This window comes from Spirochaeta dissipatitropha (assembly GCF_054657935.1).
Genome location: NZ_BAAHXT010000003.1, coordinates 287,907 through 344,669, shown reverse-complemented (window position 1 = coordinate 344,669; position 56,763 = coordinate 287,907). Strand labels below are relative to the sequence as shown.

General features: G+C 49.2%; 53 protein-coding genes (2 of these 53 running past the window's edge). 32 read left to right on the top strand and 21 right to left on the bottom strand.

Annotated features, from left to right (window positions below):
• A protein-coding gene (locus tag ACYQ2L_RS05145; RefSeq protein WP_460051962.1) for an adenylyltransferase/cytidyltransferase family protein crosses the window boundary here: on the bottom strand, positions 1 to 136 show its 5' end (the start). Its footprint begins 626 nt before the window's first position; only the first 136 of its 762 coding nucleotides appear in the window; it begins with the start codon at positions 134 to 136; its stop codon lies off the left edge, out of view.
• 53 nt (positions 137 to 189) lie between these two features.
• On the opposite strand from ACYQ2L_RS05145, the gene ACYQ2L_RS05140 reads away from it, so the two are divergent.
• From ACYQ2L_RS05140 to ppk1, 3 genes are read left to right on the top strand one after another with little or no spacing between them, the layout of a single operon-like run.
• Complete coding sequence (locus ACYQ2L_RS05140) at positions 190 to 1,167, top strand: ROK family protein (RefSeq protein WP_460051960.1); 978 nt, start codon at positions 190 to 192, stop codon at positions 1,165 to 1,167.
• A gap of 1 nt (position 1,168) precedes the next feature.
• The gene (locus ACYQ2L_RS05135; protein WP_460051957.1) at positions 1,169 to 2,701 is read left to right on the top strand and encodes a Ppx/GppA phosphatase family protein; all 1,533 of its coding nucleotides are present in this window, start codon (positions 1,169 to 1,171) and stop codon (positions 2,699 to 2,701) included.
• Positions 2,702 to 2,753: 52 nt separating this feature from the next.
• On the top strand, positions 2,754 to 4,874 hold the full coding sequence (gene ppk1 / locus ACYQ2L_RS05130) for a polyphosphate kinase 1 (protein ID WP_460051954.1): 2,121 nt from the start codon (positions 2,754 to 2,756) through the stop codon (positions 4,872 to 4,874).
• 7 nt (positions 4,875 to 4,881) lie between these two features.
• On the opposite strand, the gene ACYQ2L_RS05125 is transcribed toward ppk1, so the two are convergent.
• Complete coding sequence (locus ACYQ2L_RS05125) at positions 4,882 to 6,063, bottom strand: M23 family metallopeptidase (protein ID WP_460051951.1); 1,182 nt, start codon at positions 6,061 to 6,063, stop codon at positions 4,882 to 4,884.
• 121 nt (positions 6,064 to 6,184) lie between these two features.
• Here ACYQ2L_RS05125 and thyX point away from each other — a divergent pair, with 121 nt between their 5' ends.
• Both thyX and ACYQ2L_RS05115 read left to right on the top strand, forming a co-directional pair.
• Positions 6,185 to 7,045 carry an FAD-dependent thymidylate synthase gene (thyX, locus tag ACYQ2L_RS05120; protein WP_460051948.1) on the top strand — a complete coding sequence of 287 codons (861 nt, stop codon included), beginning with the start codon at positions 6,185 to 6,187 and terminating at the stop codon, positions 7,043 to 7,045.
• 43 nt (positions 7,046 to 7,088) lie between these two features.
• Positions 7,089 to 7,625 (top strand): chemotaxis protein CheW, encoded by a 537-nt coding sequence (locus ACYQ2L_RS05115; RefSeq protein WP_460051946.1) that lies wholly within the window; start codon positions 7,089 to 7,091, stop codon positions 7,623 to 7,625.
• A gap of 84 nt (positions 7,626 to 7,709) precedes the next feature.
• On the opposite strand, the gene ACYQ2L_RS05110 is transcribed toward ACYQ2L_RS05115, so the two are convergent.
• Entirely contained in the window at positions 7,710 to 9,257 is a 1,548-nt protein-coding gene (locus tag ACYQ2L_RS05110) for a DUF92 domain-containing protein (RefSeq protein WP_460051943.1), read from the bottom strand.
• 65 nt (positions 9,258 to 9,322) lie between these two features.
• On the opposite strand from ACYQ2L_RS05110, the gene ACYQ2L_RS05105 reads away from it, so the two are divergent.
• Complete coding sequence (locus tag ACYQ2L_RS05105) at positions 9,323 to 10,099, top strand: NYN domain-containing protein (protein WP_460051939.1); 777 nt, start codon at positions 9,323 to 9,325, stop codon at positions 10,097 to 10,099.
• 11 nt (positions 10,100 to 10,110) lie between these two features.
• The gene (locus tag ACYQ2L_RS05100; RefSeq protein ID WP_460051936.1) at positions 10,111 to 11,109 is read left to right on the top strand and encodes a substrate-binding domain-containing protein; all 999 of its coding nucleotides are present in this window, start codon (positions 10,111 to 10,113) and stop codon (positions 11,107 to 11,109) included.
• 35 nt (positions 11,110 to 11,144) lie between these two features.
• Here ACYQ2L_RS05100 and ACYQ2L_RS05095 read toward each other — a convergent pair whose 3' ends face one another.
• Complete coding sequence (locus ACYQ2L_RS05095; RefSeq protein WP_460051932.1) at positions 11,145 to 12,233, bottom strand: FAD:protein FMN transferase; 1,089 nt, start codon at positions 12,231 to 12,233, stop codon at positions 11,145 to 11,147.
• Positions 12,234 to 12,244: 11 nt separating this feature from the next.
• On the opposite strand from ACYQ2L_RS05095, the gene ACYQ2L_RS05090 reads away from it, so the two are divergent.
• Both ACYQ2L_RS05090 and ACYQ2L_RS05085 read left to right on the top strand, forming a co-directional pair.
• The gene (locus ACYQ2L_RS05090) at positions 12,245 to 12,382 is read left to right on the top strand and encodes a hypothetical protein (RefSeq protein WP_460051928.1); all 138 of its coding nucleotides are present in this window, start codon (positions 12,245 to 12,247) and stop codon (positions 12,380 to 12,382) included.
• A 14-nt stretch (positions 12,383 to 12,396) separates the two neighbouring features.
• Complete coding sequence (locus ACYQ2L_RS05085) at positions 12,397 to 14,013, top strand: hypothetical protein (protein WP_460051925.1); 1,617 nt, start codon at positions 12,397 to 12,399, stop codon at positions 14,011 to 14,013.
• Here ACYQ2L_RS05085 and ACYQ2L_RS05080 read toward each other — a convergent pair.
• Positions 13,999 to 15,651: an NAD+ synthase gene (locus ACYQ2L_RS05080; protein ID WP_460051922.1), complete on the bottom strand. Its 1,653-nt coding sequence runs from the start codon at positions 15,649 to 15,651 to the stop codon at positions 13,999 to 14,001. The genes ACYQ2L_RS05085 and ACYQ2L_RS05080 overlap by 15 nt on opposite strands.
• Positions 15,652 to 15,710: 59 nt before the next feature.
• Here ACYQ2L_RS05080 and ACYQ2L_RS05075 point away from each other — a divergent pair, with 59 nt between their 5' ends.
• Both ACYQ2L_RS05075 and ACYQ2L_RS05070 read left to right on the top strand, forming a co-directional pair.
• The gene (locus ACYQ2L_RS05075) at positions 15,711 to 16,388 is read left to right on the top strand and encodes a hypothetical protein (protein ID WP_460051919.1); all 678 of its coding nucleotides are present in this window, start codon (positions 15,711 to 15,713) and stop codon (positions 16,386 to 16,388) included.
• Complete coding sequence (locus tag ACYQ2L_RS05070; RefSeq protein ID WP_460051916.1) at positions 16,385 to 17,611, top strand: dicarboxylate/amino acid:cation symporter; 1,227 nt, start codon at positions 16,385 to 16,387, stop codon at positions 17,609 to 17,611. Before ACYQ2L_RS05075 ends, ACYQ2L_RS05070 begins: the two co-directional genes overlap by 4 nt.
• A 21-nt stretch (positions 17,612 to 17,632) precedes the next feature.
• On the opposite strand, the gene ACYQ2L_RS05065 is transcribed toward ACYQ2L_RS05070, so the two are convergent.
• From ACYQ2L_RS05065 to ACYQ2L_RS05055, 3 genes are all read right to left on the bottom strand, one after another.
• Complete coding sequence (locus ACYQ2L_RS05065; protein ID WP_460051914.1) at positions 17,633 to 18,394, bottom strand: hypothetical protein; 762 nt, start codon at positions 18,392 to 18,394, stop codon at positions 17,633 to 17,635.
• A 20-nt stretch (positions 18,395 to 18,414) separates the two neighbouring features.
• Positions 18,415 to 19,854, bottom strand: a complete 1,440-nt coding sequence (proS, locus tag ACYQ2L_RS05060; protein ID WP_460051910.1) for a proline--tRNA ligase — start codon at positions 19,852 to 19,854, stop codon at positions 18,415 to 18,417.
• Positions 19,855 to 19,915: 61 nt separating this feature from the next.
• Positions 19,916 to 21,448 carry a phytoene desaturase family protein gene (locus ACYQ2L_RS05055; RefSeq protein ID WP_460051906.1) on the bottom strand — a complete coding sequence of 511 codons (1,533 nt, stop codon included), beginning with the start codon at positions 21,446 to 21,448 and terminating at the stop codon, positions 19,916 to 19,918.
• A 224-nt stretch (positions 21,449 to 21,672) separates the two neighbouring features.
• On the opposite strand from ACYQ2L_RS05055, the gene ACYQ2L_RS05050 reads away from it, so the two are divergent.
• Positions 21,673 to 22,329, top strand: coding sequence for a diacylglycerol/polyprenol kinase family protein (locus ACYQ2L_RS05050; RefSeq protein ID WP_460051903.1), 657 nt, complete (start codon positions 21,673 to 21,675; stop codon positions 22,327 to 22,329).
• A 35-nt stretch (positions 22,330 to 22,364) separates the two neighbouring features.
• Here the strand turns inward: ACYQ2L_RS05050 and ACYQ2L_RS05045 are convergent, their stop codons facing one another.
• On the bottom strand, positions 22,365 to 23,126 hold the full coding sequence (locus ACYQ2L_RS05045; RefSeq protein WP_460051900.1) for a hypothetical protein: 762 nt from the start codon (positions 23,124 to 23,126) through the stop codon (positions 22,365 to 22,367).
• 249 nt (positions 23,127 to 23,375) lie between these two features.
• On the opposite strand from ACYQ2L_RS05045, the gene ACYQ2L_RS05040 reads away from it, so the two are divergent.
• Entirely contained in the window at positions 23,376 to 24,059 is a 684-nt protein-coding gene (locus tag ACYQ2L_RS05040; protein ID WP_460051896.1) for a DUF2259 domain-containing protein, read from the top strand.
• A gap of 11 nt (positions 24,060 to 24,070) precedes the next feature.
• Positions 24,071 to 24,931 (top strand): lipoate--protein ligase family protein, encoded by an 861-nt coding sequence (locus tag ACYQ2L_RS05035; RefSeq protein WP_460051894.1) that lies wholly within the window; start codon positions 24,071 to 24,073, stop codon positions 24,929 to 24,931.
• A 14-nt stretch (positions 24,932 to 24,945) separates the two neighbouring features.
• On the opposite strand, the gene ACYQ2L_RS05030 is transcribed toward ACYQ2L_RS05035, so the two are convergent.
• Positions 24,946 to 26,304 carry an MATE family efflux transporter gene (locus ACYQ2L_RS05030; protein WP_460051892.1) on the bottom strand — a complete coding sequence of 453 codons (1,359 nt, stop codon included), beginning with the start codon at positions 26,302 to 26,304 and terminating at the stop codon, positions 24,946 to 24,948.
• A 125-nt stretch (positions 26,305 to 26,429) separates the two neighbouring features.
• Here ACYQ2L_RS05030 and ACYQ2L_RS05025 point away from each other — a divergent pair, with 125 nt between their 5' ends.
• From ACYQ2L_RS05025 to ACYQ2L_RS05015, 3 genes are read left to right on the top strand one after another with little or no spacing between them, the layout of a single operon-like run.
• On the top strand, positions 26,430 to 27,575 hold the full coding sequence (locus ACYQ2L_RS05025; protein ID WP_460051889.1) for a Re/Si-specific NAD(P)(+) transhydrogenase subunit alpha: 1,146 nt from the start codon (positions 26,430 to 26,432) through the stop codon (positions 27,573 to 27,575).
• Between the two features lie 35 nt (positions 27,576 to 27,610).
• Positions 27,611 to 27,901, top strand: a complete 291-nt coding sequence (locus ACYQ2L_RS05020; protein ID WP_460051886.1) for an NAD(P) transhydrogenase subunit alpha part 2 — start codon at positions 27,611 to 27,613, stop codon at positions 27,899 to 27,901.
• 3 nt (positions 27,902 to 27,904) lie between these two features.
• Entirely contained in the window at positions 27,905 to 29,305 is a 1,401-nt protein-coding gene (locus tag ACYQ2L_RS05015; RefSeq protein WP_460051883.1) for an NAD(P)(+) transhydrogenase (Re/Si-specific) subunit beta, read from the top strand.
• 93 nt (positions 29,306 to 29,398) lie between these two features.
• Here ACYQ2L_RS05015 and ACYQ2L_RS05010 read toward each other — a convergent pair whose 3' ends face one another.
• Positions 29,399 to 31,660 carry a patatin-like phospholipase family protein gene (locus ACYQ2L_RS05010; protein WP_460051879.1) on the bottom strand — a complete coding sequence of 754 codons (2,262 nt, stop codon included), beginning with the start codon at positions 31,658 to 31,660 and terminating at the stop codon, positions 29,399 to 29,401.
• A 100-nt stretch (positions 31,661 to 31,760) separates the two neighbouring features.
• Between ACYQ2L_RS05010 and ACYQ2L_RS05005 the strand changes: the two genes are divergently transcribed.
• On the top strand, positions 31,761 to 32,495 hold the full coding sequence (locus ACYQ2L_RS05005) for a Crp/Fnr family transcriptional regulator (protein ID WP_460051876.1): 735 nt from the start codon (positions 31,761 to 31,763) through the stop codon (positions 32,493 to 32,495).
• Between the two features lie 6 nt (positions 32,496 to 32,501).
• Here the strand turns inward: ACYQ2L_RS05005 and ACYQ2L_RS05000 are convergent, their stop codons facing one another.
• Complete coding sequence (locus ACYQ2L_RS05000; protein ID WP_460051872.1) at positions 32,502 to 32,897, bottom strand: GNAT family N-acetyltransferase; 396 nt, start codon at positions 32,895 to 32,897, stop codon at positions 32,502 to 32,504.
• A gap of 105 nt (positions 32,898 to 33,002) precedes the next feature.
• Between ACYQ2L_RS05000 and ACYQ2L_RS04995 the strand changes: the two genes are divergently transcribed.
• The 3 genes from ACYQ2L_RS04995 to ACYQ2L_RS04985 all read left to right on the top strand — a co-directional run bounded on the left by ACYQ2L_RS04995 (position 33,003) and on the right by ACYQ2L_RS04985 (position 34,976).
• Entirely contained in the window at positions 33,003 to 33,392 is a 390-nt protein-coding gene (locus ACYQ2L_RS04995; RefSeq protein WP_460051869.1) for a DUF1801 domain-containing protein, read from the top strand.
• 44 nt (positions 33,393 to 33,436) lie between these two features.
• The gene (locus tag ACYQ2L_RS04990) at positions 33,437 to 34,453 is read left to right on the top strand and encodes an alpha/beta fold hydrolase (RefSeq protein ID WP_460051867.1); all 1,017 of its coding nucleotides are present in this window, start codon (positions 33,437 to 33,439) and stop codon (positions 34,451 to 34,453) included.
• 79 nt (positions 34,454 to 34,532) lie between these two features.
• Positions 34,533 to 34,976: a hypothetical protein gene (locus ACYQ2L_RS04985; RefSeq protein WP_460051864.1), complete on the top strand. Its 444-nt coding sequence runs from the start codon at positions 34,533 to 34,535 to the stop codon at positions 34,974 to 34,976.
• Positions 34,977 to 35,089: 113 nt separating this feature from the next.
• Here ACYQ2L_RS04985 and ACYQ2L_RS04980 read toward each other — a convergent pair whose 3' ends face one another.
• From ACYQ2L_RS04980 to ACYQ2L_RS04965, 4 genes are all read right to left on the bottom strand, one after another.
• Positions 35,090 to 36,328 (bottom strand): helix-turn-helix domain-containing protein, encoded by a 1,239-nt coding sequence (locus tag ACYQ2L_RS04980; protein WP_460051862.1) that lies wholly within the window; start codon positions 36,326 to 36,328, stop codon positions 35,090 to 35,092.
• A gap of 96 nt (positions 36,329 to 36,424) precedes the next feature.
• A complete protein-coding gene (locus ACYQ2L_RS04975) occupies positions 36,425 to 38,341 on the bottom strand; it encodes an EAL domain-containing protein (protein WP_460051860.1) in 1,917 nt (638 codons plus the stop codon).
• Positions 38,332 to 40,239, bottom strand: coding sequence for an EAL domain-containing protein (locus ACYQ2L_RS04970; protein ID WP_460051857.1), 1,908 nt, complete (start codon positions 40,237 to 40,239; stop codon positions 38,332 to 38,334). Before ACYQ2L_RS04970 ends, ACYQ2L_RS04975 begins: the two co-directional genes overlap by 10 nt.
• A 76-nt stretch (positions 40,240 to 40,315) precedes the next feature.
• Positions 40,316 to 40,813 (bottom strand): hypothetical protein, encoded by a 498-nt coding sequence (locus ACYQ2L_RS04965; RefSeq protein WP_460051853.1) that lies wholly within the window; start codon positions 40,811 to 40,813, stop codon positions 40,316 to 40,318.
• Positions 40,814 to 40,940: 127 nt separating this feature from the next.
• Here ACYQ2L_RS04965 and ACYQ2L_RS04960 point away from each other — a divergent pair, with 127 nt between their 5' ends.
• Together ACYQ2L_RS04960 and ACYQ2L_RS04955 are read left to right on the top strand one after the other, a co-directional pair.
• Complete coding sequence (locus ACYQ2L_RS04960; RefSeq protein ID WP_460051850.1) at positions 40,941 to 41,438, top strand: GNAT family N-acetyltransferase; 498 nt, start codon at positions 40,941 to 40,943, stop codon at positions 41,436 to 41,438.
• On the top strand, positions 41,425 to 41,868 hold the full coding sequence (locus ACYQ2L_RS04955) for a C-GCAxxG-C-C family protein (RefSeq protein ID WP_460051847.1): 444 nt from the start codon (positions 41,425 to 41,427) through the stop codon (positions 41,866 to 41,868). Before ACYQ2L_RS04960 ends, ACYQ2L_RS04955 begins: the two co-directional genes overlap by 14 nt.
• An 84-nt stretch (positions 41,869 to 41,952) precedes the next feature.
• On the opposite strand, the gene ACYQ2L_RS04950 is transcribed toward ACYQ2L_RS04955, so the two are convergent.
• Positions 41,953 to 42,684, bottom strand: coding sequence for an SAM-dependent methyltransferase (locus ACYQ2L_RS04950; RefSeq protein WP_460051843.1), 732 nt, complete (start codon positions 42,682 to 42,684; stop codon positions 41,953 to 41,955).
• Complete coding sequence (locus tag ACYQ2L_RS04945) at positions 42,685 to 43,008, bottom strand: winged helix-turn-helix transcriptional regulator (protein ID WP_460051839.1); 324 nt, start codon at positions 43,006 to 43,008, stop codon at positions 42,685 to 42,687.
• An 86-nt stretch (positions 43,009 to 43,094) separates the two neighbouring features.
• Between ACYQ2L_RS04945 and ACYQ2L_RS04940 the strand changes: the two genes are divergently transcribed.
• The 6 genes from ACYQ2L_RS04940 (at position 43,095) to ACYQ2L_RS04915 (ending at position 49,554) form a co-directional block, all read left to right on the top strand.
• A complete protein-coding gene (locus tag ACYQ2L_RS04940) occupies positions 43,095 to 44,180 on the top strand; it encodes an LLM class flavin-dependent oxidoreductase (protein ID WP_460051836.1) in 1,086 nt (361 codons plus the stop codon).
• Positions 44,177 to 44,743 carry an NADPH-dependent FMN reductase gene (locus ACYQ2L_RS04935; RefSeq protein WP_460051833.1) on the top strand — a complete coding sequence of 189 codons (567 nt, stop codon included), beginning with the start codon at positions 44,177 to 44,179 and terminating at the stop codon, positions 44,741 to 44,743. Before ACYQ2L_RS04940 ends, ACYQ2L_RS04935 begins: the two co-directional genes overlap by 4 nt.
• Before the next feature lie 96 nt (positions 44,744 to 44,839).
• Positions 44,840 to 45,724: an AraC family transcriptional regulator gene (locus tag ACYQ2L_RS04930; protein ID WP_460051830.1), complete on the top strand. Its 885-nt coding sequence runs from the start codon at positions 44,840 to 44,842 to the stop codon at positions 45,722 to 45,724.
• 362 nt (positions 45,725 to 46,086) lie between these two features.
• Positions 46,087 to 47,601, top strand: coding sequence for a family 43 glycosylhydrolase (locus tag ACYQ2L_RS04925; RefSeq protein ID WP_460051827.1), 1,515 nt, complete (start codon positions 46,087 to 46,089; stop codon positions 47,599 to 47,601).
• A gap of 166 nt (positions 47,602 to 47,767) precedes the next feature.
• The gene (gene uxuA / locus ACYQ2L_RS04920) at positions 47,768 to 48,850 is read left to right on the top strand and encodes a mannonate dehydratase (protein WP_460051824.1); all 1,083 of its coding nucleotides are present in this window, start codon (positions 47,768 to 47,770) and stop codon (positions 48,848 to 48,850) included.
• A 14-nt stretch (positions 48,851 to 48,864) separates the two neighbouring features.
• A complete protein-coding gene (locus ACYQ2L_RS04915; RefSeq protein ID WP_460051820.1) occupies positions 48,865 to 49,554 on the top strand; it encodes a GntR family transcriptional regulator in 690 nt (229 codons plus the stop codon).
• A gap of 3 nt (positions 49,555 to 49,557) precedes the next feature.
• Here ACYQ2L_RS04915 and ACYQ2L_RS04910 read toward each other — a convergent pair whose 3' ends face one another.
• Both ACYQ2L_RS04910 and ACYQ2L_RS04905 read right to left on the bottom strand, forming a co-directional pair.
• Entirely contained in the window at positions 49,558 to 51,636 is a 2,079-nt protein-coding gene (locus ACYQ2L_RS04910; RefSeq protein WP_460051817.1) for a glycoside hydrolase family 3 C-terminal domain-containing protein, read from the bottom strand.
• A gap of 107 nt (positions 51,637 to 51,743) precedes the next feature.
• Positions 51,744 to 52,226, bottom strand: a complete 483-nt coding sequence (locus tag ACYQ2L_RS04905; protein WP_460051813.1) for a carbohydrate-binding protein — start codon at positions 52,224 to 52,226, stop codon at positions 51,744 to 51,746.
• 255 nt (positions 52,227 to 52,481) lie between these two features.
• On the opposite strand from ACYQ2L_RS04905, the gene ACYQ2L_RS04900 reads away from it, so the two are divergent.
• The gene (locus tag ACYQ2L_RS04900) at positions 52,482 to 53,117 is read left to right on the top strand and encodes a hypothetical protein (RefSeq protein ID WP_460051810.1); all 636 of its coding nucleotides are present in this window, start codon (positions 52,482 to 52,484) and stop codon (positions 53,115 to 53,117) included.
• 216 nt (positions 53,118 to 53,333) lie between these two features.
• Positions 53,334 to 54,419, top strand: coding sequence for an endo-1,4-beta-xylanase (locus tag ACYQ2L_RS04895; RefSeq protein ID WP_460051808.1), 1,086 nt, complete (start codon positions 53,334 to 53,336; stop codon positions 54,417 to 54,419).
• A 22-nt stretch (positions 54,420 to 54,441) separates the two neighbouring features.
• Here ACYQ2L_RS04895 and ACYQ2L_RS04890 read toward each other — a convergent pair whose 3' ends face one another.
• A complete protein-coding gene (locus ACYQ2L_RS04890) occupies positions 54,442 to 55,098 on the bottom strand; it encodes a response regulator transcription factor (protein WP_460051805.1) in 657 nt (218 codons plus the stop codon).
• Positions 55,099 to 55,166: 68 nt separating this feature from the next.
• Between ACYQ2L_RS04890 and ACYQ2L_RS04885 the strand changes: the two genes are divergently transcribed.
• On the top strand, positions 55,167 to 56,763 hold the 5' portion of the coding sequence (locus ACYQ2L_RS04885) for a substrate-binding domain-containing protein (protein WP_460051802.1). It continues 536 nt past the right edge of the window; 1,597 of the gene's 2,133 nt are visible here — the first part of the coding sequence; the start codon lies at positions 55,167 to 55,169; its stop codon lies off the right edge, out of view.

The window sequence follows — 56,763 nt, the reverse complement described above, 5'->3', positions numbered from 1 at the left end:
AACAGAGGAATATATCCAGTTCATCGACCATGCTGCGGGCAAAGTCGATAAGAAAGCGGTGCCCGTTGTGAGGAGGCATGAATCGTCCGAGAACTAATCCCCGGCTGGGAAAAACAGTTGAATCTGCAGTAGCCATGTGCGATGATGCTAACATAAAGCATGTCAGCTGCACAACAAATCGGAGGAATTATGCAGGAACGCTATTATATCGGTTTTGACCTTGGCGGAACAAAGATGCTTGCCTGTGTGCTGAACGACGAGTTCGAGATCATAGCATCCTCAAAAAAGAAGACCAGAGGGATCAGCAACGAGGATGATTTGATTGAACGTATGTCTCAGTGTATCGATGAGGCGCTGGCAGATGTGGGTGTCCCTCAGATCAGCGGCATCGGTGTTGCGGTTCCGGGTATCGTGGATACAGGTAGCGGCAAGGTGCGGCAGCTGACCAATCTTAATCTCTGGGATGTTGATATTGCAGGCAGGCTGAGCAGCCGTTACCTTGTTCCTGTTATTGCGGAAAACGATGTGAATGCCGGGGTGTATGGTGAATATCGTTTCGGGAAACATGGAAACGTCCGCCATGTAATCGGCCTTTTTATCGGAACCGGAATTGGCGGCGGCATAATTCTTGACGGGAAGCTGTTTCATGGTGCCCATGGAGGAGCCGGTGAAATCGGACATATGATCCTTCAGACAGATGGTCCCATGACCCCTATTGGTATTGCGGGTACCCTGGAAGGACTGGCCAGCAAGACTGCGCTGGCGCGGGATATGGTGATGCTGGCTGGTGCCGGATATTCACCATCGGTGATGGAGACGGCAGGAACGGATATCAGTGCTGTAAAAAGCTCGGTAATCAAGAAAGCACTGGATGCAGGGGAGCAGCCGATCAGACAGCTTGTTGACCGCAGCATAGGTTTTCTCGGAAAAGGAATGGCAAGTTGCGTTCATATTTTCAATCCGGAATTGATTATCCTCGGCGGAGGCATTGTAGAAAAGCTCGGTGATGAATATGTACAGGCAGCCGAGGCTGCCATGCGGGCCAGTGCTATGCCGGTGCTCGCAGATGCCGTAAAGGTTTCTGCCGCTGTTCTGGCTGACGATGCGGTGCCGCTTGGTGCCGGCGCACTGATTGCTGACTACATCAGTGAAAGGAATAAAGGATAGCATGCAGAGAGTGGTCGCCGTTGTAGATGTCGGATCAACGGCTATACGAATACTTATCTCGGAAGTCGACAGTAATGGTGGTATACAACGGATCGATCGTGCAGCGCGGCCGGTTACTCTTGGGCGCGATGTCTTTGTCAGCGGTGTTATCAGCCGTGAAAGCCTGCTGCAGTCAGTACGGATTCTGAATGGCTATATCGAGCTCGCGAAGGGCTACGGGCTGAATAAATCCGAGATCCGGGTAATCGCAACAAGTGCGGTACGCGAGGCGCGGAACCGTGACATTTTCATTGATCGTATCCAGGTAAAGACCGGTCTGAAAGTCAGCATTGTGGAAGGGGTGGAAGAGAATTACCTGACTTACATCGCTGTTGATCATGCCATCCGTGCTATTCGTCCGCAGTTTGCACGCTTCAATTCGATTATTCTCGAGGTCGGCGGCGGCACCACCGAGGTAATGCTTCTGCAGAAGGGAAGAATGGTGGCAGCGCACTCGCTTCGGCTGGGTACTGTCAGGCTTGAAGAACAGATCAGGGACGGAGGTGACAGTTCAGATGATCTGGATGAATACATCCAGGAGAATCTCAGAATGAATCTTGAGCTGCTGGATACTGAACTACCTCTGTCCAAGGTGAAGTTTTTCGTAGCTGTAGGCGGCGATGCCCGGATGGCAGCTTCATTTATTCCCGGGACCAGCCGCCATGATCAGTTCAGCATAATAAAGCGCAGTGATTTCGAGGTCTTTGTTTCCCGTGCCCAGAGTTACAGCATGGAGAAAATAGTCAGGAAATTCGGCATAACCTACAACGAGGCTGAAGGTTTTGTTCCGGCACTTCTGGTCTGCAACTATTTTCTGCAGGCTACCTCCTCCGAGAATCTGATCATTCCGGATGTCAGTCTTCGTGAAGGCGTACTCATGAATCTGATCGCCGGGAAAAGTCATAAATCAGAGGACGAATTCCATAAGCAGGTAAGAGCGAGTGCGGAGAGTCTCGGAAGAAAATTTCATTATGACGAGACACATGCCCTGCAGGTCACAGACCTGGCTCTCAAGCTTTTTGATCAGCTTAAACCGGACCACGGCATGGATGATCATGCCCGGCTGCTGCTGGAGGTCGCCGCGGTTCTTCACGATATCGGGTATTTCATTCGGGCAAGTGGACATCACAAGCATGGACAGTACATGGTGGCGAATTCCGAGGTTTTCGGTCTGTCCAGACAGGATATCAGGGTGGTCTCGAATGTAATCCGCTATCACCGTAAATCACCTCCCAGCAATGCTCATAGTTCTTTTTCTTCATTGAGGACGGGACAGCGTATGCTGGTGCAGAAGCTTTCTGCGATTCTCAGGATTGCGGATGGTCTGGACCGGGGGCATGCACGCAGGGTCAAGGAAATCAAGGTGGAGCTTCGTGAGACGGATATGATTGTCCGCTGTACCTGTGTTTCGGACATGTCAGTTGAAAAGTCCGGTGCACTGGAAAAGGCGCAGCTGTTCGAGGACGTTTTCGGCTATCGCGTGCTGATTCAATAGCATGACTGGCAGGGAATTGGTAGAGAATTGGCAGACAGAGAAAGGAAGTTAAATGTCACAGCAATTCAGTTTTGTTAACAGGGAACTCAGCTGGCTGGAATTCAACCGGAGAGTGCTTCAGGAAGCGCTTCGGGAGGATCTTCCGCTGCTGGAAAGGCTGAAATTCCTTTGTATTGTCACAAGCAACTTCGATGAGTTTTTTATGGTTCGTGTTGCGGCAATCAAGAGGCAGCGTGATAACGAGAACTACACGATCTGTCCTTCGGGAATCAGTCCGCAGGAACTGCTCAACAGGATATCCTCGGAGGTACGGAGTCTGCTCGAGGAACAATACAGCTGCCTGATTGACCGGGTACTGCCGGCTCTTGCAGAAAACAATCTGATTCTCAGGAAACCTGGTGAGTTTTCTCCTGAACAGGAAAGCGCTGTACGTCAGCGTTTTCAGCAGGAAATCTATCCGCTGCTGACCCCGGTGCGCATGGAACCAGAGCGCCCATTGCCGTACCTGGGAAACCTGAATCTTTACGCTGCATTCAAGCTTACCCATGAAGATGGGGAACCCCTGTATGGAGAACCGAAAGGCGAACATTTTCTTGCCATTGTCCCGATTCCCTCCGGCCTGCCAAGGATATGGTATTTACCATCTGCAGAGGGGACGACTGAGTTTACCATGCTTGAAGATGTTATCCGGTATCATGCGCATATCCTTTTTCCAGGCTATCGCATAGATGATCGTGTACTTTTCAGAATCACCAGGGATGCAGACATGGGTGTGGATGAGGAGCGGGATGAGGATTTTGTTGAAGCAATGGAGCAGGTTCTTGCCTGGCGCGACCGCAGTCAGGCAATACGGCTCTCTGTGGATGAAAAGAACAGCCCTGTTACTCCAATACTTCAGGAGCATCTTGATCTGGAAGACGGTGATGTCTTCTTCAAGCCGAATCCCATTGATATCAATCCACTGTTTGAGCTTGCAGAGCTTCCCGGATTCGAGAATCTGATGATAGAAAAGTGGCGCCCGGTGGATCATCCAAAACTCGGTCCGGACAGGAATATCTGGGAGGTTCTCAAAAACGAGGATATTCTGCTTCATCACCCCTATCAATCATTCGAACCGGTTATCCGCTTGCTGACGCTCGCCTCGGAAGATCCTCAGGTTCTGGCAATAAAGATGACTCTGTACCGGACCAGCGGTAATTCCCCGGTAGTAAAAGCCCTGGAGCGGGCGGCCATAAACGGCAAGCAGGTAACAGTGCTGGTGGAATTGAAGGCCCGGTTCGATGAGGAGCGGAACATAAGCTGGGCTGAGCGCCTGGAACGAGCTGGAGCCCTGGTAGTCTATGGAATTGCACGTTTGAAGGTGCATGCCAAGGCTATTCTGGTAATCCGGCGTGAAGAGAATGGTATTGTTCGATATTTTCATGCCGGTACCGGGAACTACAATGATAAGACTGCCAGAGCTTATACCGACATGGGTCTCATGAGCAGCAAGCTGGAATTGTCCTATGACGTCGGCCAGTTTTTTAATGCAATTACCGGCTATTCAGCGATTCCAGCCCTCAAACGGCTTGTTATGGCCCCGATCAAAATGAAGCATACCCTGCTGCAGCTGATCGAGCGTGAGGCTCAGCGAAGTACAAGGGAAACACCAGGTAGAATTATTGCCAAGCTGAACTCCATTGCAGATCCAGAGATTATTACTGCACTCTATGAAGCATCCAGACAGCATGTGCAGATTGATCTGAATGTCCGCGGAATCTGCATGCTCGTTCCAGGTGTTCCGGGTCAGAGTGAGAATATCCGGGTTTGCAGTGTAATCGACCGTTATCTTGAACATACCCGAGCTTTCTATTTCCTGAACGGGGGAAGCAGTGAAGTCTACATTTCAAGTGCTGACTGGATGTCGCGCAACCTTGAGCGCAGGGTGGAATTGATGATTCCAATCGATGACAGGGGCCTGCGTGAGGAAGTAATTGAAATCCTCGAGCTTTATCTGAAGGATACGAGCAACAGTCATCGAATGCTTTCTGACGGCAGCTATGAGCGTATACAGCCTCTTGCGAACAGCAAGGCGAGGCAGGTGCAGAAGCGTCTGTACAGAATGTTCAAGACGGAAGGCGCCTCAGGAAGGGATCGTGAGAAGGAATTTCCGGTCCGTAAGAAACCGCTGTAACCGGGGACTATGGTTCCTGGTAGCGCAGACTGTATCCGTACTGAAATCTCTGTGCCCCGGGCAGCGGTCTGAGGATGCTGAGGAATCTTTCGCTGCCGGCAGCAAGCTCGGAACTGATTGACAGGGGGGTAGTGGCTTTCATTCCCTGCAGCTGCAGGCGGACGTCAATCTGAAGTCTGCGGTCTGTGCCATTCTGCAGAAACAGAATATAGGTGGAGTCAATCTGCTCAACCCGGATATCGATGCCTGTGCTGTCGATCGATCTTTCATAATCAGCAAAATCATCATTTTCGAAATCTGATCCGAAGATGGCTTCGAATTCAGGTTCCCCTGGATGATAGGCATAGTAATAGTTACCTTCACGCGCTTCGACTGCCTCACCTGTATGCTCAAGGAACAAGGTTGGTATAGACTGCATTATCCCATCCCGGGTCGGTACCCTGACGTCGAAGTGCAGGTGAGGGCCACTGCTCTGTCCGGTATTTCCGCTGTACCCAAGGAGCTGACCTGCTTCTATGATTTCTCCAGGCTCAACAATGGCTCCCTGATAGACGAGATGCACATAGTTACCGAAACTGCCGTCCTCATGCATAATCAGAATATAGTTGGCGTGTTCATTAAATCGCGCACTCGGCCCTCCGATGCTGCTGTCCTGCTTGACCTCAACCACCATCCCGTCGCGGGCTGCATGTACGGGCTCTCCCTCATCCATATCAAAATCCAGGGCATAGAGATTCTGGCCGAAGTGGGTGAAACTGCCGTGATAACCCTGTGTCAGACGGTACTTTCTGCCGTGTTCGAAGGGAAACAGATAAAGATGATCATCATTGTGATCTACACCTTCAGGGTCTCCGCGGGTATGTGTGGCGCTTGTACTGAATGAAACCCGGCTGCCGCTGCCGCGGCGCAAACGTAGTACTTCAACATTTTCTGCACCGGGAGGCAGAAGGGTGCGCACCGGGAGTTCCTGATCGCTTACAAGACCCTGAATCCTATCGACTTCGAGTACAAGGTAGACCGGAATTATATGTGAGTTTGATGCCAGAAAGCGATATCCGCCATCACTGGTTTCTTCATGATTCAGGTTGAAGTAATCCCTGCCGGATTGCGCGGCAGCCATGGGAGGCATAATCCCGAGAAGTACGGCAATCAGCAGTATCGGTATTACTCCCGGTTTTAAGGCATGCATACTGTCTAAAATAGCTTCAGATGTGATAGATGACAAGTCTGGCTGCGGATACTGCCTTGAGTAGTTAGAATACTTCCCGATGATCTTTCCTAATCCCGTGCTTCAATGCTATGCTACTCACATGGCACATACAATCGTTCCCTCGGCAGAGGATATTCTGGATCATGAGTATCCGGTTCTTGATAAAGGATTTGTTCGTCTCGTTGATTACATGGGAGGGGATGACCGCATCGTACAGGCAGCCCGTGTATCCTATGGCAGCGGAACCAAGAGTTTCAGGCAGGATGCAGGATTGATACGCTACCTGTTGAGAAATGAGCACACCTCACCTTTCGAGCAGGTGGTGTTTACATTTCACGCCAAGATGCCTGTTTTTGTTGCCCGGCAGTGGGTGCGACACCGGACAGCCCGTCTGAATGAGATATCCGGGCGTTACTCGGTCATGAAGGATGAATTTTATCTTCCGGATGCTGACAAGATTTCCCTGCAGAGTGAAGACAACAAGCAGGGCCGGCAGGATGAGGCGGTTGACAGGGAAACTGCAGTACAGATTCTCGGAAAACTAGAACAGGGACAGAAAGAAGCCTACGCGGCGTATCAGAATCTGATAGTGAACGGGCTTGCCCGGGAGCTGGCGCGTATCAACCTGCCTTTGAGCATGTATACAGAATGGTACTGGCAGATCGATCTGCATAATCTCTTTCATTTTCTGCGTCTTCGACTGGATCCTCATGCGCAATACGAGATCAGGGCATATGCCGAGGTAATGCTGGATATTGCCAGAAAGGTCTGTCCTGTGGCCACCGAGGCATTCGAAGAGCACCGGATGGGTGCGGTTACTTTTTCTTCACGTGAGTTTGAGGTGCTGCAGCAGATTATTTCAGGGGAAAATGACCTTGAATCTGCGCTTGATACAGCTGGTCTTGATGGGAAAGACAGAGAACGTATGCTGGAAAAGCTGAAAAGCGGAAAACAACTTTGAAATTATTTCCGGATGCATCTATACTGAATTCAGGAGGTGATCCATGAGCGACACTGCAGTGCAGAACAGGGTTCAGTTATTAACTTTTACGCTTGATGGTGAGCAATACGGGGTTGAAGTACATCGTGTGCGTGAGGTTCTGGAATATACCAGGATTACAAAGGTACCGAGAACCCTGGATTTTATGCGCGGAGTTATAAACCTTCGGGGTAGTGTTGTGCCAGTCGTGGATCTTCGGCTGAAGTTCAACATGGAAGAAACCCCACGGACAATCGATACAGCGATTGTTGTTATGGAGATTGATGTCAACGGGGAGTCGGTTGTCCTGGGAACGCTGGCTGATTCGGTTCAGGAAGTTATCGATCTGGATTCTACCACGATAGAAGCAGCACCGCAGATAGGGACATCTATCAACAACCGTTTCATAAAGGGCATCGGAAAACAGGATGAGTCATTCATAATTATTCTTGATATTGACCGCGTTTTCAGCGAGGAAGATGTCAGCGCATTGTCCGGTGAGCAGATGAAAGCCGAGGCGGCAAAAAGCAGGGATAAAAAAGCAGATCCTGCCGGGGAATAAATACCTGGCAGACAGGGCCTGCCACCGGGCAGGCCGAATTACTGCGTGTCAAAAAAGCTCAGGTAGTTCTGAATTTTCTCAGGATTAAAACCTGAACAATGCCAGGAATACCAGAACAGAACTCACCGTTGTTATTATTGCATTTACAGCATCATTACTGCACCAGTTAAATCCCCGGACGAGAGGATTATGTGTACCCTGCCGTTCGGTATCCAGGCTACTCTTCAGATCACGATACTGTGCCTGGATTGTTGCACCCAGTATGCTGTCCAGAAGTGTCCCCGCAAAACCGGCGGCTGCAATCAGTAAGGCAGTGGAAAGGTCTATTCCTTCAAAGAGTACGAAGGAAAGTGAAGCAGTACCGATTGCTCCTGTCATTCCCGCAACTGTTCCGAGTATGGTCACACCTCCGGATAGTCCCGGGCTGATCTGCTGCCTCCGCTGGAATATGCTGGTAATAAGCACGGGGTTCTGCCTGCTCAGCACTCCAATTTCACTGGACCAGGTGTCAGCTGTTGCCGCTGAAAATCCGGCTGCAGCAGCGGCAAGAAACACCGGTTCCGGGAGAAGAGCATATACAATAACCCACACGAGCGATGCACCGGCATTGGCGAATACCTGGATCCATTCCCGCTTGCTGCCGCGCTCCTGCACTTCGCTCGCGGCTTCCCTCTGCTCCGGTCTGATTCTGCCGATGATGGTTGCGGACAGGAAAAACCACATGAGAAGGATCCAGACCTCCCATCCACCGAGTACTGCAAGGAGAAAACCAAGAAAGAATCCTGCTGCAGCACCACTGCGACTGACGGCATTTTTTTTCAGTGCGGAAAGTGCCACTGCGGCGTTCAGTCCTGCTGCCGAAAGAATGTTCAGGAGTACTGGCCAGTTTCCGTTTAGAATACTGCTGCTGTTCGATGCTTCAGGAAGCCCGAGCAGACCCCATGCTGCCAGGGATACAATCAACGGGATACTTATATTATCCAGTCCGTAGGGAGTGCTCCCTTCAATCAGGCTGGTCAGCAAGGCCAGTATTACTGAATAAAGCAGCAGCATAAACAGCGTGAGACTGCTGCTCACCGTTAGGGTAAGCAGTGCAACCACAAAAGATCCAGCGAATACCGCCAGGCTGCCGGCAACACTTTTTGTGCTTCCGTCCGATAGTCTGTATTTTTTTCTGAGTATCGCCGGAATGTGGCTGCTGTCGGCAGATAAATGCTCACCTATCAGTGCCCCCAGGCCGTCACCCCACCCCAGACTCAGAATTCCGATGCTTGCAGCTGCTGCCGGCATAAATCCGGAGTAGACTGCTGTGACCAGAATAGTCAGGCTTACAGGGAAGTATATCGTTCCAAGGTTTTTTCGTTTTTCCGGATGTTCCATTGAACGGAAGAGGGTAAAACGGTAAGAAATATAATTAATAATTATAAAACTGATTGGACCGATTATGGCCCATGCCAGGCTGTCAAACATCAGTAATGCCAGCAGCCACCAATGACAAACACTGATGTGAATCAGTTTGCGGGTAGCTGATGTTGACATCCCTTTTTTCACAAACATCTGCGCAGCAGCTATAATGCCGAAAATTCCGGCATAGGATAGTATCAAGCCCCAAATATTGCTGGAAAGTATCATGAAATCTCCATGTATAGAGTTCTATTGGTTGCGCAAACGGCATCCTGATCATAAAATAACATTATATGAACAATAACGACAGTCAAAAACGTCTGGCAGTACTGATTGATGCTGATAATGCTCAGGCATCGGTCATTCAGGGCTTGATGGAAGAAATCGCGAACTACGGACGGGCGAGCATAAAGCGGATTTACGGCGACTGGACCAATCCAAATCTTAAATCCTGGAAAGAGGTCCTGAATGAATATTCAATCCAACCTATACAGCAGTTCGGCTACACTACCGGCAAGAACTCAACCGATACCGCTCTGATCATCGATGCCATGGACATTCTCTATGCCGGTAATCTGGATGGATTCTGTATTGTTTCCAGTGATTCGGATTATACCCGGTTGTGTGCCAGGATCAGGGAGTCAGGTCTACAGGTATATGGCTTCGGGGAAAAGAAAACACCGAAAGCCTTTGTGGCGGCCTGTGATAAATTTATCTACATTGAAATTCTCCGTAAAAAACTTATCGATGGGGTGGATTCGGACAGTGAAGTTCGAGAGCAGGAAGGCGGGCCTCGTCCAGCCAGAGAAATGCGCCAGGATTCACGTCTGGTAAATCTACTGAGGAATACCTGCGAGGATGCTGCAGATGAAAATGGATGGGCTCACCTGGCAACGGTAGGTCAGAACCTTGCGAATAAATCTTCGGAATTTGACCCGCGGAACTATGGATACAAGAAGCTGGGTGATTTGATCAGGGCAATCGGCTTATTCGAGATCAATGAGGTTAATGTCCAGAATGGTCCAGGCAAGTCGATTTTTATCCGTGACAAACGTAAGGCACGTGCTTGAAAGAGGCTCGAATGCAAATGAAGATGCTGTCAAATATCAGATCAAAGCAGACTATAGTGATTCTGCTGTTTACAATGATAGCAAGTCCAGCGCTCAGGGCGTCCGGTGCTGTCGAGCTTGATCCCCTGCAGATTGGCGTCGGTCCAGGTGTGAATGCTGTTCCGCTGGTTTATGCTTCAGGTCTGCCTCTGCAGTTCCCTTCGGCAGCCGGCTTCAATCCGGTAAGCTACAGCAGTCGGGCAGAAATGGCCCAGGCACTTGCTGATGGAAGCATCGATGGTGCATTAATCGATATTGTCGATGCGATTCTGCTGCTCAAACAGGGCGTGGATATACGGATCGCTGCGGAGCTGCCGCTTTATTATCACGCCTACAGCCTTCCTGACACGGACCTGAGCAGCATAATTTCCTATGGAGAAATTGATGAAGCCGTCAAGTCACGCCTTGCAGTACGGGAACGCAGCAGCATAATGTATGCCCTCGACGAAGGACTCAGCCGCTCGGGCATTAGAAACCGTATCCGCATCATAGCTGTGGAAGACGATTATGCTGCTCTCCAGTTCCTCTTTGCAGGAGAGTCCGAGATAGCGGTCATTCCTCTGCCCTTCGCGGTTGAGGCTGATTCGAGGGGAGCCTCGATACTGGTTGAGGATATAAATCTTCGCCCTGGTGCGGAGGTGCTGGTTTTCCGGGAGAATGTACTGCTGAAATCCATGGATGAAATAATCGGCAGTATGAGGGCCTACAATCGAAGCCTGGCTGCTCAGTACAGGGGTGAAATGCTGGCTGCTGCAGATAAGTGGTGGAGTGAACTGGGTCTGTTTTTGCATGTCCAGCCGGTAATGCTGCGGGATCAAAGAAACTTTTTCCCCCTGTCACCTCCAACCAGGGAGACCTTCAACTATTTTCAATTCAGGATCTTCGAGGAAGATCCTGAATTTCAGGCATTGAGATTCGAGTCGGTAATGTTTAATCTTCCTGCTCGAGCCAGACATGAGGTTTTCAACTGATTCAAACAGGAATGAAAGCCGCGAAAGCGGCTGTTTTATTCCTCGTCAGCACAGTCACCGATGTCCTCGGTGCAGGAGAGTACATAATCAGAGCCGAGGAGACGGAAGTTTGCCTGCAGACCGCTGGTCAGGTACACACGGTTTTGATCGTCAATAAAAACGCCCTCTACATCGTCCAGTTCCTCAAGCAGCTCATACCCTTCCCTGAGACCCATAACAAAGGCACCGGTGGAGAGCGCGTCTCCAACGACCGGATCCTTTGACACAACAGTAACACTCAGCAATGAGTTGTCTGTTGGGTAGCCGGTCTCTGTATCTATTATATGGTGGAAAATCTGGCCGTCCTGTTCGAAGTACCGCTCGTACACGCCTGAGGTGACAATCGATATATCTTCCGCCTGCACGATACCCATCAGACTGCCTCTGCGCTGGGCTGGATCCTGAAGGCCGATTCTCCAGGGGTTCCCGTCGGGGCGGGTGCCGACCGTTACAACATCGCCTCCAAAATCCAGGATTGCATGATTCACACCTGCCTGGCGGAGGATTCTGGCGGCTTCTCCGGCGGCATAGCCTTTTGCAATACCACCGAGATCGATTCCCATTCCGGGCTCGGGAAGATATACCTGGTTCCCACTTATCTCGATTTTCCGGAAGTCAATAAGTGCCTGAGCTTCCTTAATCGCTTCGGGAGCTGGAACCATCGGAGAAGAGCCTGTGACCATCCATAGCAGTACAAGCGGGGCAATGCTGACGTCGAAAGCACCGTTAGTGAGCTCACCGATCGTTATGCCGGTTTGAAGAACCTGCAGACTTTCATCACTTAATTCTACTGGATGAATTCCCGCTGCACGGTTCAGCTCGAGGAGCTCAGTCTGCTCCCAGGCGGCCTGATTGATACTCATTCTGCTTTCTATTTCTTCCATCCGGTTCCATATTCTGTCGAATATACCTCTGGGTGCCCGTCCGTGTATTGTAATAGTAATATTGGTCCCGAGCTGTAGTCTTGAATCGCTGGTTGTTGTTCTGCTGCTGCAGGAGCCGAGAAGTACAGTAGTCAGGAATAGTGCGAAAAACAGGGAGGAGTATGATATGATATATAGATATTGTGTTTTAATTTTCTGCATAGTATCTGAGTATGTATCATGTTTTCCTTCGAGGAGGAAGACTCATGCGGGATTCATGCAGTACAGTAGTAATATTTTCGGGATTATTTGCCGTTAATCAAAGAGCGCGACTGCAGACAGACGGTCGTGCAGTTAATCAGCTGGTATAGAGGGAGATTCAGGGATGAACCGAGTACGATTTTTTATGTTCGCAGCAGTTTTATGTCTGACTCCGCTGTTGGCTGCAGCTACTGTGCATACAGCAGATGCTCCCCTTGTTATGGCAGTTCGAGCATTATATGCCGAAACCGGAAGAACCTTTCCGACTACAGATTACTATCTTGAGAGTGAGCAGCTGCAGCGTTATACCTTTTCTCTGCTGATGTCTGTGGAGGCTGAGGAGCGCCGTTTGCTGGAAAAAATGGCTGCCTGGGAAGAACGGCGTGATGAGCTGCTTGCTGACCAGGAAGCATCAGACTCGGAGGGATATATAGATGAGCCGGGGGAAGTTCTCCAGGTGCTGGTATGGCCACCTCCAGAGGGAATGGAGGAGGCTCCTGATCCACTCGAGGATCATCTTGCGCTTTCCCCTGAACAGGACCTGCTGGCTGTGCAGGCGCTTCGCTTCAGAATAGAAAACGTGCTCGAAGGATTTGAAAACCGGCGTCTCAGAAGCCATATGCTGTTCACTGATCAGTTTGTTGATATTCAGGGCTTTCTGAATATGCCGGTAAGTTCCTATGCATTGCGGCCGTACCTGAGCACGGTAAATCCATTTCTTTCAGTTGCTGCGGGCTGGCAGGTGCCTGGCGGTGTGGCTGCCGAATTCGGAATAGAATTAAGAAAATCCAGAGAGGATGGACTGGATATCAGTAATCTTCCTATCTCGGAGGGCGATTCCAGATTTACCGTTTCAGATGATTTTCTGCAGAGGGCCTTGCTGTTTTACCCATTGCGGGGAGGTTATATCCTTGCAGGAAGATTCCCCTTCCGGACCGGACCGGGACTGGATAATATCGGTTTTCGGTCCTATGCCGTAGATGGTCTTCAGATTGGACTTTCTGCCGGACCTGTAAGCAGCCGTCATGCATTTCTTGAGGATACAGTGGTTCATAATATCGAATTGCACACAGGCAGCCTGCGCATAGGATTAGGATCCCAGAACAGGTTTTCTTCTTCCGGGATTAGTGAAATGAAGATTAACGGCATGCTGCCGATTACAGGATCGTTTCTGACCGATTCCGAGGCAGTGATTACCCAGGTGCTGACTGATGCGTCATGGATGATTCTGCCGCAGTCCGAGCTGTTCCTGCAGATTGGTATGCAGCGCCCTGCGGGAGGGTGGGAGCAGCCGGATTACAGTTTTGCCGCATACGCAGGTGGTGAATTCTTCTATCGGGGATCCGATGCGGATACCGGAATCCTACTGGAATTTGGATGGACCGACCCCGAATGGGGAGGCAGTGCCGAACACAGTACTTCCTTTTCCCAGCTGAAGGATGGTGATCTGTACAGCAATACAAGCCCTTTTGGTCCCGATATGTTCTGGGGAAAGAGTGATATTACTGTCTTTCTGGCGGACGGAACCGTAGAAATCGGCTTCGAGCTCGGAGTTTTCTATGATTCTTCTGAAGACGGGGAGGGACTCTCTGGCCGAACTTTTATGCGAGCACTGTTTCTGCCTGACGATATCGTATCAATCGAACTGAAGCCTGGTCTGAATATCCAGAAGGACGGACTTCAGCCTCAGCTGGGTTTCAGATTCAGCATGCAGAACAGACTACGGTCACAGTTCCGATAGAGACCTGGCAATCGGTATTCTTCTGCCGCTTCCGAACGCCCTGGTGCTGACCTTCAGTACAGGGGCTGCCTGGAATCGCTTGTACTCGGAACGCGCAGTCAGTCCGATAACCTTGTGAACGGTATCTGTATCGTGGCCGGCGGCAATTATATCGTCGGCATGCATATTCCGGATCAGGTAATGTTCCAGAATCGTATCGAGTTCTTCGTACTCAGGGAGTGAGTCCTGGTCCTTCTGATCGGGACGCAATTCTGCTGAAGGTGCTTTGGTGATAATTGATTCCGGGATTATTTCCCGGTCCCGGTTGATCCAGCGACACATCGTATATACTTCTGTCTTGAAAAGGTCAGCAATAACCGAGAGGCTTCCGTTCATATCTCCGTACAGGGTACAGTAGCCAACTGCCAGCTCCGACTTGTTACCTGTATTGAGCAGCAGGCTGCCGAACTTGTTGGAAAAAGCCATGAGTAGACTTCCCCGGGTTCTTGCCTGAATATTTTCTTCGGTCAAATCTGCTTCCATGCCCTGGAACAGTGGTTTCAAGGCTGCTTCCATGGCATCAACGGTATCGTGGATACCGATTGTGAAGTGTCGGCATCCCAGATTTCTGGCAAGTGCCTCGGCATCGGATAGACTGTGACTGCTTGAATAACGGCTCGGCAGCAGAAGACAGGTCAGGTTTTCCGCTCCGACAGCCTCTGCTGCCAGAACCGCGACCAGGGCAGAATCAATGCCTCCTGAGAGTCCGATATGTACTTTTCTGAATCCGCTTTTGGCCATGTAGTCCCGGATTCCCAGCACTATGGCCTTATACTGGGTTTCGATCCTGTCTTCCTGCAGGTCAATATCCGGCAGCAGAACTTCAGCGGATTCCGGTAGTTCCGAAATTGTTACACAGCTGTTGAAGGCTTCTGCGAGGGTTATTATCCTGCCGCTATAATCAGAAATCATGCTGCGCCCATCAAATATCAGTGCGTCATTAGCACCTGTGCAGTTGCTGTAGATTACGGCGATACCCGATCTGCCGATTTTCTGGAGCAGCTGCTTTCTGCTGAAAATCTTTCCAGCAGCAAAAGGGCTGGCCGAGGGGCAGAGGATGATTTCCACACCCTGCTGCACGAGTTCTCTGACGGGATCGCTCTGGTATGCGGTGCGCAGAAGCGGATCATCCTCGAGCCACAGATCCTCACAGATAGCAATTCCGAAACGGCGGCCAAAAAGCTCGAAGCTTTTCCGTTCTGCTGCTGGTGTGAAATATCTTGCTTCATCAAATACATCGTATGTAGGCAGCAATGTTTTAGCCTGACGGTGGAGTATTTTTCCATCCAGAAGGACTGCTGCAGTGTTGTACACAATCGGCAGGTGCTTGCTGCTTATGCCGCGCTCGGCATATCCGACCAGGACAGCAATTCCATGCGGTAATTCCTGAAGCAGGCTACTGACACTTTGTTCGTTGGCAGCCAGAAAACTATCGAAATGCAGCAGATCCATGGGCGGATATCCGCAGATACAGAGTTCGGGGAATACAATAAGTTCGGCCCCCTGCTTCAATGCTTTTTCAGCTGCGCTGCAAATCAGGCGGCGATTGCCGCTGAAGTCTCCAATTTTAGGGTTTATCTGGCCCAGGGCAACTTTCATGTGCTCCTCCTGCGGGGGTTTCTTGACGGTATATATAGAGCCGATTAGTATAGCGTATCATGAATGAACATCTTCTGATAATGGGAACGCGGTCAGCGCCCCTGCGTGAACTGGTTTCCTCTGCTCTCGAGCGTGGATACTCCGTGACTACTGCGCCAAGTGGAGAGCAGGATTTTGACGAATTCCTGGGATCCAGCGAGGACAGTAATCTTCATCCACTAACATGGCGGCCGGGATCAACCGTATCATCCCGCAGTGTAGTCCGCAGTGCATCTGTAACAGCGGAATCTCTGGGAGCAGACTTCCGGCAGGCGATCCTGATGCTTACTCCGCCGAACGAGCTTCTCAGCTTTCATACAATAGCCCAGGGGGATCTGGAATCTGTCATCAAGGATGTGTATGCCGGGCCATTGTTTCTAATGCGGGAGATATTATCCCTGTTTCCGGATGAAGGGCAATCCGTTTTGACAGTGATTCTGGATGAAAGAAATCAGGAGGTGCTACCGCCTGTCAGCTCAGGCATAATGCATGGCATACAGCGAACGGTTGAAGTCCTGTTCAGGAGTTACAGGGACAGCAGCCGTATTATTCAGGGGCTTCGTTCACAGTCGGATCAGCCTGTACAGCTTGCCGGCTATATTTTTGATGAATATCTGAAGAAACAGGACAAGCATGCCTACCGATGGGTCAAGTTCAGCGGTAAGAGCGGCCTGTTCGGAAAGAAGGGGCTCTCATGAAGTTATGGATGGGGTATGGAGCAGGTATACTGCTGGGAATTTTTCTGGGTCTCTGGCTGCCGGCCGGTGAGACAGCGGTGTATGATGTCATTGCCTTCTTTGCGGAGCTCTCGCTCAACATCGGGCAGTACATGATTGTTCCACTGCTCTTTTTTCTGGTTCCGGTATCTGTATTCTCGCTTCGGCAGGATCGTAAACTCCTGAGAGTGGTCGGCAAGACTATGCTCCTGCTGGTAATAAGCAGCGTCGCGGCTGTCGTTCTGGCCGTTCTGATAGTACTGGCTCTGTCACCGCAGAGAGTACCAATTATTATGGCCGAGGCTGCAGTTACGGCAGTCCCTGACTGGCAGCAGATTCTGCTGCGGATTTTTCCTGAGAATGCTGCCGCTGCTATTGAAGGAAGCTATCTGCTTCCGGCTCTCGTACTTTCTCTGTTTTTAGGATTCGGTTTTACTGCCTCGCACAGTTTTTCTGAGCCGGTGCTTGATTTTTTTGATTCTGCAGCCCGGCTTATGTATACCCTGAATGCCTGGATTGTCTCGTTCATGTCAGTACTTTTAGTGCCATTAACAGCTGCCTTTATTATGCAGATGAGAGTCATGGATGAGCTGCACCTTTTCAGTGAACTGCTATTTGTGATCGGGTTTACAGTAATGATACTGGTGTTGGTCCTCATACCGGTCCTGGTATACCTGCTTGCACAACAGAGAAATCCAGTGCATTTCCTTTCAGCTATTCTCCCGGCACTTCTTACAGCGGGAATAAGCGGGAACCATATGTTTGCATTGGCTACCCTCATGCGGACAGGAAGGAATAATCAGGGAATCTCCAGGAAAGCCGAGTCGCTGGTGTTTTCTTTTACCACGATTTTCCTCAGGGCGGGAACTGCACTGGTTTCAATGATCGCTTTTATTGTGATCCTGCGGTCATATTCCAGTCTGGAAATCAGTATTGCCCAGGTACTTGCAGTCGGAATTTCAGCTGTCGGGTTTTCATTTATTCTCGGTGCTGTTCCCGGAGCGGATATTCTTGTTATGCTCTCGATTCTAGCCGGAATTCATGGGCGGGGAATCAATGAGGGGTATCTGATTCTGCTTCCGGTTATTCCGGTTCTCTATCGCGCAGGAACGATACTCGACGTGGCCTTTGCCGCCGCTATCGCGCAGATCAGCGCTGTCAGTGAGCATTTATGCAAGTTTGTACCGCAACATGATTTTGTCTGATTGAAATATCGGGCAGGAATCTTAGCGTGTGAGCGGCCTGATAAAAAACTGCAGCTGCAGATTCAGGCCGTCCCACCATGCGACCTCCTCATATGGCTGAGAAATCATAGCGCTCAGGGGCCACATGCTGCGTAGTCGGAATCCATACTCTACCGACTCCAGATTGGAAAAAGCGAAAGCCCAGTTCAGCTCGGGCAGAATGAAATTGCCACCGCCCCAGAAGCTCGAAACTATCCCTGCGGTGGAGTTACCTTCAATGAGTACAGGGATGCGGTTCAGTAGAATCAGCCCGATTCCGGGTCCTGAACGAAAGGCCTGGCGGCGGATCAGCGGGAAATCAGCGCTAATCTGCAGGGGAAGTAAAAACACACCAGCGACATTCTGCAGTTCACCAGCCTCAAGGTCCAGATACGGGGAATCGGAACCGCTGTGTTTGTCAGCAGGAACGGTCTTGCCGGGGAAAGGTGCGCCTGAGGGAAGTTCCAGATACTCCTGATAGAGAAGATCCAGGCCGAATATGAAGCTGACAGAAGGCGTCATGTTATAGATAAAGGCATAGCCGGGAACCGTGCGGAGCGGGCTGACGGCACTGCCATGTACTTTTTCCAGGCTGCCATCCAATTGAGCCCCGTTTCCGATCCACCATGGCCCGGCCCGGAATTCATGCTGAAATCCGGGAGCGGGGGGCAGACGGGATTCTGCTCCTGTCTGGGCATAGGAGGCAACAGCGGCAGTCAGCAGGAACAGAAAAACAAGGCCTGTGTGCTGGGGTTTGCTTCGCATGTTCCCTCCTGTAGAAAAGATTAGTAGCTCTTGGCAAATATAGCCATATACCTGGCAGGTTTTCCACTTACCGGGTCAGTTTTTCCCTTTGCAGCTTCTTCTCCGCCGAATGGTAGTACTCGTATGGTCGCTTTGGTATCGGCCTTTATTCTGGCTTCGGTTTCAGCATCGCCGTCCCATGCCATCTCAGCAAAGCCAGCCTTTCCGCCGCTTTTGAACAGTTCGAGGAAATCGTCATAACTCTCAATGGTATGAGTATTCTCACTTCGGAACTTCAGGGCTTTCTGGAAGATATTATTCTGGATTTCCTCAAGCAGGGCAGTAATTCTGGAAGAGAGGCCGTCAGTCGATACGGTTTCTTTCTCCCCGGTATCCCGGCGGGCTATGACTACCTGATTATTCTCCATATCTCTCGGGCCGATTTCCAGTCTGATCGGTACGCCAAGCATTTCCCATTCAGCAAATCGCCAGCCAGGGCTGTTGTTGCTGTCGGTATCCACGGTATGACGAATGCTGCTGTCCAGCTGCTTCATTATATTATCGGTGTATGCGAGAATTTCCTCACGGTTGTTGTTTCGGAAAATCGGAACAGCAACTACCTGGTGAGGAGCAATTTTCGGCGGAAGAACGAGACCCTTGTCATCGCTGTGAGCCATTATCAGTGCACCTACCAGCCTGGTGGAAACCCCCCAGCTGCTCGCCCAGACCAGATCAAGCTCGCCTTCCTGGTTCTGGAAGGTAACATCAAATGCCTTGGCGAAGTTCTGTCCGAGAAAATGGCTGGTGCCTGCCTGCAGGGCCTTTCGATCCTGCATCATCGCTTCTATTGCATAGGTATCCACGGCTCCGGCAAACTTCTCGCTTTCGGATTTTCGCCCGGTCAGAACCGGAATTGCCAGATATTCCTCTGCGAATTTCTGGTAGATATTGAGTATTTTGAGTGTTTCTTCAACGGCTTCCTCACGGGTGGCATGGGCAGTGTGTCCCTCCTGCCACAGGAACTCTGTAGTACGCAGAAACAGGCGTGTCCGTTTTTCCCATCGCATTACGTTGGCCCATTGATTGATGAGCAGGGGAAGGTCACGGTAGCTCTGTATCCATTTCTTGTACATACTCCAGATTATGGTTTCACTTGTCGGCCGGATCACATAGGGTTCTTCCAGCTTTTCCCCTCCTCCGTGAGTGACGACTGCCAGTTCCGGTGCAAAACCTTCAACGTGTTCTTTTTCACGATTGATAAATTCCATTGGAATCAGTAGAGGGAAATATGCGTTTACATGTCCGGTTTCCTTGAACATCCCATCCAGTGTGGCCTGCATCCGTTCCCAGATAGCATAACCGCGCGGACGGATCACCATTGATCCCTTCACCGGACTGTAATCAGCCAGTTTTGCTTGAACAATTATGTCGATATACCAGTCCGAGTAATTTTCTGCACGGGGGGTAATTCGTTCTGCCATCGTACCTTCCTGTCGGCTAAGAGTATGGCGATTGTAGGTGCAGTACCGCTGAATGTCAATATTACTGCGGATGAGCAGGCTTCAGGCCGATATCCCGCAAGGCGAGCCCGGCTGCAATTCTGCCGCTCAAGGCAACCATCGGCATACCTCCACCAGGGTGCACGCTTCCTCCGCTGAAATACAGGCCCTGGTACCTTCGGCTGCGGTTTGAGTGCCGGGAGAAGGCAGCGGTTCTATTGTTGCTGGATATACCATATATACTTCCCTGACGGCTGCCTGTTCTGCGGAAAATATCTACGGGAGTAAGAACCTCTGCGCATTCAATGTAATCTTCGAGTCTGCAGTCAAGTTCCCTGGATAAGCGTTCCAGAATGTGTCGGTATACCTTTTGCGATAGAGCCTGCCAGTCCTGTCCACTGTCCGGTGAAGTGTTGACAAGTACAAACCAGTTTTCACCGCCCTCAGGTGCATCGGAAGAATCGATTTTTGAAGTAATATTTACATAGATAGTAGGATCCTCCGGGACTGTGTGACCATCGAAAATTTCACTGAACTCCCTTTCATAGTCAGCAGAAAAGAAAATATTGTTCAATCCGAGTTGGGGAAAATTCTGCTTGATACCAAGGTACCAGACTATGACTGATGAGGAGGGTTCCTGACGGAGGTATTTTCCGAGCTCAGGAGCCTGGTTGTCCTGCAGCAGTTTCTCATAACAATGCTGAACGTCTGTGTTGGTAATTACCAGTGAAGAAGGGTGAACCAAGGGGCCTGCAGCTGTGTTGAGTTCTACTCCACTGATTTTTCTTCGTCTTCCGTTCCGGCTGTAGAGAATGCGGGAAACAGGGCTGTTGTAATGAATGACGACTCCAAGTTTTTCTGCCTGTGCGAGTAATGCCTGAACAAGAGCATAGGTTCCGCCCTTGAGACTCATAGCTCCCTGAATGTTCTCTACATAGGAAATTATGTTCATGGTCGCTGGTGTCAGATATGGCGAGGATCCATTGTAGGTTGCATAGCGGTCAGCGAACTGCTGCATTCTTGGATCGCTGAAATAGCGGGCATTTGCTCCGTGCATCGATGACAAGGCGCGAATTCTGCCTATCCTGAAAAGATTGAGCCAGAAATCACTGCTCAGATATGTCCGGAAATCATGAAGGCTGTACCAGAGAAAGAGACGGTTCGTTATTCTATAGATCCTTCTGCAGTCCTTGAGATAGCGTTGTACCTCAAATGCGGGGGTGCCCAGACTTTCAGCGGCCGTGATCAAGGCCTCTTCACCGGCATAACTCTGCATCCTGCTTCCATCGGCCCAGTTGTAGCAGAAGGAAGGATCAGGCAGGACCGGATCAATCAGATCCTGCATGCTGCTGCCCAGCTCATGAAATATCTGCTGGAACACATCCTTCATGGTAAATACAGATGGGCCGGTGTCGAAGCGATAGCCCTTGAAGCGGAGGCTCTGGGCTTTTCCCCCGGCAGTGGATTGCTGCTCGAAGACCTGGACCTCAAGACCTGCTTTTGCGAGATAGCAGGCTGCAGTAAGTCCACCGATTCCTGCACCGATCACAACTGCGGATTCAATATGCTTTTTCATTATGCCCCCAGTGAAATGTATGCAGGCAGACGGACGCGGTCAATACCTGAATTCTATTCTATGAATGTCAGTGTATGAAAAAAAAGACATTTCGAACCAGAATATTATGATAGAAGCAGTTTGATTAGCCTTATCTTGTTTCATTATATTGATTTAATTAGATTTATGTCAGGATTCGAATATTGGCATGAATATTGCATGTATCTAAGTGGAAGGTAAAACTTATGCAGGCAACAATACAGACAGCAGCAGGAGACATGAAACATTCAGGCAGCATCGGTTTCTACGTTAATTCTGTAGGATTTGATCTGCAGCGTGAGCTGGTCAGAAAATCCATTCACGTACTTATTGCCTTTGTTCCTTCCATTGCCAGCATTATCGGTGTTGGTTTTGCCATTGCGCTGCTTTCTGCCGGGATAGTTGTGTACACGACAGCTGAATATCTTCGAACCCAGGGGCGAAGGGTATTTCTTATCTCCAGACTCACACAGATGGCTTCACGTGAGCGGGATTTCGGACATTTTGTTCTTGGACCGGTGTCCTTAGGTCTAGGTGCTATGCTGGCACTGCTTTTTTATCCCTATCCTGCTGCAGCCGTTGCCATTTATGCCCTTGCCTTCGGTGATGGTATTTCCAGTATTATCGGGAAACTCTTTGGCCGGATTCGTATTCCCGGTACTGGTGGTAAAACCATAGCCGGCAGTGCATCATGTTTTGCTGCAGTTTTTGTTGCTGCATATCCGATCGTACAGAATCCTGCACATGCGCTGGTTCTGGCTGCTACCGGAACATTCCTCGAGGTGCTTCCATCAAAGGATTTTGATAACATCCTGTTGCCGGTCGGTGTTGGTATGGCGGCTCAGCTTCTATTGATTCTCTGATTATTTCTTCGTACCATCTGCAAATCCACAGAACCTCAATTCCATAGATAACGCTGGTACTGCTCCGTCGAGAAGACGGCCAGTCCCGCCAGAAATACTATCATTCCGGCAGTGTACATTCCACTTGTTCCTGCAAAACTCAGCATCCGGCCGGTGATCATCAGAAAGCAGGCTGCAAGGAGTCTCCATCCTTCAAGGCTACGCTGTTGAATGAAGCCGCTGCCTCCAGCAAGAATTGCAAGGAAAGCTCCTCCGTAAAGAATCGGGTAAAAAGAAGAGCCAGCTGGAATCGAGAAGATGGTGAAACTGCCGGCTGTCTGGATCGGCAGTGCATAGGCAAAGAGCAATCCGACTATGAGCTGTGTCCATAGAATGTTGGCAATTTTGGAATACTGAATTCCCCCCGCGTACATGGAAATGAAGAAAAAACCGGTGATACCGGATATCTGCAGAAGCAGAAAGAGACGGGCTACAAGCTCATAATAGAGAAGGGCTTGCTGCAGCTCGTGGAAAAAAATAAATACTGTCGAGATGCTCTCCAGCCCGATCAGACAGGTCGAGAACAGTGTCAGAAACATTTCCGGAATTGAACTTTTTCTGAACAGCCGCAGTAGTAATACCTGTATCGGAATCATTACCGCCAGCCATACCAGGCGTGCAGTCAGACCGGAATAAATCCTGGACAGCTCTGTGTAGCTCTTGTCTATCATGGTTAATCCAATGATCAATCCGACAAGAATAGAAGCTTGAAGTAAAATCAGCGCTGTAATAGTATTTCGGCGTACCCTGAGTGTCATAGTCGTAATTGTAATGTAAAGAAGGAAAGCAAGAAAGATAAACAATAGAGGAAATTGCAAAATAACGTGCAATTTCCTCCTCGCATCAGTAGTGACTTCTCAAGTTGTTTTATATAAACAACTTGAGAAGTTATAATCTTGCGAATGCCCATGTAAATTGTAATTTTGCAAAAAGCTCAATAGGATTTAAAAAAGAAATCCTATAGATTTTCCACGGATGTTCGATAATTGAATCAGGGAGGTACCGTAATGAAACTATCCATCGCTGGCATTTTGTTACTCGTTTGCGGTCTGCTTTCAGCTGGGGATATTGCCGAGTTCCAGAACCTCGGTTTTTCTGATAATTCCCGGTACTTCGCATTCTCGCAGTTCGGTGTGCAGGAGAAAACTCTTTTTCCCTATGCTGATTTGTATGTCGTCGATGTTCCTGCAAATCGATTTGTTCCACAAGGTGTGCTGCGGCGTACAGTGGAACAGCTGATTACACCGGGAGCAAACGGAGCCGGTGCTATGCATCATCTGATTCGGGAGCATGACGCGATTCTGACTGAGCACGGCATTAAACATACAAACAAGGGACGGATTGTCTATGCAAGAATAGATGGTGAACCTTCACGGGATAAACTTGATTTCAGGGATTTCGAGACCGGTAATCGATTCCAGGTTGAACTCATTCAGAGCTTCAGTGGTGATAAGGCCGATGTCAAGGGGCGTTTTCATCTTGACGTACGCTTTGTCCCTGAATCCGGAAACAGCCGCCGTTTCACTGTTGGTCTTCCGGAGTTTGATCGCCCGGGTGTGCAGAGGTATCGTGTTCATCAGGCAGTTGTTTCTCCAGATGATGGATCGATTGTATTTGTAATCGAGATGCAGCGCTATGCCGAGAAGGGAATCGATCTGAGGTATATGGTCGAAACTCTTCGCTTTCGTTAAATTTACATGTAATGACCAGCAGAAACCCCGCGAAAGTATGGCGCTTTATGGATACAGGTCCCCTTCCGGGACCTCTTGCCATGGCAGTAGATGAGGCTTTGCTTCACTCTTATGAGAACCGTCCTGATTACCCCTTGCTGCGGTTTTATGGGTGGGATGGGGCGTCAGTTTCTATCGGAAGGTTTCAGAGTTTTGACGATGACATTTATCCACAGAACTGTGAGGCTTCAGGTATTCCGATGGTACGGCGTATTACCGGGGGGGGTGCCATTTTTCATGATCATGAGCTTACCTACAGCCTGGTTTGCTCACGTCATGATTTCGGCAATATGTCGGTCAAGGAATCATACAGGAAAATCTGCTCTTTTCTCCTTGAATACTACCGGAGCCTCGGTCTGGATGTGGAATATGCGGTGGATCGCAATGAAGCATCTGCTGAACTTGGTCGAAAGACCGTCCATTGTTTTGCCGGGACTGAGGCCTTTGATATCAGCCTCCGGTATCCGGATGGAACACTCCGAAAGCTGGGCGGCAATGCTCAGCGACGGATGGGCAGCATAGTTTTTCAGCATGGTTCGATTCCGTTACGCCTGGATATAGAGCAGCAGAAAAATCTGTTTGCCGAACATGCATTGCCGGATTCGCAAAATGTAACTGACTTGTATTCAGCGCTCGAAGAGTGTCCGGAATTTGACGGAACCTTTCCTTCCCGGGGTGAGTTGGTTGCAGGACTTCGCAGGAGTTTTGCTGAGTGTATGAATATTGAATGGCAGGATATCCCGATTACAGCTGTAGAACTGGCAGATGCCGATATTCTCGTCGATCAGAAATATGCCCGGAACTCATGGAATTATCATCTGGGGGGACGATAGTTTCTTTTGTCCTGTTACAGGTCATCGGGGTCAAGCTTGTGCAGCCAGCTGCCGCGTGAGAGCAGCAGGAATCCAATGGTCGCGGTCACAATATTGGATATGAACATAGCCCACCAGATACCGAGTTCACCAATACCTATAACAGCAATAAAAAATGCAGCCAGGGGAACCCTTAGTCCCCAGAGGCGGAGGATGTGCAGGAACATCACCGGTTTGGTATCGCCGCCGCCCTCGAATGCACCCGTGATTACGGTAAACATGGTAAAAGGAATAACTGACACCGATATTATCCTGAACATAATGGTCCCGATAGCGATTACTTCCGGATCATCCACGAAAAACCGGATAAATGAACTGCCGAAAATAAAGGTGCTGGTCATGCCGACACTAATAAAAGCCAGAATCGTAATGACAGACATCCGGACAATCCGCTTGGCGTCCTCTGGACGGCGTGCCCCGAGACTCTGCCCCACCATAGCAGCGGTGGCTCTGGAGAATCCCGCAGCCGGCATGCCAAAGAGACTGATGATTCTGCCCCCGATGCCGAAGGCTGCAACTACCGGTGTGCCAAGTCCGTTTACGACACCCTGAAGAACAGTAAAACCCAGACTGGATATTCCCTGTCCAAGGGATGAAGGAATAGCGATTCGCAGCAGAAGCTTCTGGGCTGCCAGCCTCGGCCGTAGATTACGAAACTTGAGCTGCATACCATGGCGGCCGCCGAGCAAAATCCAGATGGCGGCAGCAGATGCTAGGCCCTGGGATATTACCGTTGCAATAGCTGCACCGCGCACTTCAAGCCGGGGGAAGGGGCCGATTCCGTAAATCAGAAGTGGATCGAGGATTACGTTCAGCACGACACTGGCTCCCTTTACGAGAAGCGGTGTTATGCTGTTGCCGATGCCCTGTAGTGCTCCCTGCAGAAGGAAGGCAAAGAAAATGAATGGAATTCCTGTAAACACAATGCTCAGATACTGGTAGGTGTATTCAAAGGCATCTTCGGGTACCCGCATCAGGGTCAGAATCGGGCGGGCAAAGAGATTTCCGAAGACTGCAGCCATTACTGCAATCAGAATGCCGCTGAATACCATCTGCCCCAGGTAGAAGTTCACCTTGGTCTGGTTGTTCTGTCCCTTTGACTGTGCGATCAGGGTGGTGCCGGCCGTCGAAAATGCCATGCCGAAGACCACAACGAACATAACCAGATTCATGGAGATTGCCGGAGCTGATACTGCGGCAGCCCCGAGCTTACCCAAAAAGTATGCGTCTGCAAGGTTGTAGAGCATCTGCAGGAGGTTGGCTGCCATAATAGGAACTGCCAGCCTCACCAGCCGCGGGTACAGACTGTGGTGATCAGGGGTAATAGTGGACATAGTTTCTCCGCTGCCAGGATAAATGTATTAAATATACAGAACTGCTGAATGGAATTACAGTGCTTTCATTTTAAGGGAAATCTCAGTATATTATGCATGAAAATATATGAGAAGGGGAGTAATCCATGATTATAGGGGTTCTCAAAGAGACTGCAGCCAATGAGCGGCGTGTAGCTCTGGTTCCTGCGCATTTACCTGGACTGATAAAGGCTGGTGCCAGCCTGCTTGTGGAATCAGGAGCAGGTGTTGCTGCAGGATATCCGGATGAACAGTATCGTGACAAGGGAGCAGAAATTGCTGCCACTGCCGCGGATATAGCCAAAAAAGCTGATGTGCTGCTGATGGTGCAGTCTGGAGCTTCACGGCCGGATCTTCCTGATCTTGCCCGGAAAGGACAGACCGTAATCGGTATGATGGATCCATACCAGCCTGCTGATGTCTTCAGTGCATTCGTCAAGAACGGCGTTACTGCGCTTTCCATGGAGCTTATGCCGCGCATCACCCGTGCCCAGAGTATGGATGTGCTTTCATCCATGGCAAACCTGGCCGGATACAAGGCAGGTCTGCTGGCTGCTGATAATCTTCCGAAAATGTTTCCGATGATGATGACTGCCGCCGGAACACTTACTCCGGCCAAGGTATTTGTGGTCGGTGTCGGAGTTGCCGGTCTGCAGGCTATTGCAACAACCAAACGGCTCGGGGCAGTTGTAAGTGCCTATGATATACGACCTGCGGTCAAGGATCAGGTTCTGAGTCTTGGTGCAAAGTTTGTCGAGATGGAGCTCGAGGCAGATTCTGCTGAAGACAGCGGTGGTTATGCCCGGGAAATGAACGAGGATTTTTACCGCAAGCAGCGTGAGCTCATGCTCTCTGTTATTGCCGAAAGCGATGTCGTAATAACGACCGCAGCGATCCCGGGCAAGAAGTCACCAGTACTGGTCACCACAGAGATGGTAGAGGCTATGGCGCCAGGTTCCGTAATAATCGACCTTGCTGTTGAACGTGGTGGAAATGTCGAGCCTTCAAAGGCCGGAGAGACCGTTGATCATAAGGGTGTACAGATTATCGGGCCGGAAAATATTGCTTCCAGTCTGAGCTTTCATGCCAGTCAGCTGTACTCAAAAAACATTACAACCTATCTGCAGCTGCTCATAAACAAGGAAAGCGGAGAGCTCAAGTTCGATATGGAAGATGAAATTATGCAGGCGACAGTTGTTACCCATGAAGGTTCCGTGCCGAATGAAAGAACCAGGGAATGGCTGGGGCTTTAGCCTGCTCCAGGGAAAAGATTAATCAGGAGAATTACATGACAGAAGCAATGATATTTATTCAGGTGCTCACCATTTTTGTACTGGCAGTTTTTGTCGGCTTTGAGGTTATTACCAAAGTTCCGCCAATCCTGCATACCCCGCTGATGTCGGGATCCAATGCCATATCCGGCATAACAATTATTGGTGCACTTATTTCGCTGGGGTTCGAGTCAGAGATGCTGACCATGGGACTTGGTATGGCAGCGCTCTTTTTTGCCACCATTAACGTCGTCGGCGGGTTTGTTGTTACCCACCGGATGCTCAAGAAATTCAAGAAAAAGGACTAAGCCATGGATTTACAGATTATCGCAAACCTCGGGTATGTAGTCGCGGCGGTCTTTTTTATTGTCGGACTGAAGCGCATGTCTCACCCCAGAACTGCAGTGCAGGGAAACCTGCTTGGTGCCCTGGGTATGTTCCTCGCAGTTGTTGTCACCCTGCTCAACCAGGGGATTCTCAATATTGAATGGATTCTGATCGGCATTGCTGCCGGTACCCTGGTTGGAACCGTGCTGGCCCTCAAAATCCAGATGACAGCCATGCCTCAGCTGGTTGGTCTCTTCAACGGTTTTGGTGGTATTGCCTCGGTTCTGGTTGCTGCTGCTGCCCTCTATATTGAGCTTGGTCTCGAAGGAGCCGCTGTGGCTCAGGATTACCAGTTCACCATTTCCATAGCTGCTTCCGGTGTTATCGGTGCCATTACCTTTTTCGGTAGTGTTATCGCATTCGGCAAACTGCAGGGTATCGTAACCGAGAAGCCTGTACGTTATCCCGGTGAGCAGGTCGTAAAGGTATTGCTGCTCGCTGGTTCTATTGTCATGGGTGTGCTTATCGTGCTGGATCCTTCAGTAACCATGTACTACTGGATTATGGCAGCTATAGCCGGTGCATTGGGTCTCATGCTGGTACTACCGATTGGCGGCGCTGACATGCCCATAGTAATTGCTCTTCTTAACTCCTATTCCGGTATCGCTGCCGCAGCGACAGGTTTTGTGTTGACCAATACGATCCTTATCGTTGCCGGTTCTCTGGTTGGTGCATCCGGAATCATACTTACCCGGATTATGTGTAAGGCAATGAACCGCTCTCTTGCTAATGTCCTTTTTGGCGGCGTTGGTGCAGTGGTCAAGACTGAAGGTGGAAGCGACATTTATACCGGTAAGGTTACCAGCACCAGCCCGGATGAGGTCGCCATGATTCTCAAATCTGCACAGCGTGTAGTATTTGTACCAGGATACGGAATGGCTGTTGCCCGGGCTCAAACCGCGGTACGACAGATTACTGAAATGATGGAGAAGGAAGGCATAGAAGTCGTTTTCGGAATTCATCCGGTTGCCGGACGCATGCCCGGTCACATGAATGTCCTGCTGGCAGAGGAAAACATAAGCTATGACAAGCTGCTGGAAATGGATCAGGTTAATCCGACTTTTGCTGCTACTGACGTGGTAATTGTCCTTGGAGCCAATGACGTTGTAAACCCGGTCGCTCGTGAGCCGAAGGGCAACCCGATTGCTGGTATGCCGATTCTCGATGTCGACCAGGCCCGCACCGTCGTGGTAATCAAGCGGAGCCTCAGTCCCGGATTTGCCGGAATCGACAACCCCCTGTTCGCTGCCGACAATACCCTCATGCTCTTTGGTGATGGTAAAAAGGTCATGGATGAACTTGTAGTGGCCTACAAGGAAGTCTGATTTTCCGGATAGCTGATTTTATTTTGATTGAATTGAGCCCCCTTCTGTTGCGTGCAGAAGGGGGTTTCTTTTTTGCTGCTCAAGATGCAGGTATCAGCGGTTTTTCTTCCGGTTTCCGATTGAACCAAGATCCAGGGCAAGGAACATTCGGAAGCGATCATCAAGCCTGTATGTACCGCCCAGCCTGAACAAGGCACCGAATCCGTCGTTGAAGCGGGTGCCTAGGCCTATGGTTGTGGTCCAGTGACTGAAATCAGTAAACTTATACAGATCATCATAATCCGGAAGGACGGTTCCCTGCGATGCATGCAGCAGTACAAATGTGGGAAAGTCGGTTGCTCTGAATGCATCATTCAGCTGGTATTTCAGTTCGATTCCAATTCCGGCAATATGGCTTCCGATCCGTTCCTGGACTTCCAGTGGTCCGGGAAAAAACTGTCTGTCAGAGAGACGGGGTTTATGATACAGGGGTGCTGCCCCTGCAGCATCGGCCTGAGCGCTGAAATCGCTTCCTGCTTTTGCCCAGAGAGCAAAAGAAAAGGGAATGCTGAGGTCAGGTAGTATGAATCCTTCGATATTCAACACCCGGAAAACTGCAGCAGATCCCGATTGCACAAACGATTGATCATAGCGGGCTTGTACCGAATACCCGACTGTTGGAAGTACAGGTGAATCCAGGCGGTAGGTTGAGAGCAGAATACTCCCTATCAGGGCTGTGTTCTGCGCTTCTCCGGAAGGAATTATCGGATCCAGAGCGGCCTTCACCCACTGGTAACGGATTCCTGTTGTTATCTCAAGCCAGGTAACAGGGCTCGCTCCTAGATTAACGCCCAGCTCAACGGTTCCTGTCTGCTGAAGGAAGATTCCGGAGGTGTTGTTGAAATATGCTTCAGTGCTCTGACGGGCCATGGCGAAGCCCTCAATGAATAAATCCGTTCCGATTGGCTGTAGCAGAATAAGTTCTACGGCAGGTGAATCGAGAATTCCTGCGTTTACCATCAGTCTGGAATGCTCTGTCAAAAGGCTGCGGAACACCATGCTGAAGGAAAGGCCTGCACTGCTCAGGCTTGAGCCCGAATATGTAGATTCATAATCAAAACCAAGGCGGAGAGAATGACCGGGTGCCTTCCGTTTCTGTAGTCTGACTGTCAGCACCGGACCGTTTTCTTCATTTGTCCGCTGAAGCCGGATGTACTCGTAGCTTCCACTGGCCTCGAGTGTTGCAATTGCTTTTTCCAGCTCCTCGGGAACCAGGGTATTACCGACAAAAGGCGCAAACAGTATCCGGACACTGTCGCGATCATTCCGGCTGCCTCCAGTTATATCAATCCTCGAAATCGGAGTCTGATCATCCTGTCGCAAATCAGCGGAGTAGTCGGACAATGAACCCAGTTTCGATTTCAAGAGTGCGAACTCCATCCGCATTTCATTTGCTCTGTTTTTTCCCAGGGCAATAATCTCGACTGCATTCTTATAATCAGTAGTCTCGTAGCGGCTTACATCTACCTTTACAATGAGGTCGGCATCGCTCAATTGCCTCTGAACATTGGAGAGAACCATTATGTCCACCGCGCGGGTTAGAGTTTCCAGAGGATTCCTGTTCAGGGATTCGGGATCAAATGGGATGTCCCGGCTGAGATGAACTGCAATGATCAGATCAGCTCCAAGATCTCTAGCAACATCGACAGCCAGATTGTCAACGACAAAGCCGTCAATAAGGTATCGGCCGTCTATAATGAATGGGGCGAGGACGCCTGGTATGCCCATGCTGGCACGCATGGCATCCGAAAGAGATCCCTGGCCGATTACTACGCGTTCTCCCGTCGCCATGTCGGTCGTGACAGCGCGAAATCTCCGCGGCATGCGATCGAAATCCGTCGGAAAGGCTGCATCCAGTGTCAGACGATCAAGGTAGTAGAGCATTTTCCGTCCGGTTAGCAGGCTGCCCGGAACCTGGAATCCCGAGAGATCAAAGTCGAGACTCGCAAAGTAGCTGGACTGGTCGATTCTGTCCAGGTAGCGTTCATCTATATTTGCGATCTGCTCTGCAAAAACATCGTCCCAGTTAATGCTCAGGGTAATCTCTTCCAGACGACTGGAGTCATATCCCATGGCATAAAAACCGCCTACAGTGGCTCCCATACTGGTGCCGACGACCAGGTCAATGGGAATTCCGAGCTCTTCAATTATCTTGATTACCCCTATGTGGGCAAAACCGAGAGCACCTCCACCTTCAAGAACCAGAGCGACAGTTGGGCGTGAATCCTGATCAGAATCACGGGCCCACAGAGATTCAGAAGGGCCAAGCAGGCACATTAGTGCCAGAAATATCGATAGCAGCGTGTTATTCTTCATTTCCTTACACCTTGAATGAGTATTTAACTAAGTTAGTTATATGGATGCGTCTTCGTCTGTGCGCTAGCGCACAGAGTATGTAATTAACTAGGAGGTTTATTTGTCTGATGATAACCCGGCTGAAAGGCCTGATCCCCGGGAGAACCGTTTACTTGCTGTTCTGAAGGATGCTGATTATCAGAGAATCTCACCGAACCTGGAACTGGTCCCCTTACCACTCGGTCATATTCTGAGCGAATCCGGCGGCGAAATGGATTGGGTCTATTTTCCAACCAACTCCATTGTTTCACTGTTAAATGTCATGGAGAATGGTTCATCCGCAGAGATTGCGGTTGTCGGGAATGAAGGGGTAGTTGGAATAGCCTTGATCCTGGGTGGGCAGACCATGCCGAGTCGGGCAGTGGTGCAGAGTGCGGGCCAGGCCTATCGTTTGAAGGGAGCTCTGCTCACGCAGGAATTCAACCGCTCAGGTGCCGTACAGCATCTGCTGCTGCGTTATACCCTGGCACTGTTCAGTCAGATGGCGCAAACAGCAGTCTGCAACAGACATCATAGCGTGGATCAGCAGCTGTGCCGCTGGCTCCTGCTCAGTTTGGATCGGCTGAAGGGCAACGAACTGAAAATGACCCAGGAGCTGATTGCGGATATGCTGGGTGTAAGGCGGGAGGGAGTGACTGAGGCTGCCGGCAAAATACAGAAAGCTGGATTGATAAAATATAATCGAGGTCATATTACTGTTCTGGACAGACCAGGTCTGGAAGCCCGGGTATGTGAATGCTATAAGGTGGTTAAGGCTGAATTTCTCAGGCTCCTCCCTGATTTAACCGAGACATAGTATGTTTCAGTTCCGTCTTCTCACTTCGAATACACTGCCTTCTCTGACATATCCCTGTTTACGGTAGTACTCGTCGACGTCTGACATGACATAGACGATGCATTCCGGGTAATCACTGTACAGACACTCCATGAGCTGAGAGCCTATGTTTTTACCTCGATGTTTCGGCATGACCAGCAGATCGCAGACATAAATGTAGAACCCGCAGTCGTCAATCGAGCGGGAATACCCGCAGAGTTCCTCCCCTTCGTAAGCAACCACAGTAATTGAGTTCTCCAGAGCGGCCCTGTAGCGTGGCGAATTTTCAGGGGCTGAATAGCAGGACCAGTCTTCACCCTCATCCTCAATCATCCTCATGAGTTTGTCTTCATCCCGGTTTTTGTTGTATCTTTTAATTTCCATGCTGCTATTTCTCCTTTGGGGAGTGTAGTTCACGGGAGAATGGCTGTCAAATTATGTGTTCTTAATGCGATCGTATTAATTTGCTCGCACTGCAGGAGGTTGAAGATGCACCCGGATATCCAGAAATACAATGAAGCTCTTGAGCCAGATGATCGGGAAATATGCCGGTTACTGGCGGAGGAGATCGACAGGAATCTACCAGAAGCAGAGAGTAAGGTGTGGCATGCTCATCCCGTCTGGTTTCTGAAGAAAAATCCAATCGTTGGATACAGCAAGCAAAAACCGGGGATCCGTTTGATGTTCTGGAGTGGTGCAGATTTCGGCGAAGAGCACCTGAATGTGGTCGGTAAAAAATTCAAGGATGCCTCGGTGTTCTATAATGAGATCAGTGAAATAGATATCAACTTTCTACAGCGCTGTCTTGATAAAGCCTGTGAGATTCAATGGGATTACCGGAATCTTGTCAGGAGGAAGGGAAAACTCGAGAAATTATAGTCCAGTGGGAAAATCATGGTATACTCTCTTCCACAGGAGACTTTATGACAGCAGTTTACATTATTGCAGCAGCAATCGTGCTCTGTCTGGTATACATATTCTGCGCCGGGTCAGGATTGAGCAGGGATGACAAGGCAATTATAGATGAAGTGCTGGAGTCCGAGCTCCCGGAACTGATTACGGGAACCACCGGCTATGCCGAATCAGATTCAGTTAAAATCTGGTATGAGCTGATCAGGTCTGATGTTCCAGTCAGAGGCACAGTCTGTCTCCTTATGTCTATGGCAGGAGATTCCTTTTTGTGGCCGCCATCCTTCATTGGTGCATTTACTGATTCAGGATTCCAGGTTCTGCGCTTTGATTACAGAGGGACGGGAATGTCAGACTGGATGAAGGACTGGAGCAAAAAGAATGCTTACTCTCTGGGGGATATGGCCAGGGATACTATTTCTGTACTCGATGCAGCGGGGATATCAGAAGCCCATGTATTCGGTATGTCCCTAGGTGGAATGCTGGCTCAGGAGCTTGCAATCGGTTTTCCCGATCGTATTAAATCACTGACACTAATGATGACAAGTGCGAATCCCATGGATGCAGAACTGCCGGGTCCTTCTTCCCTGTATCTGTTCAAGTCAATGTTCAAAGGGCTGCCCTTTCTGAGATACCGAATAATTGGTGGTGAAAAGAACCTGATAAAAGAGCGGATTGCCAATATGCTCATGGCAGTGGGAAGAGAGCATTTTGATATACGTGAAACTGCCGAGCAGGTACTCTATGATATTCGGAAGCGAAAAGGAATAAATATGAAGGCGGTCTTTCAGCATCAGAAGGCGGTGGTTCTTTCAGGATCAAGATACAGCCGTCTGGAAAAGCTGGAAATGCCGGTTCTTATTATTCATGGTACCGAGGACAGGATGCTCCCGTATGAGCACGGGCAGAAACTGCATGAATTATTACCTGGTTCCAGGCTTCTTACCCTGGAAGGTGTTGGTCATGTAATTCCTGTCCCGGGAATGGAAACTATGATGCAGCAGGTAATTGAACATTTGGCCGCTGAGTGAGAGCATATAATTGTTGTAATGGAAGGGTATTGATTTGAAGACGAGTATCATGAAGCGGCTTATTAGATTCTGGTGCATCATGTCGCTCCTGTTATCGATTCTGACTACGGGGACTTTTGCATTTGGAATTGAGTTCGAGCCGATCGAGAATTTAATGAGCGTGGAAAAGCTGGAGTTACCGGATGGATCGCGTATTGTCACTCGCCCGGCGTACTCCAGCGTAGAAACAGGTCATCAGATCGAGCGTATTCGTATTCTGGAGGAGATTTCACTAGGGTTCGTGAGTGTCAACGGCGAGGAGCTCCGGTGCCAATTCCAGATTGTTCGAAACGATGCCGGGAATCTTGTGCGGATCATTGGTAAGGTGGAAGGAGGCCGGTTCTGGATAGACTTCATCCCCATTACCGAAGGAAATTACTATTACGAGTATGCACTTACGAATGGCCTGCCTTTTGAGTCAACCGTGCCCGGGGATGTTTCGGATATTTTGGTCTACTCAGGTATCGCAAGAGTAGTGCCTTAGGGTTTGAATTCGACGAGCTACTACGGTGGTCAGCGCTGATCAATGATCCTTTCACCTTTCTCCGGAATCGTTAGTACTCATAGCTGTCTGCCCCGCTTTTTTAAATTATGTTCTTACTGTACCCGTACCCGCTTACGGAAATACACCAGCAGGCAGCTCAAAATTTCAAGTATATATATGATTATGAAGACCATATTTATGGATTGGAGGACGCGATGACCCCTGGCAATTTCACCACGGGTGTAGACCACAATAGGCTGTTTCCACTGGATCATGGAGATTGTTTCATTCAGGTGGAGGTAGCTGTTCTCTCCGCTGGGATCAGTGGAACGGTGTCTTTCATGAATCATTGACTCATCCTGATCGACCTGAACTCTCTGTATCGCAATATCCCCTTCAAACCGGCGATTGTATTCTGTTGGTGTTTCTGCGAAATCCTTGAAATCATCGAAACTTTCGAAGTATATGCCTTCTGCAAAGTAAGCAGGTCCGGTGCTGCCGTTTATTCCGATCTGTATAAGAAACGTGATCCCGATCATAAGAATTGCACCGATGAAAAGTCGTTTTTTATGAGTGTAATTGATTCTGATTCCTGCGGTGGTTTTCTCCCCGATCAGAACCTCTTTGTTGTGCAGAATAAATCTATCGGCAAACAGTGAAACGATTACACAGAGAAGATAGGCCAGTGACAACATTGCCGGCAGCACTGCAAGCCATGAACTGAAGTTAAGGATTGAGGATGGAAGAGAACTGTCCCTGATTACAAGCAGGGGAAGGCTGATACAGAGGGTAAAAATATTTACATATGCGACTTTCATGCTCAGCCGGTACACTGTTTTACGGTAGTCCTGCAGCTGTTTTCCTTCAAAATCATGATCCTCTACCATGGATATAGCGCGGGTTGTGAAAATTGCCTGGTTTATTATGCTGGCGGTGTAGAACAAAAGGCTTAATCCAAAACCGAGTACTGCTTTGTAGAATCCGTACCCACTTATAAATAAGGCAATGAGTCCTACGATAGATAGTCCGAATGAGATAAAAGTGGCTGTTCTGAATCCAGTTAACTGATTATTAAGCAGATAGCGGAGCTGTTTCTCCGGCTTTCGTACATCATTGTTCTGGTTCTCATTCTGATTCATAGAGCTGCGTTCACCGCGAAGAAGTTCATCTGAAGTGATGCCGAATATTTCTGCAATGACAGGAATCTGGATTATGTCCGGAGCGCATTCATCGCGCTCCCATCTGCTGATGGCTTTGTTTGATACGTTCAGCTTGTCAGCGAGATCTTGTTGGGTCATTCCATTTGCTTTGCGCAGCGCGGCCAGAAAGCTTCCAATTGTCTTCTTCTGCATGATATGTCTCCTGTGCTTATGTGTGATATTCTACATCTGCGTCAGAGAGAATCACAGCCCGCAGACCGTGATTCTGTCTCGGAAAGCGGGAATTTGCTATGAAGTTGGTATTGATGAAATGATTTCCTTGCCTGGAACAGGTCTTCCGAAGTAGTAGCCCTGGAGGTGATCACAGCCCATTGCTGTCATGATCTGCAGCTGGTCTTCTGTTTCTATTCCCTCGGCAGTAATCCTCTTGTTTAGATGCTTGAACAGCTGAACGCTTGCTTCGAGCAGCTTGCGGTCTCTTTCGTTCGAGAGACCGTTCTGGATGATTTTTTTGTCGAGTTTTATAGCTGTAAAGGGTAGACTGATGAGCTGACGCAGATCCGTGAAACCGGATCCGTAGTCATCCAGGGCAAAATTGACCCCAATACCAGTCAGTAGTTCCATGTTGATTTTCAGATTGGTTCCGGCTGCAACTGCGGTTGTTTCTGTTATCTCCAGGCAGAGGTTTTCCGGTTCAAATCCATGGTCTTTCAGTACTTGCAGAACAAGCCGGGGCCAGTCGAGCTCGAGACTGAGCGAGGGGAGCATACGGATCTGCAGCTGGCAGTCATGTCTGTTCTGGAGCTGATTGTGAGCAAACCAGCCGACAGCTTTTTCGATCATGAGCAGCCCTAAGCGTAGACCGAGTCCGCTTTTTTCAGCGATCTTTATGATTTCACTTTGATGTATCTGTTCTCCGGTATCAAGCTGCAGACTGAGCAGTGCTTCAATCCCGGATATTATGGATTTGTCGGCTGAGTAGATAGCCTGATACTTCAGCTCCGGAGTGGAGGCATCCAGCATTCGACGAATGGTGTCGGCTATAGTCGCTTCCCGCTGATATTTATTCAGTACAAAGTCTCGTGCATAGAAAATGTGCCGGTTTCCGGATTGCTCTGACTGGTTCACGAATTGACCGGTTAAATCTACAAGTCCGGTTAAATTGTCTACATCTTCAGGACAGTGAATCATGCATTGCCGGGCAGGAATCTGGATATTCATGGTGCTGAATGTCCAGAGTTTGCGGCTTTGGTCGGCTAACTCTATAGCTACATTACCGGCATTGCCTGAATCCTTTGATCCTTCAATAATTACGGCATAAAGTCCGTTGTCCAGAATACAGAGCAGATTATACTTCCCGCATATTTCCTTGAGTCCCCTGGAGTATATTGAACTTATTTCCCGATGATTTTCATAATTTACCAGCCCGTGCAGACTGGAGAGAAAAGGTGACCAATGAAATATGACAGTGAACAAGCGCTGATGATCGAAATATTCCTCTAGAAATGAGTTGAATGCTTCTCTGTTATACAGGCCTGTTTGACCATCTTTCAGCTCGTCAACGTTCTGTATAGTAAGGAGAATAAACAGCATGCTTATGGAGGTTGCGAATATTTCCAGGACAAGTCCTTCCACGGAATTCTGGATAATAATCCCGAGGACGGGCAGGAGAATAGCTCCTGCATAGGTGAGTTTGTGCAGTCCTGAAATACGGTTTTTCCGCAGGAAGATACTCCATATAATAATGAACAGATAGATAAGGCTTGTGAGATAAAGCAGTGGGAGCAGGGGACCATGCTGATATATGGAATTCTGATCAATATAAAAAATACTGTTGTGGAGGAAATTCGTTGTAATGAGTCCCATAGAGAAGATCCATGGCAGAAGAAAAACAACTTTCTGGCGTCTACTGGAGAGGCTGATTGAGCTGATGCTGAACAGGTAGCCTGCAATGCAAATCGAAACTGAATTATGAATGAAGTAAAATATATAAATACTCAGTAGAACAGCGAAATGGCTGGCATCCGGTAAGGAATTTATGTAGAGCGAGCTGATAACTCCGGTTATACTGCTGCCGATCAGAGCATATATTACCAGAATAAAATGTCTGCTCTGAATAGATGCGGTTCTCTTCTGCTTATAGTAGATATACAATGTTATGAGAGACAGAATTACTGCGACAATATCAAAATGTATTATGTACATGACGGGCCTTTCGATTTTATGAAGCGGAGGAAGTCCCCGGCAGGAAGCGGTTTTGAATAATAGTAGCCCTGAATCTGTTCAACTCCCAGCTGTTGAAGAAGCTGCAGTTCGTCGAGCTGCTCAACCCCTTCTGCTATCATTGGTATGTCCATTTTCCGGAACATAGCGATAATACTTTCAAGTCCTACTCTACCCTGTATGGTCTCGTGCATGCCCTGGATGAGACTTCTGTCCAGTTTGACTACAGTAAAAGGAATTCCCATAATGGTGTAGAGATTTGAGTGACCGGTACCGAAATCATCAATTGCTATGCTGAATCCAGCCTCTGATAGAGAAGCAAGGTTACGTTTCATTACAGCCGGTGACTGAGCAGCTGCGGTTTCGGTTATTTCCAGCTGAATATCTGTCGGCTGGAGACCATGAATCCTGACTATGCTCAGCATTCTTTCACAGATATTGCTCTGCAGGCATTGCAGGCTTGAAAGATTTACATCCATACAGTCCAGGTTGTAGCCGGCTGAGCGTAATTCCGAGAAAAAGGCACAGCTCGCATTCATGACATAATCACCAATACGATGAATGGATCCGTCCTGCTCTGCAATCGGGATAAACTCTGCAGGAGATATCCAGCCGAGATTATTGTCATGCAGGCGTATGAGGGCTTCAGCGGAGGAAATTCTGCTGTTGCTTCCGGTTGTGATAATCGGCTGGAAATAGACTTCGAACTGTTTTTTTTCCAGGGAGCTGCGGATAATACGTGAAATCTCCAGCCGGCGTTCACTGTATTCCAGTGATAAATCAGAGAGTTCCAGTATTCTGTTGGCCGGCAGGGATCTGCTCATTTGATCCAGCGCTACCTGTACCTGGAAAATGGTCTGGATATCCTCCGTATCTTTCGGTATACAGAGTTCACAGATATGGGCAGACAGACTTGATGAGTGAGCTAAGATCTGTGGAGTAGCGGAAAGCTGATGCAGAAGCCGGGTTCGCTCTGCATCAAGCTGAACAGAGTTCATATCGGTAATAGTGAGGGCAAACTGCCTGTTTCCCAGTGTCGCTCCGAAATAGTTGGCCTTCAGTGGGGTGAATAGCTTCCCTCGTATCGCCTTGCTTAAATTTATTCTGTAATCAAAAGATCCGATCCGGATTACAAATATATGGATGCTGTGTCGCTTACGCAGCAGCAGTTCGAGTTGTGTAATCAGTCCTTCCCGGTTAAAGAGTCCGCTGTTCCGGTCGATGTAGGCGCTGAAGTCAAATATAGTCAAGAGAATGAAAAGTTCGGATAGTGCAATTCCTAGATTCTGGATGAGTAGTTCAGGAAAAAAATACTGGATAAAGGTAGGAATAATGGTAACCGGTAGAAAAAGCGACATCGAAAGGAGGGTGTCCTTGTCCATACGCTTCCGGTCATATATCAGGAAGGCCATCCCGAATATTACATAGCCCAGAACAACAGCATAGAGTGCATTGAGTCCCGGACCCCTTACATATTGTCCGTAGATATCAAAATGAAAGACGAGGTGGGTAAAAGGATTGGTCATAATTAGGAGCATGCTGAATGCCCAGGGTATGCCGAGAAATGTGAGTGTTCTTTTCGGGAAATCAAAAAGACGGCCGCTGATCGAAAGGACGAACAGAAGGAAGACTGGTGCAATGCTGTTCTGAAGCAGGTAGAAGATCGAATTCAGGAAAAAGACTGTAGGCAGCAGTTCATTCCGGCCACTGATAAACATGCTGATGTTGATGACATCAATCAGCGCAGCACTCATGCTGATTAAAATCAACGCGAAAAAAATCCTGACCTGGCTTGTATACAGATAGCGCCTGTATACAAGCAGTAGTAGATTAAGAACATGAATTATCAGTGCTGCAATATCAAAATAGAAAATACCCACATCTTATAATAGTACCTTTTTTCAGATCCGTGGGTATTTTTTGTTTCTTGCTTCTAATTCAGCAATACCTGATCAGTTACATTTGGAACAGCACATGCATACCAAGTAAGCCTGAGCTTTTTTCTATCCGGACTCTGTTTTCGTTTATATCCAGAGCCATAATGTACGATGATCCTATCATGAGTTCACCCAAGCGGACATCTACACCAAGCTTGCTGTTCAGCCCCGCTTGTGCAGCCCGGTTATCACCGATGTTAGCAGTAAAGTTTGGACCTGCTCCTAATGATAAGGTAACTATGCTTATGTCCAGCGCAGCTCCTAAATCCAGATAGATATCCAGACTGTCAACTTCTCCGACCGAATAGAGCAATAAGGCGTCGGCCTGAAACCAATCAACACGGATCCTTGCATTTCCACCAAAACTGAATTGATTAACATTGAGTTCGTCAATATTAATCTCCTGTCCAACCAGTACCGGTGATTTCAGGAATACAGCCGGGCCGATGCTCATTTGAGCAAAGGCTGCCGCCGGCAGTAAAACCGACAGGAAAAGAATAACAAATACTTTCTTCATAACTTTTTCTCCTTGTATCAAGATAACTACAAGGTATCTATGTTCAGGATGCGTGGTCTGTTCGCAAGGGCACATAGGGAGACGGCTTTTTTTCGTTAATTCCAGGATTGTGTGATATTATTTCTTCATGAAAAACACTGGGAAAGTTGATCTCAAGCTCGAAAAAATTCCCTCAAGTAAAGCCTCACTGGAGCTTGTTCTGCTCGCTGATCCTTCCGAGGAAAAGGTTGCCTCGTACCTGCCCGATTCGGATTGCTTTGCAGGCTTCATCGAAAACAGGATGGTTGCTGTCTGCCTGGTGCAGCCTCGCGGGGAAGCTGTGTTTGAGCTTATGAGTATTGCAGTGCAGGAGGAGTTCCAGAAATCGGGCATCGGGAGCCGCTTGCTGGCATGGGTGCTGGAGTTTTACCGTGGAAATGGTGCACGGCGCCTGGAGCTGGGGACTGGTACGTTTGGGTATCAGCTTGCATTCTATCAGCGACAGGGTTTCCGGGTTACCGAAATCGATCGGGATTTTTTTACGAATAATTACGACGAGCCTATTTTTGAGAATGGTATTCAATTAAGGGACATGTTGAGACTGTCCATTGATTTTCAGGAGGAGAAGGAACATGACAAAGTCTGATATCGCGGCGGAAAGGTTTTCGGATGGGTATAATTGCGCTCAGTCAGTGATATATGCATTCAACGACAGAATCATGCTTGATACCGATACTGCCATGAAGGTTTCATGCTGCTTCGGTGCCGGTATGGGTCGTCAGGGAGAGGTCTGTGGAGCTGTAACTGGCGGAATTATGCTGTTGGGACTCATGAAGGGTCGAGGTGAAGGTCAGGACAGATCCGCAGCTGAGCCGGCATATGCCATGACGCGTAACTTTATGGAAAACTTCAGGGACAAGCATGGCAGCTATATCTGCAGAGAATTGCTTGAGGGCTGCGATCTGACTACTGAATCCGGTTGGGCAGAATTCAATCAGAATGATCTTAAAAGCAGGATCTGCGAGCCTTGTGTACGCGATGTAGTTCAGATGCTGGAAGATATGCTTTCGTCATGAATGAACTTCTCACTTATAATCTGTGGTTGAGGGAGTTTGCTCGCATTCAGGGAGAAATAGCCGATATCTGTTATTACAGTATCCTCAGGTCGGAGTACGATCTTTAGCAAGAGTTCCATGAATTGCCAGCAGATTCATGTACCGACCCTTGTCGGCAGCAATCATGCCGCGGTCTTCAATGGCATATTCATTGCCAGTTTCGAGCCAGTCTGCCCAGGCTTGATTGAAACACTGCATTTCCTGTATCCATGATATTTCCAGCTGATTTGATTTTTCGAGGGTGCTTTGCCACCAGGCCGCTGTCTGCCAGGTTGCGAGTGCCTCTTCCGGCCAGAATGCCTTCATTTCCGGTGGAATATTGCTGTGTACCTCGTGTTTCATACCGGGTACAGCAATTGCAATCGGGGCGCCTGGCTTGAGATGCTTTGACAGGTGTGCATCAAAATAGCTTTCGTTGCTGCCAAAATAATGATAGGCATCTACACTGATCATGGCATCGAAGTACTGCTCTGCAAATGGGAGAGCCATGGCATCTGCTTGTATTGGAATTATCCGAGTATCCAGTCCCTGCATTCTGAAGCGTTCAAAATTTTCGGCTGCCGGGATCCATAGATCAACTGCAAACACCTGTACTCCGAACTTCTGAGCCAGGAATATGGATGTCAGGCCTTTGCCGCAGCCCAGGTCAAGGACCTTCATCCCGGGTTTCAGTGCTACTGTTTCAAGCAGCTCGGATATAATCCGTACACTGTTTGGTCCCATGAGATTATTGTAGATAAATCCGGAATCAAGGTTGCTTGTTTTTTCCAGGTTCATTTATTTTCTCCTGCTGTGCTTCTGGCCCCATTCATGCATGGCGTTCAGAATCGGCCGTAGGGTCTCACCATATTCAGTGATGCTGTATTCAACTTTCGGAGGAACCTGAGGATATACCTTGCGGGAAACGATACCTTCGGCTTCCAGTTCACGTAGCTGGGAAGTCAGCATTTTCTGGGTAATTCCAGGTATCCGCCGTTTCAGCTCACTGAAACGGAGTATTGGCTCCGACAATAACTGGAGAAGAATTACCAGATTCCATTTCCCTGATAGTACGCTGAGAGCATCATGTATCTGGCATTGTGCTGGTACAATATCTGACATAGTAACTCCACGGTATCTTTTTAGATACTATAGCACATATATGTGCGTACTTCCCGTTTTAGGGGGCATGTTTGTATATTTGCCTCATGGAACAAAAACAACAAGTAGAATTACAAAATCCGGACAGGCAGCTGTCCGGTCTCGAGTTCGGGCTCTACACATTAGGTGATCATCTTCATGACCCGGGTACTGGCAGCAGAATTTCCGCAGAACAGAGAATCAGGGAGATAATTGAGCTGGCAAAGCTTGCTGATGAGGCTGGAATTGATTTTTTCAGTGTCGGCGAAAGCCATCAGGAGGGTTTTGCCACTCAGGCTCATGCTGTGGTGCTGGCGGCAATTGCCCAGGCTACACAGCGAATCAGGGTTGCGAGTACCTCGACTATTATAAGTACATCAGATCCCGTCAGGGTTTTCGAGAATTTCGCCACAATCGATTTGATATCCGGCGGACGTGCTGAAATTGTTGCTGGCCGGGCCTCCAGAATCGGTTTGTTTGAGCTTCTGGGTTTTGACGTGCGGGATTACGAGGAGTTGTTCGAAGAAAAGTTCGAGCTTCTGCTGAAAATCAATCAGGAAGAAAGTGTTACCTGGGAAGGGAAATTCCGGGCTCCCCTGAAGAATGCCAGGGTTCTTCCGCGTCCGGTGCAGGAGCGGCTGCCGATCTGGCGGGCAGTTGGCGGAAGTCTTTCCAGTGCTGTGCGGGCCGGGCGCTTTGGTGTTCCGATTGTGCTGGCTCACCTCGGGGGACCGGCAAGTGTCTTCAAACGGATTATAGATGCCTATCGTGAAACCGCTGTAGAGTACGGCCATGATCCTGCGCAGCTTCCGGTGGCGACTGCCGGATTCTTCAATGCTGCCGAAACAAGCCAGCAGGCCTTACGTGAGCTGTACCCGCATATCAACGAAGGTATGATAATAACCAATGGTCAGGGCTTTCCCAAGCAGGCATTCGCCCAGGGGGCCGATCCGCATAGTGTCATCAATGTGGGCAGCCCGCAGGAGATTATCGAGAAAATCCTTTATCAGCATGAGATGTTCGGAAACCAGCGCTACATTGCACAGATGGATTTCGGAGGAGTTCCCTTTGACCGCTTACGAAGGAATATTGATACCATCGGCAGTGAGATTCTTCCTGCCCTGCGGAAATATACCCGGCAGGAAGCTGTATGAAAATTATGGTACTGTCCGGTTCAGTTGCCGGAAACAAGACCCGTGCCGCTGCAGTTTATGCCGTGAACCGGCTCCTGGAGCACAACAGCGAGCATGAAGCAAGGCTGCTTGATCTCGCTGAATATTCACTTGAGTACAGCGATGGTAGAAATTACCTGGATTACAGCGGTGATACCGGACATGTGGTCAGGGAAATTATGGCTGCTGATATTCTGATTGTGGCTTCGCCGATTTTTCAGGCGTCAATGCCCGGAGCCTTGAAGAATGTACTTGATCTGCTTCCGACCGATGCTCTCAGGGATAAAATCGTAGCTCTGATTGTTACTGCTGGTTCTCAGCGTCACAACTTCATACCCGAAACGATGTTCAAACCGATTTTCGGGTATCTTAAGGCTCATATGGTCGAAAGCTATGTGTTCATAGAGGACCGTGACTTCCAGAACAGCCAGATTGCCAATGATGATGTTTTTTTCCGCATTCAGCGCCTGATCGAAGACGCTCTGACTCTGGCAGATGTTTATGCTGCAGTCAGAAATATAAAGGATGAGGCATATGGTTTTTGAAGTTCTACCTGTCCATGTACGGCAAAAAATGACAGGCAGGATAAATTAAGTTAAAGTATTATTGACTTCAGAAGAGGATGGTCATGGAGGTTGAGAATGGACTGGACAGCCCGGCTGACACAGGCAGTGGATTACATGGAAGACAATCTTGAAGGGACGGTAGAGTTTGAACGCGCAGCGGAACTGGCCAACTGCTCGCTGTTTCATTTCTGCCGGATGTTCGAGGTGGTTGCAGAAGTAAGTCCTGCCGAGTATGTCCGCCGGCGCCGTTTAAGCAAGGCTGCACTGGATCTCGCTGCCGGCAGCGTAAAGGTGATCGAGGCTGCACTGCGCTGTGGATATGAAACACCAGAGTCCTTTACAAAAGCATTCAAGCGTGCCTTCGGTATTACGCCGACGGAAGCGCGGGAAGGTGCTGCGCTTGAGGCCTGGCCTCCAATGCAGATGACCGTTATCCTCAAAGGAGTTGAGTGTATGAAGTATCGAATCGTTGAAAAAGAGGCTTTCACCCTGAGCGGTGTATCTATCAGAACCAGTCAGGATGGCGGGGATAATATGTTGAGTATCCCGAAGTTCTGGCAGGAATCGGCACAGTCAGGGCTTGTTGAAAAGCTGGCTATGCAGCATGGCCCTATGGGAATGTTAGGCATCTGTCATGACTACAATCCAGCAGATAACTGCTTCAGTTATTCTATTTCGATTGAAAAGCCCCTGGACAGCAATGTGAAATTGCCGGATGGCTCTGAGGATATCCAGGTACCGGCAGCGACCTATGCAGTGTTCGAATCGATTGGGCCAATGCCGGATGCAATTCAGGCAGTCTGGAAGAAGATCTACAGTGAATGGTTTCCCGGCACCGATTACGAGCATGCCGGTACCCCGGACTTTGAGGTCTACCCCATACAGGCTGATCCTGATTGTGATGGATCCAGCCCGGACTATCGCAGTGAAGTCTGGATTCCAATCAAAAAGAAATCCTGAGAGAGAAGTGACCTCCCGGGGAGGCGCGCTACCGTGTGCGCGCCGGGGGGCGTGTCTCGTACGGGGAGCGCCTTGAGTAGCTAGAAAAAGGCACCAACTGTTACTGGCATGTTATTTCTCTATCATAGTTTACAAGCCAATGTAGAAGCGCAAAATCCGGTCTGGATATATGCTTGTGTAAATATTGATAGAGAAATAATTTATTCAAGAATCATGGTGCCTTTTTCTAGCTACTCAAGGCAGCACTTCTTCAATGATTGACGCCCCCCGATTTTTTATCCTGCCAGCTCCTATTGTTTGGAAAGTGAAATTAATTGCGGGTTTCGGTGGTTTCGTGTCATAATTGGTTATTGGGGGTCAGGATGAATCACGGAGTCACGTATGGATGGGGATATGATGGGCAGCGAAAAGCGGATCTGGGGGACGGGAGGTATCTGAATCCGGTTGTGCCTGGTGATCATCCTGATCCCACTGTTCTGAAGGACGGCAGCGACTATTATATGACGTTTTCTTCGTTTCTTTCATACCCGGGTATTGTTATCTGGCATTCTCGGGATCTGGTGAACTGGAGGCCGATCTGTACGGCTCTGACTCAGTTCATCGGGTCGGTGTATGCGCTGGATCTGATCAAGCATGAAAATCGTTATTACATCTATATTCCGGCTGTCGGAGATGGTGGCTGCCGGATTTTCGTGATTTATGCGGACAGGATTACAGGGCCCTGGAGTGAGCCGGTGGATCTGAAGATCGAGGGGCATATTGATCCGGGGCATGCAGTAGGGGAGGACGGGAAGCGCTATCTTTTCCTGAACGGGATCAATCGGATCGGTCTCGCGGATGACGGCTTGTCAACGATTGGAGATCTCGAGCAGGTTTATGAGCCCTGGCGGTATCCCGAGGATTGGGTGGTTGAGATGTTCGCGCCTGAGGGGCCGAAGATTACCAGACACGGGGATTATTTCTACCTGATCAGCGCGGTTGGGGGGACTGCCGGGCCGCCGACGAGTCATATGGTGATTGCGGCGCGTTCAAAGTCGATTCATGGACCCTGGGAGGACTGTCCGCATAATCCGCTGGTCAGGACGGTCAGTAAGGATGAGCCCTGGTGGTCGCGGGGGCATGCGACTCTGGTTGAGGGGCCGGCTGGTGACTGGTGGATGGTGTATCATGCCTATGAGAACGGGTTCAGGACTCTGGGCAGACAGACAATTCTTGAAGCGATTGAATGGACAGATGACGGCTGGTTCCGGGCTCTCGGCGGTACTCTTGAGGAGCCGATGCGGAAGCCGGTGGAGCTGGGAGTGGCGGATGAGAGTGCTGCGGGATTTCCGCTTTCGGATGATTTTTCGACGAACAGGATGGGTATGCAATGGTCTTTTTATCAGCCTGATGCCGGAGAATTAATTCGGGCTGATTATACCGATGGCGGGCTTCTGCTCAAGGGGAAGGGAACGGGACCGGCGGACTGTTCTCCCTTGACCTGTATAGTCGGAGACAGGTCCTGGGCGGCTGAGGTTCAGCTGGATGTGCGTGATTCCGGTCAGGGTGGACTGCTTTTATTCTATGATGAGCGCATGTTTTGCGGGGTTGGATTCAGCAGCAGCATAATGTTCAGCTATCACTATGGTCAGGAACATCCCTGGATGAGGGAGAGCATTTCTGCGGACTCGATCCGCATCAGGGTGGAAAACCGGGAGCATATTGTCACCTGGTTCTATGCTCTGGATGAGGGGCCCTGGGTCAAGCATCCCTGGCAGATGGAGGTTTCCGGGTTCAATCATAACGTGTTCGCGGGATTTACCAGTCTGAAATGCGGCTTGTTCAGCACCGGACCGGGGTCGGTCTGCTTCAGGAAATTCCAGTACAGGGCTTTGTAGATTGGGGTCGGAAGTCTTGTAGTTCAATAACTCAATAATCTATGGGGGGATCGCAGGCCTTTCTGTGACATGAACTGAGAATCTTTTATGAATTGACATACTAGTATACTAGTTTTATTGTGTGGTGGATGCAAGCAGTGATTCATGTCGCGGAGGTAGAATTTACATGAAGATGATAATGCGTTGGTTTCCTTTCGGGGATGATAGTGTAAGCCTGGAACAGATCCGGCAGACTCCTGGTGTCAGTGGGGTCGCTGCATGTATGCAGACAATCCCGGTCGGGGAGGTCTGGCCGCTTGAGGATCTGCAGGAGCTCAGGGCAGAAATCCAGGCTGCCGGGCTTGAGATGGAAGTTATAGAAAGCGTAAACATTCATGAGGACATCAAGAAAGGGCTGCCGATTCGGGATCGATATATCGAAAACTACATCCAGACAATCAGGAATCTTGCTGCTGTTGGTGTGAAATGTATTTGTTATAATTTCATGCCGGTAATTGACTGGGCCAGAAGTGACCTTGCCTACACAATCGAGGATGGAAGTACCGTTATGCTGTACAGGCATGAGGATGTTCAGGCACTGAATCCTTCCAGAATGGCAGAATCTATGTATGGAAATTCCAGAGGATTCAGCTTGCCTGGCTGGGAGCCGGAGCGCTTCGGGAAGATGGCCAGGGACATAGAGTTCTATCAGAAGATGAGTAGGGATCAGTACTGGGATAACATGAAATATTTCCTCGATAGAATCATTCCCCATGCTGAGGAAAATAATGTCAGAATGGCAATCCATCCTGATGATCCACCATGGGATCTCTATGGATTGCCAAAGGTTATTACTAATGCAGAAAACATCAGGACCTTTTTGTCGTTGAATGATAGTCAATATAACGGGATATGTCTCTGTACCGGGAGTCTGGGAGCAAATCTTGACAATGATATTATTTCTATTATTCGCGAAATAGCCCCGAGCGGAAGAATTCCCTTTGCGCATATCAGGAATCTGCAACATATTTCTGGAACTGATTTTTATGAGACTGCTCATTTATCCGGCTGTGGTGAACAGGATATGTTCGAGACTATCAGGGCTTTTCATGACAGCGGGTTTAATGGATATATCAGGCCGGATCATGGACGTATGATCTGGGGTGAACAGGCCCGTCCGGGTTATGGGCTTTATGACCGGGCACTTGGGGTAAACTATTTACTGGGACTATGGGAAGCAGTAGACAAGATGAAGAAAGCAGCTGAATGAACAGGAGTTTGTACATGAGTCCTTCGGATAGGCAGTCAAAGGAAACAGCCAGGGAATACGCCCTGAGAATGATCAAGAACAGTATAATCAACCTTGAGTTAGCCCCAGGCAGCATGGTAAGCGAGAATGAACTGGCGGCTCGTTTCGGTCTTTCCAGAACACCGGTACGGGAGGCTATGATTGAACTGGGGAAGGCTCAGATTATGGAGATCTTTCCCCAGAAAGGCAGTCGGGTAAGTCTGATCGATTATGATCTGGTAGAGGAAGCGAGTTTTCTCCGGCGGGTTCTGGAGACAGCGGTTGCAGAAAAACTCTGTTCTCTGGCTGGGAGTCTGGACTTCAGTCATGTACATGAAATTCTCAGACTTCAGGTCTTTTACGTGGATCACCCTTCGCCTGCTAAATTTTTCAGTCTTGATAATCAGTTCCATGCGGAGTTGTTTCGGTTATGCGGCAAGAGCCGGATTCACAGTCTCATAGACAGCATGACTACTCATTTTGACCGGGTGCGGACTATGAGTCTGCTCACGATCAGCGGAGACAGAATCGTAAAAGATCATTACAGCATAATCGAAGCAATAGAAAACAAAGACGCTGCAGCAGCACGGGATGCGATGACAGAGCATCTATCCCGCTATAAAATCGATGAAAACCTGCTCAGGGAGAAATACCCTGATTATTTCAAGCCCTTGGGAACTGTATGAAGTTCATACCACCCTGCATTCCTTGCTAATCGGGACGGCGGCGCCTTTTTCTGTTGCGGATTTGAATGGGGCGCAGTTTGCGGCAATGATCCGGTAGGCCCCGGAAATAAGGATTCGTTCTCCCTTTTCATTTACTGTCTCGAAATCCCGCGCTTTCAGGCGAAATTCTACTGTTCTGCTCTCCTGCTGTGGTATATGAACGCGTTCATATGCCCGCAGACTGAAATTTGCCTGTTCTGGCTGTTGGTCTTCTGCTTGTACATACAGCTGAACGACCTCATCACCTGCGTTGTCACCGGTGTTGGAAACGGTAACCTTCACCGTAATTTCGGTGCCTTCCTGAATCGATTCACAGTCACAGCTCATGGAATCAAAGCTGAAACTGGTATAGCTCAATCCAAATCCAAAGGGGTAGAGTGGTTCTTCCCGTAGGTAGCGGTATGTGCGGCCTTCCATGGCATAATCTTCGTATGGAGGAAGCTGATTGGTAGATTTCGGGAAGGTTATTGGTAGTTTTCCGGAAGGGGTGACATCGCCGAAGATAACATCTGCAATGGCGGTTCCTCCCTGCTCACCGGGATACCAGGCAAAAATAACAGCATCTGCAATATCCTCGGGAATGGCGATCGGACTGCCGCCAGTCAGAACCAGGATTACAGGTGTTCCTCGATCCCGCATCTGCTGTAAGTACTCAAGCTGCCAGGGAGGCAGTTCAATATCCGTGCGGTCGCCACGGGCGTGGGAGGCAATGGCGTCTCCTTCTTCCCCTTCTATAGCGTTGTCGTTTCCGAATACTGCGATTACCAGATCAGCAGCCTCAGCCATACCTAATGTCCAGCCGGTGTTCCGGTTCTCGTTGTGCATGAGGCAGCCCTGATGATAATCCATCTGTATGCTGGGCCGATCAATAATTTTGGCGGTAATGCCTTCAAGAACAGTAACCAGATTCGGACTCAGTCCATGGTAGTTGCCGATCAGCACATGAGGGTTTGCCGCTGCCGGGCCTATCAGTAGAACGCGCTGCGATTCATTTCGTACAGGCAGAATATTGTTGTCGTTCTTGAGCAGGACAAGGGATTTCCGGGCGGCTTCAAGGCTCAATTCGATATGTTTGGGGCTGCGGATCAGTTCGGGTCCAAGCTTGTCGTATGCGGAGCCCTCAGAATCGAGCATGCCGAGTCGGAATCTGGTGCGCAGCAGCCTGGTTGCTGATTCGTCTATCTTCTTCTCTTCGATCAGTCCCAGCTCGACGGCTTCGGTCAGTGCTCCATATGTACAGCCGCAGTTCAGATCACAACCGGTGTTAACTGCCAGGGCCGCTGATTCAGCTGCGGTTTTTGTAACTCCGTGATGTTCGTGGAAATCGCGGATTGCCCAGCAGTCAGAAACATAATGTCCCTTGAATTCCCATCGCCCTCGTAGTATGTCCTCCATGAGGAAATGACTGGCGCAGCAGGGTTCGCCGAGGGTCCGATTGTAGGCGCCCATTACAGCTTCCACACCAGCTTCCACCAAGGCCTGGAATGCAGGCAGGTAGGTTTCATGGAGATCCTTCATGCTGGTTTCGGCATTAAAGGAATGGCGCAGGGTTTCCGGCCCGCTGTGTACGGCGAAGTGCTTTGCACAGGCCGCAGTTTTCATCTGGTCAGGGTTGTCGCCCTGCAGTCCGCGGACAAAAGCAGTTCCCAGGCGGGAGGTGAGCAAAGGATCTTCTCCGTAGGTTTCCTGGCCCCGGCCCCAGCGGGGATCCCTGAAAATATTCACGTTCGGAGTCCAGAATGTCAGACCGTGATACTGCTCGCCGCGGGTAGCAGCCAGGTTGTATTTCGCACGTGCTTCATCGGAAATAGCATCGGCGATCCGAAAGAGAAGGTCATCGTCAAACGAGGCTGCCATTCCTATCGCCTGGGGAAAAATGGTAGCGCCCCCCGCCCTGGCCACACCATGCAGACACTCATTCCACCAGTTGTACTTCGGTATATCAAGTCGATCAATGGCAGGGCTTTCATGCAGGAGTTGACCAATTTTTTCTTCCAGAGTCATGCTGGATACCAGGGACTGGATTTTCTGTTCTCTGTCCACTTTGTGTTCTCCTTGTATTGCTGTAGTCATTCAGATAAAAAAGCATCCCGCTGAACAGTTTCAACGGGACGCTATATATCAGTTTCTGCAATTTCTTGGACTTTAAATTATTGTAAGTCCAGAATTACCTCACTCAGGTTGGCAACGAAACGATTGTGTACGTTGCTGGCCTGCACCAGCAGTTCATAGCTGCCGGGACTCAGGTTAACGGTAGCGACTTCAAGTATTCGGTAATACTCCCATCCGCCAGTGCTGGGAATCGTAGTCTGTACTGTCTGGCCGTTAATGGTAACATCTACGGTAGAACCGGGAAACTCGGGATCACAGGATGCAACCAGTGAAACCATATAGGTGCCGCCAATCTCTACTTCTACGTCCCATGTGATCCGATCTTCTGTTCTTTCCCACCAGCCAATGTTTGGGCTCTCAAATACCAGCGCTCCAGTGCTTTCAAGCGTAGCATTCCGTGCAGGCAGCTGGATCCGGGCTTCCTGCTTTTCAGCAGGTGCAGATGCACAGCCGGCAATAAATACAAGCAGCAGAACTGCAGCCGTCATGATCAAAGCTTTTGCAATATGCTTTCTGTTCATAGTGTAACTCCTTTAAAAGATTACCAAGAGTATTCTTTCCCTAAATACTCTATCTGAACCAGCTAAATCACCATCGTCATAATTCTGTAGACCAGTATAGGGAATGTACCTGATGTTTATATTCTAATTGAGATGTTCAAAGCCCTGTATAGGGGCTTTTCCCGATGCTGTGGACGTGAATTCTACTGATTACTGGTTCGAGAAATAGGAGTGATCATAATAAAAAATTCCTCATAGGAAAAAAGGAGACGTATTATGAAAAAAGGATTGACGATTTTTGCAATCTTACTGCTTGCTTTCGGTTTGGTTTTAGCTGGATGTGACACGACTGGTGCTACCACAGACCCGGTGAATGGAGGATCAAGTGATACTGTTGATGAAACTACAGAACCGGAAGTAGTTCTCTCTCATGATTTTTCTACATTTGAATTAGGTACAGAATTTGAAATGGTAGGAAGCGGTAGCGCAGTAATTGTAGATGATCCGAATAATGCTGGTACTAATGTTCTTAAAATTACAGTTGAAAATTATCACACAGGAGTGCGCATTCCCTTTAAACTGACGGACACATTGGCGGATTATTCGTCCATAGTACTTTCTGCTACATTTGAAAGTGGAGATCTAAGTGGAAAATGGCTGCATGTTTCACTTCATGACGGTGATGCCGCGAATTATATTGATCAGGATGTGGGTGGTTCATGGGCAGAGATCCCTGTAGTTGCTGCTGATTTTGCTGACTGGAGTGGCGATCATGATATAACTGCATACCTGGATGCTGACAAGGGTAGTCTGGATGACTTTACTGGGATTACTGGTGATTTTGATCTTGTTTTTGGTATGCATCAATCAGATTCAGTATGGTATATTAAAACAATCGAGATTGTAAAATAGTATCTACACGAAGCTATTAAGCATTCAAGAAGGGAAAAACCGCTGGGCAACCAGCGGTTTTTCTGTATATAAGCTTCATCTTTCAGAGGTATAGGGAAAATCTCTTAGGCTCATCGGTTTTTTTCTACTATAAGCTCTCCGGCAAAGCTCTTATGTGAGGCCTTACAGGAGGGGGGTATAGTAAGAGCTCGTACATTACATCAAGGAGTTTTTGATATGATCAAACGTTTTGCACTGATCCCGGTGCTGCAATTTATTCTGCTGTCTTTACTCGTGTCGGGCTGCGATGTTGCTCAGAGTGGGCAGAATACGGATTTCAGTGGCGGTTTGCGGGAGCTGGCAGATGCTGCGGGTATAAACCTCGGAACAGCGGTTGGTGCTGACTATCTGGGTCAGACAACATATAACCGGCTGCTTAATATGCATTTCAACCATGTCACGGCGGAGAATGCAATGAAGTGGCATCCGCTTCTGAGTGGAGGCCGAGGAAACTATAACTGGATGGATTCGGATGCTCTCATGCAGCATGCTGAGAATCAGGATATGCGGGTACGGGGACATGCGCTTATCTGGCACAGTCAGAATCCGGGCTGGCTGGATAACGGCAGTTGGACGACGGCGAGTCTGCTGGAGCTCATGGATGAGCATTTTGCTGCTCTCTCCGAGCGCTATGGTGAGGCATTCTATTCCTGGGATGTTGTCAACGAGGCTTTTAACAATGGAGTGCACCGGCCGGAATCAATCTGGTACAGCACAATCGGAGAAAGTTATATCGCCGAGGCGTTCACCAGGGCACGAACGCACTTTCCGGATGCCCGTCTGTACTACAATGATTATAACATTTCCGGCGGTTATGGCTGGACGCAGTCCAAGGCAGATCTGGTATATGATCTGGCGGTGCAGCTTCTGGCAGATGGAGCCCCGATCGATGGTGTAGGATTCCAGATGCATCTACAGCTGGATCATGATTTCAGCATCAGCGGTTTCAAGGCAAATCTGCAGAGATTTATTGATCTCGGACTGCGGGTCGATGTCACCGAAATCGATATACGGATTGAAGAACCGATAAGCCAGGCTGAGCTGCAGCAGCAGAAGCAGCTGTACAAGGATATTCTGACTGCGTACCTTGAGTTGCCCAGGGAATATGCAGACACCTTTATAACCTGGGGTATTGGAGATGCGCAATCCTGGATTCCCTATACCTTCAGCGGCTATGGGGGAGGTCTGTGGTTTGATGAGGACTGGAAGCCGAAGCCGGCATTCTACGGCATAGAAGAGGTGCTTCTGGCTTATGTAGAATAGGTACTCCGGCGGTCGCTGCCGCCTAGTATTTCGCCCATTCTACTGCCATAAGTCGAAGTTCCTGGGAGGAGCTGCAATGCAGCTTCTCCTTGAGGTGCGCCTTGTGAGTATCCACTGTCTTGATGCTGATATTCAGCTTGTTGGCAATTTCGATGGTACCCCAGCCCTCACCGATCAGCTTGAATACCTGCAACTGCCTGTTCGAGAGGGATTGAATGGAGGCCAGACGACTTGAGTTTTCCAGCCGTCCGCCACCTCCGATCATGTGTTCAAGTAGGTGCTCTCGTTCTTTCTCGCTTACCCAAACCTTCCCTGCCAGAACCGTATTGATGGCGTCGATTACCTTGTCACCTACCTCAGCCTTCATTATGTATCCCTTGGCTCCTGCATGCAGTGCACGCTCAGCAAAATAGCGCTCCTCGTGCATGGACAACACAAGCATTGTCAGATTGGGTGCAATTGCCCGCAGCTGCTTGATCAGGTTCAGTCCGTCCTCATCACCGAGGTTAAGATCGATTATTGCCAGATCGGGTTTTCTGTCCTGTATAATCTGTACTGCATCCTGCGAGTTCTGCACTTCGGCGATTACGCTGTGATGTGATTCACTGTGAATAAGTTGAGCCAAGCCTCTTGAGAACAATGGGTGATCTTCTATAAGTACGATGGTTTTTTTTACCATAACAGAATCTACTCCTCAGTGAAAAAATCATCCTATTGTAGCATGGATTAGTCGTGTATACTAAAAATATGAAGCCTTGTATCGCACTATATGTCAATAATCTCGACGAGGAATATCAGCTTTCGGTATTTCAGGGGGCCCGTGAGGCGGCCCTGGAATCTGGTCTGAATCTGCTGTGTGTTCAGGGGGAGGCCCTGAACGACTACGATCCGAAACGCTCAGAGATTTTTCCGTCCCGCGGTATATTTTCTTTTGATGCAGCTATTCTGCTGTCTTCGGCAATTTACGATCATGGTGATATTACCAGTGTTCCCGGGATTAATGAAGCATTTTCCTCCATTCCCTGTCTGAGTATGGGCACCCATGCAAGCATGATGCCATCTATCGTCATTCCCTGTGAGGACTCGATGAAACAGTTGCTGGATCATTTAATTGATGATCATAGATACCGTCGTTTTCTTTTTCTTGGGGGACCGGAAAAACATAGTGATAGTACAGCACGAAGGCGGGTTTTTACTGATTGCATGCAATCTCGCAGCAAGCAGTATCCTGACATGAAATGGGAATACCGAAGCGGGGGTTTCAGTGAGACATCCGGCTTTGTAATCGTAAAGAGATACATCAACGAGCATCCAGATCATCCGCTGGATGCTGTGGTTGCGGCCAACGATAACATGGCTATCGGGGCCATGAAGGCAATTCAGTCGGCAGATGAAGAATCTGGATGGAGAGCATGTGCGGTAACCGGTTATGACGACATACCGCATGCAGCCCTGGAGATTCCCAGTCTCAGTACTATCCGCCAGCCTCTGCAGAGGATGGGTAGAGCCGGTGTTGAGGTCATAGTCAGGATGCTGGAAGGGGTTCAGGTTGATCATGAGCTCTCTGTCCCTTCCGAACTCTGTCTGCGTGAATCCTGCGGCTGCCGCTATGAGCGCGGTAATCTGTCGCAGCAGAACACAGGAGTAAGCGGCAGTCAGCTCTATGAGGTACAGACAGAGAAATTCCGTATTGAGCAGGCTATGCGCAGTTTGAGTTATCTCGGTCAGCGTCTGTCAGCCGTTTATACAATGGAAGAGCTGGTGTTTTACCTAGGGGATTTTCTGCAGTCAATTGGAGTAGAGGCATATTATCTTCTGGTTTATTCACAGCCCTGCCATGAACTGCCTTATGAGGCCGAGCTTGTCTATTGTGTTGAGGATGGAAAAGAGTACTCATTTCTGGAGCAGCCCCAGCTGCTTCAGCCGGAAGAGATCGCGCGCAGAACAGGTCTGTATGAAGATAATCCCCAGGTGCGCTGCGTATATCATCTCCAATCCGGACATGAACTGCTGGGAATGGTTATATACAGTACCGATGATTACTCACACACCCAGATCTGTAGCAGCTCGGTATCCATTGCTAATACACTCAAGCGATTTCATCTTTTCGCAGATGAGAAAATGCGGGCACAGAAACTGGAAGAGCAGGTTGAGCTGAGGACCCGTGATCTGAGAAAACTGAATATGGAACTGGAAACGGAAGCCCGGCGCCGTCTCGCGGTCGAAGCCCAGGTGCTTCAGATCAGTGAAATGGAACGTCTGCGTTTCAGTATGGATCTGCATGATGATATCTGTCAGCGGCTCTGCGGTATTTCCATGCTGGCGAAAAGTATCAAGAAGCTGG

Coding starts and splice junctions, on each gene's coding strand:
- ACYQ2L_RS05140 (WP_460051960.1), top strand. CDS start 190: ATGCAGGAACGCTATTATATCGGTTTTGACCTTGGCGGAACAAAGATG.
- ACYQ2L_RS05135 (WP_460051957.1), top strand. CDS start 1,169: ATGCAGAGAGTGGTCGCCGTTGTAGATGTCGGATCAACGGCTATACGA.
- ppk1 (WP_460051954.1), top strand. CDS start 2,754: ATGTCACAGCAATTCAGTTTTGTTAACAGGGAACTCAGCTGGCTGGAA.
- ACYQ2L_RS05125 (WP_460051951.1), bottom strand. CDS start 6,063: ATGCATGCCTTAAAACCGGGAGTAATACCGATACTGCTGATTGCCGTA.
- thyX (WP_460051948.1), top strand. CDS start 6,185: ATGGCACATACAATCGTTCCCTCGGCAGAGGATATTCTGGATCATGAG.
- ACYQ2L_RS05115 (WP_460051946.1), top strand. CDS start 7,089: ATGAGCGACACTGCAGTGCAGAACAGGGTTCAGTTATTAACTTTTACG.
- ACYQ2L_RS05110 (WP_460051943.1), bottom strand. CDS start 9,257: ATGATACTTTCCAGCAATATTTGGGGCTTGATACTATCCTATGCCGGA.
- ACYQ2L_RS05105 (WP_460051939.1), top strand. CDS start 9,323: ATGAACAATAACGACAGTCAAAAACGTCTGGCAGTACTGATTGATGCT.
- ACYQ2L_RS05100 (WP_460051936.1), top strand. CDS start 10,111: ATGCAAATGAAGATGCTGTCAAATATCAGATCAAAGCAGACTATAGTG.
- ACYQ2L_RS05095 (WP_460051932.1), bottom strand. CDS start 12,233: ATGCAGAAAATTAAAACACAATATCTATATATCATATCATACTCCTCC.
- ACYQ2L_RS05090 (WP_460051928.1), top strand. CDS start 12,245: ATGTATCATGTTTTCCTTCGAGGAGGAAGACTCATGCGGGATTCATGC.
- ACYQ2L_RS05085 (WP_460051925.1), top strand. CDS start 12,397: ATGAACCGAGTACGATTTTTTATGTTCGCAGCAGTTTTATGTCTGACT.
- ACYQ2L_RS05080 (WP_460051922.1), bottom strand. CDS start 15,651: ATGAAAGTTGCCCTGGGCCAGATAAACCCTAAAATTGGAGACTTCAGC.
- ACYQ2L_RS05075 (WP_460051919.1), top strand. CDS start 15,711: ATGAATGAACATCTTCTGATAATGGGAACGCGGTCAGCGCCCCTGCGT.
- ACYQ2L_RS05070 (WP_460051916.1), top strand. CDS start 16,385: ATGAAGTTATGGATGGGGTATGGAGCAGGTATACTGCTGGGAATTTTT.
- ACYQ2L_RS05065 (WP_460051914.1), bottom strand. CDS start 18,394: ATGCGAAGCAAACCCCAGCACACAGGCCTTGTTTTTCTGTTCCTGCTG.
- proS (WP_460051910.1), bottom strand. CDS start 19,854: ATGGCAGAACGAATTACCCCCCGTGCAGAAAATTACTCGGACTGGTAT.
- ACYQ2L_RS05055 (WP_460051906.1), bottom strand. CDS start 21,448: ATGAAAAAGCATATTGAATCCGCAGTTGTGATCGGTGCAGGAATCGGT.
- ACYQ2L_RS05050 (WP_460051903.1), top strand. CDS start 21,673: ATGCAGGCAACAATACAGACAGCAGCAGGAGACATGAAACATTCAGGC.
- ACYQ2L_RS05045 (WP_460051900.1), bottom strand. CDS start 23,126: ATGACACTCAGGGTACGCCGAAATACTATTACAGCGCTGATTTTACTT.
- ACYQ2L_RS05040 (WP_460051896.1), top strand. CDS start 23,376: ATGAAACTATCCATCGCTGGCATTTTGTTACTCGTTTGCGGTCTGCTT.
- ACYQ2L_RS05035 (WP_460051894.1), top strand. CDS start 24,071: ATGACCAGCAGAAACCCCGCGAAAGTATGGCGCTTTATGGATACAGGT.
- ACYQ2L_RS05030 (WP_460051892.1), bottom strand. CDS start 26,304: ATGTCCACTATTACCCCTGATCACCACAGTCTGTACCCGCGGCTGGTG.
- ACYQ2L_RS05025 (WP_460051889.1), top strand. CDS start 26,430: ATGATTATAGGGGTTCTCAAAGAGACTGCAGCCAATGAGCGGCGTGTA.
- ACYQ2L_RS05020 (WP_460051886.1), top strand. CDS start 27,611: ATGACAGAAGCAATGATATTTATTCAGGTGCTCACCATTTTTGTACTG.
- ACYQ2L_RS05015 (WP_460051883.1), top strand. CDS start 27,905: ATGGATTTACAGATTATCGCAAACCTCGGGTATGTAGTCGCGGCGGTC.
- ACYQ2L_RS05010 (WP_460051879.1), bottom strand. CDS start 31,660: ATGAAGAATAACACGCTGCTATCGATATTTCTGGCACTAATGTGCCTG.
- ACYQ2L_RS05000 (WP_460051872.1), bottom strand. CDS start 32,897: ATGGAAATTAAAAGATACAACAAAAACCGGGATGAAGACAAACTCATG.
- ACYQ2L_RS04995 (WP_460051869.1), top strand. CDS start 33,003: ATGCACCCGGATATCCAGAAATACAATGAAGCTCTTGAGCCAGATGAT.
- ACYQ2L_RS04990 (WP_460051867.1), top strand. CDS start 33,437: ATGACAGCAGTTTACATTATTGCAGCAGCAATCGTGCTCTGTCTGGTA.
- ACYQ2L_RS04985 (WP_460051864.1), top strand. CDS start 34,533: ATGTCGCTCCTGTTATCGATTCTGACTACGGGGACTTTTGCATTTGGA.
- ACYQ2L_RS04980 (WP_460051862.1), bottom strand. CDS start 36,328: ATGCAGAAGAAGACAATTGGAAGCTTTCTGGCCGCGCTGCGCAAAGCA.
- ACYQ2L_RS04975 (WP_460051860.1), bottom strand. CDS start 38,341: ATGTACATAATACATTTTGATATTGTCGCAGTAATTCTGTCTCTCATA.
- ACYQ2L_RS04965 (WP_460051853.1), bottom strand. CDS start 40,813: ATGAAGAAAGTATTTGTTATTCTTTTCCTGTCGGTTTTACTGCCGGCG.
- ACYQ2L_RS04960 (WP_460051850.1), top strand. CDS start 40,941: ATGAAAAACACTGGGAAAGTTGATCTCAAGCTCGAAAAAATTCCCTCA.
- ACYQ2L_RS04955 (WP_460051847.1), top strand. CDS start 41,425: ATGACAAAGTCTGATATCGCGGCGGAAAGGTTTTCGGATGGGTATAAT.
- ACYQ2L_RS04950 (WP_460051843.1), bottom strand. CDS start 42,684: ATGAACCTGGAAAAAACAAGCAACCTTGATTCCGGATTTATCTACAAT.
- ACYQ2L_RS04945 (WP_460051839.1), bottom strand. CDS start 43,008: ATGTCAGATATTGTACCAGCACAATGCCAGATACATGATGCTCTCAGC.
- ACYQ2L_RS04940 (WP_460051836.1), top strand. CDS start 43,095: ATGGAACAAAAACAACAAGTAGAATTACAAAATCCGGACAGGCAGCTG.
- ACYQ2L_RS04935 (WP_460051833.1), top strand. CDS start 44,177: ATGAAAATTATGGTACTGTCCGGTTCAGTTGCCGGAAACAAGACCCGT.
- ACYQ2L_RS04930 (WP_460051830.1), top strand. CDS start 44,840: ATGGACTGGACAGCCCGGCTGACACAGGCAGTGGATTACATGGAAGAC.
- ACYQ2L_RS04925 (WP_460051827.1), top strand. CDS start 46,087: ATGAATCACGGAGTCACGTATGGATGGGGATATGATGGGCAGCGAAAA.
- uxuA (WP_460051824.1), top strand. CDS start 47,768: ATGAAGATGATAATGCGTTGGTTTCCTTTCGGGGATGATAGTGTAAGC.
- ACYQ2L_RS04915 (WP_460051820.1), top strand. CDS start 48,865: ATGAGTCCTTCGGATAGGCAGTCAAAGGAAACAGCCAGGGAATACGCC.
- ACYQ2L_RS04905 (WP_460051813.1), bottom strand. CDS start 52,226: ATGAACAGAAAGCATATTGCAAAAGCTTTGATCATGACGGCTGCAGTT.
- ACYQ2L_RS04900 (WP_460051810.1), top strand. CDS start 52,482: ATGAAAAAAGGATTGACGATTTTTGCAATCTTACTGCTTGCTTTCGGT.
- ACYQ2L_RS04895 (WP_460051808.1), top strand. CDS start 53,334: ATGATCAAACGTTTTGCACTGATCCCGGTGCTGCAATTTATTCTGCTG.
- ACYQ2L_RS04890 (WP_460051805.1), bottom strand. CDS start 55,098: ATGGTAAAAAAAACCATCGTACTTATAGAAGATCACCCATTGTTCTCA.